At 65.1% G+C, this 55,115-nt stretch carries 59 protein-coding genes, 2 tRNA genes and 2 pseudogenes (1 of these 63 running past the window's edge); 32 read left to right on the top strand and 31 right to left on the bottom strand.

Annotation, left to right across the window (positions count from 1 at the left end; all coding sequences use genetic code 11):
- Positions 1-813 precede the first annotated feature (813 nt).
- The 12 genes from ADADO0_RS20280 (at position 814) to ADADO0_RS20225 (ending at position 10,268) form a co-directional block, all read left to right on the top strand.
- On the top strand, positions 814-1,323 hold the full coding sequence (locus tag ADADO0_RS20280; protein ID WP_511307004.1) for a hypothetical protein: 510 nt from the start codon (positions 814-816) through the stop codon (positions 1,321-1,323).
- A 381-nt stretch (positions 1,324-1,704) separates the two neighbouring features.
- On the top strand, positions 1,705-2,241 hold the full coding sequence (locus ADADO0_RS20275; RefSeq protein WP_511307003.1) for a hypothetical protein: 537 nt from the start codon (positions 1,705-1,707) through the stop codon (positions 2,239-2,241).
- Positions 2,238-3,425, top strand: a complete 1,188-nt coding sequence (locus ADADO0_RS20270) for a phage portal protein (protein WP_511307002.1) — start codon at positions 2,238-2,240, stop codon at positions 3,423-3,425. The genes ADADO0_RS20275 and ADADO0_RS20270 overlap by 4 nt, the downstream gene beginning before the upstream one ends.
- Entirely contained in the window at positions 3,425-3,931 is a 507-nt protein-coding gene (locus ADADO0_RS20265; protein ID WP_511307001.1) for an HK97 family phage prohead protease, read from the top strand. The genes ADADO0_RS20270 and ADADO0_RS20265 overlap by 1 nt, the downstream gene beginning before the upstream one ends.
- Positions 3,928-5,058 (top strand): phage major capsid protein, encoded by a 1,131-nt coding sequence (locus ADADO0_RS20260; protein WP_511307000.1) that lies wholly within the window; start codon positions 3,928-3,930, stop codon positions 5,056-5,058. The genes ADADO0_RS20265 and ADADO0_RS20260 overlap by 4 nt, the downstream gene beginning before the upstream one ends.
- 189 nt (positions 5,059-5,247) lie before the next feature.
- On the top strand, positions 5,248-5,595 hold the full coding sequence (locus tag ADADO0_RS20255) for an HNH endonuclease signature motif containing protein (RefSeq protein WP_511306999.1): 348 nt from the start codon (positions 5,248-5,250) through the stop codon (positions 5,593-5,595).
- A 118-nt stretch (positions 5,596-5,713) separates the two neighbouring features.
- Positions 5,714-6,016, top strand: a complete 303-nt coding sequence (locus ADADO0_RS20250) for a head-tail connector protein (protein ID WP_511306998.1) — start codon at positions 5,714-5,716, stop codon at positions 6,014-6,016.
- Positions 6,016-6,333 carry a phage head closure protein gene (locus ADADO0_RS20245; protein WP_511306997.1) on the top strand — a complete coding sequence of 106 codons (318 nt, stop codon included), beginning with the start codon at positions 6,016-6,018 and terminating at the stop codon, positions 6,331-6,333. Before ADADO0_RS20250 ends, ADADO0_RS20245 begins: the two co-directional genes overlap by 1 nt.
- The gene (locus ADADO0_RS20240; protein WP_511306996.1) at positions 6,333-6,737 is read left to right on the top strand and encodes a phage terminase small subunit P27 family; all 405 of its coding nucleotides are present in this window, start codon (positions 6,333-6,335) and stop codon (positions 6,735-6,737) included. The genes ADADO0_RS20245 and ADADO0_RS20240 overlap by 1 nt, the downstream gene beginning before the upstream one ends.
- On the top strand, positions 6,706-8,319 hold the full coding sequence (locus ADADO0_RS20235; RefSeq protein ID WP_511306995.1) for a terminase large subunit: 1,614 nt from the start codon (positions 6,706-6,708) through the stop codon (positions 8,317-8,319). The genes ADADO0_RS20240 and ADADO0_RS20235 overlap by 32 nt, the downstream gene beginning before the upstream one ends.
- 1,216 nt (positions 8,320-9,535) lie before the next feature.
- Positions 9,536-9,730 (top strand): hypothetical protein, encoded by a 195-nt coding sequence (locus ADADO0_RS20230; protein WP_511306994.1) that lies wholly within the window; start codon positions 9,536-9,538, stop codon positions 9,728-9,730.
- On the top strand, positions 9,717-10,268 hold the full coding sequence (locus tag ADADO0_RS20225; protein WP_511306993.1) for a GNAT family N-acetyltransferase: 552 nt from the start codon (positions 9,717-9,719) through the stop codon (positions 10,266-10,268). Before ADADO0_RS20230 ends, ADADO0_RS20225 begins: the two co-directional genes overlap by 14 nt.
- A 332-nt stretch (positions 10,269-10,600) precedes the next feature.
- Here the strand turns inward: ADADO0_RS20225 and ADADO0_RS20220 are convergent.
- Both ADADO0_RS20220 and ADADO0_RS20215 read right to left on the bottom strand, forming a co-directional pair.
- Positions 10,601-10,677 (bottom strand) — tRNA-His (locus ADADO0_RS20220).
- A 110-nt stretch (positions 10,678-10,787) separates the two neighbouring features.
- Complete coding sequence (locus tag ADADO0_RS20215; RefSeq protein WP_511306992.1) at positions 10,788-11,246, bottom strand: GNAT family N-acetyltransferase; 459 nt, start codon at positions 11,244-11,246, stop codon at positions 10,788-10,790.
- 120 nt (positions 11,247-11,366) lie between these two features.
- On the opposite strand from ADADO0_RS20215, the gene ADADO0_RS20210 reads away from it, so the two are divergent.
- Positions 11,367-12,326 carry an AEC family transporter gene (locus ADADO0_RS20210; protein ID WP_511306991.1) on the top strand — a complete coding sequence of 320 codons (960 nt, stop codon included), beginning with the start codon at positions 11,367-11,369 and terminating at the stop codon, positions 12,324-12,326.
- 3 nt (positions 12,327-12,329) lie between these two features.
- Here the strand turns inward: ADADO0_RS20210 and ADADO0_RS20205 are convergent, their stop codons facing one another.
- Positions 12,330-13,508, bottom strand: coding sequence for a UbiH/UbiF family hydroxylase (locus tag ADADO0_RS20205; protein ID WP_511306990.1), 1,179 nt, complete (start codon positions 13,506-13,508; stop codon positions 12,330-12,332).
- 152 nt (positions 13,509-13,660) lie between these two features.
- Here ADADO0_RS20205 and ADADO0_RS20200 point away from each other — a divergent pair, with 152 nt between their 5' ends.
- The 9 genes from ADADO0_RS20200 (at position 13,661) to recO (ending at position 22,618) form a co-directional block, all read left to right on the top strand.
- Positions 13,661-14,635, top strand: coding sequence for a quinone oxidoreductase family protein (locus ADADO0_RS20200; protein ID WP_511306989.1), 975 nt, complete (start codon positions 13,661-13,663; stop codon positions 14,633-14,635).
- 125 nt (positions 14,636-14,760) lie between these two features.
- Positions 14,761-16,977, top strand: coding sequence for a RelA/SpoT family protein (locus tag ADADO0_RS20195; protein ID WP_511307236.1), 2,217 nt, complete (start codon positions 14,761-14,763; stop codon positions 16,975-16,977).
- 18 nt (positions 16,978-16,995) lie between these two features.
- Positions 16,996-17,793, top strand: a complete 798-nt coding sequence (locus ADADO0_RS20190; protein ID WP_511306988.1) for a pyridoxine 5'-phosphate synthase — start codon at positions 16,996-16,998, stop codon at positions 17,791-17,793.
- Positions 17,790-18,197 (top strand): holo-ACP synthase, encoded by a 408-nt coding sequence (acpS, locus tag ADADO0_RS20185; protein ID WP_511306987.1) that lies wholly within the window; start codon positions 17,790-17,792, stop codon positions 18,195-18,197. Before ADADO0_RS20190 ends, acpS begins: the two co-directional genes overlap by 4 nt.
- Positions 18,198-18,221: 24 nt before the next feature.
- On the top strand, positions 18,222-19,097 hold the full coding sequence (locus ADADO0_RS20180) for a glycosyltransferase family protein (protein WP_511306986.1): 876 nt from the start codon (positions 18,222-18,224) through the stop codon (positions 19,095-19,097).
- Between the two features lie 216 nt (positions 19,098-19,313).
- A complete protein-coding gene (gene lepB / locus ADADO0_RS20175) occupies positions 19,314-20,066 on the top strand; it encodes a signal peptidase I (protein WP_511306985.1) in 753 nt (250 codons plus the stop codon).
- Positions 20,063-20,773 (top strand): ribonuclease III, encoded by a 711-nt coding sequence (gene rnc, locus ADADO0_RS20170; RefSeq protein ID WP_511306984.1) that lies wholly within the window; start codon positions 20,063-20,065, stop codon positions 20,771-20,773. The genes lepB and rnc overlap by 4 nt, the downstream gene beginning before the upstream one ends.
- A gap of 197 nt (positions 20,774-20,970) precedes the next feature.
- Positions 20,971-21,885, top strand: a complete 915-nt coding sequence (era, locus tag ADADO0_RS20165; RefSeq protein ID WP_511307235.1) for a GTPase Era — start codon at positions 20,971-20,973, stop codon at positions 21,883-21,885.
- A gap of 7 nt (positions 21,886-21,892) precedes the next feature.
- The gene (gene recO, locus ADADO0_RS20160) at positions 21,893-22,618 is read left to right on the top strand and encodes a DNA repair protein RecO (protein ID WP_511306983.1); all 726 of its coding nucleotides are present in this window, start codon (positions 21,893-21,895) and stop codon (positions 22,616-22,618) included.
- Here recO and ADADO0_RS20155 read toward each other — a convergent pair.
- Complete coding sequence (locus ADADO0_RS20155; RefSeq protein WP_511306982.1) at positions 22,612-22,947, bottom strand: hypothetical protein; 336 nt, start codon at positions 22,945-22,947, stop codon at positions 22,612-22,614. The two genes, recO and ADADO0_RS20155, sit on opposite strands and share 7 nt — an antisense overlap.
- Before the next feature lie 300 nt (positions 22,948-23,247).
- On the opposite strand from ADADO0_RS20155, the gene parC reads away from it, so the two are divergent.
- Both parC and ADADO0_RS20145 read left to right on the top strand, forming a co-directional pair.
- A complete protein-coding gene (gene parC / locus ADADO0_RS20150; protein ID WP_511306981.1) occupies positions 23,248-25,485 on the top strand; it encodes a DNA topoisomerase IV subunit A in 2,238 nt (745 codons plus the stop codon).
- A 39-nt stretch (positions 25,486-25,524) separates the two neighbouring features.
- The gene (locus ADADO0_RS20145) at positions 25,525-27,324 is read left to right on the top strand and encodes a chloride channel protein (RefSeq protein ID WP_511306980.1); all 1,800 of its coding nucleotides are present in this window, start codon (positions 25,525-25,527) and stop codon (positions 27,322-27,324) included.
- Positions 27,325-27,337: 13 nt separating this feature from the next.
- On the opposite strand, the gene ADADO0_RS20140 is transcribed toward ADADO0_RS20145, so the two are convergent.
- From ADADO0_RS20140 to hemB, 5 genes are all read right to left on the bottom strand, one after another.
- The gene (locus ADADO0_RS20140; RefSeq protein ID WP_511306979.1) at positions 27,338-28,012 is read right to left on the bottom strand and encodes a MarC family protein; all 675 of its coding nucleotides are present in this window, start codon (positions 28,010-28,012) and stop codon (positions 27,338-27,340) included.
- Entirely contained in the window at positions 28,012-28,812 is an 801-nt protein-coding gene (locus ADADO0_RS20135) for an arginyltransferase (protein WP_511306978.1), read from the bottom strand. Before ADADO0_RS20135 ends, ADADO0_RS20140 begins: the two co-directional genes overlap by 1 nt.
- Before the next feature lie 89 nt (positions 28,813-28,901).
- Complete coding sequence (locus tag ADADO0_RS20130; protein ID WP_511306977.1) at positions 28,902-29,441, bottom strand: RDD family protein; 540 nt, start codon at positions 29,439-29,441, stop codon at positions 28,902-28,904.
- 64 nt (positions 29,442-29,505) lie between these two features.
- Complete coding sequence (locus ADADO0_RS20125; RefSeq protein WP_511307234.1) at positions 29,506-30,753, bottom strand: threonine ammonia-lyase; 1,248 nt, start codon at positions 30,751-30,753, stop codon at positions 29,506-29,508.
- 7 nt (positions 30,754-30,760) lie between these two features.
- Positions 30,761-31,756 carry a porphobilinogen synthase gene (gene hemB / locus ADADO0_RS20120; RefSeq protein WP_511307233.1) on the bottom strand — a complete coding sequence of 332 codons (996 nt, stop codon included), beginning with the start codon at positions 31,754-31,756 and terminating at the stop codon, positions 30,761-30,763.
- Positions 31,757-32,049: 293 nt separating this feature from the next.
- Between hemB and ADADO0_RS20115 the strand changes: the two genes are divergently transcribed.
- The 3 genes from ADADO0_RS20115 to ADADO0_RS20105 are packed head-to-tail and all read left to right on the top strand — an operon-like array spanning position 32,050 to position 34,253.
- Positions 32,050-33,132: an enoyl-CoA hydratase/isomerase family protein gene (locus ADADO0_RS20115; RefSeq protein WP_511306976.1), complete on the top strand. Its 1,083-nt coding sequence runs from the start codon at positions 32,050-32,052 to the stop codon at positions 33,130-33,132.
- Positions 33,129-33,560 (top strand): DUF6163 family protein, encoded by a 432-nt coding sequence (locus ADADO0_RS20110; RefSeq protein ID WP_511306975.1) that lies wholly within the window; start codon positions 33,129-33,131, stop codon positions 33,558-33,560. Before ADADO0_RS20115 ends, ADADO0_RS20110 begins: the two co-directional genes overlap by 4 nt.
- Positions 33,561-33,584: 24 nt before the next feature.
- Complete coding sequence (locus ADADO0_RS20105; protein ID WP_511306974.1) at positions 33,585-34,253, top strand: O-methyltransferase; 669 nt, start codon at positions 33,585-33,587, stop codon at positions 34,251-34,253.
- Here ADADO0_RS20105 and ADADO0_RS20100 read toward each other — a convergent pair.
- A complete protein-coding gene (locus ADADO0_RS20100; protein WP_511306973.1) occupies positions 34,217-35,500 on the bottom strand; it encodes a hypothetical protein in 1,284 nt (427 codons plus the stop codon). The two genes, ADADO0_RS20105 and ADADO0_RS20100, sit on opposite strands and share 37 nt — an antisense overlap.
- A 187-nt stretch (positions 35,501-35,687) precedes the next feature.
- Here ADADO0_RS20100 and ADADO0_RS20095 point away from each other — a divergent pair, with 187 nt between their 5' ends.
- Positions 35,688-36,260 carry a DUF4142 domain-containing protein gene (locus ADADO0_RS20095; protein ID WP_511306972.1) on the top strand — a complete coding sequence of 191 codons (573 nt, stop codon included), beginning with the start codon at positions 35,688-35,690 and terminating at the stop codon, positions 36,258-36,260.
- Positions 36,261-36,344: 84 nt separating this feature from the next.
- Here ADADO0_RS20095 and ADADO0_RS20090 read toward each other — a convergent pair whose 3' ends face one another.
- Positions 36,345-36,560 carry a hypothetical protein gene (locus tag ADADO0_RS20090; RefSeq protein ID WP_511306971.1) on the bottom strand — a complete coding sequence of 72 codons (216 nt, stop codon included), beginning with the start codon at positions 36,558-36,560 and terminating at the stop codon, positions 36,345-36,347.
- 97 nt (positions 36,561-36,657) lie between these two features.
- Positions 36,658-36,930 carry a helix-turn-helix domain-containing protein gene (locus tag ADADO0_RS20085; protein ID WP_511306970.1) on the bottom strand — a complete coding sequence of 91 codons (273 nt, stop codon included), beginning with the start codon at positions 36,928-36,930 and terminating at the stop codon, positions 36,658-36,660.
- Between the two features lie 133 nt (positions 36,931-37,063).
- Here ADADO0_RS20085 and ADADO0_RS20080 point away from each other — a divergent pair, with 133 nt between their 5' ends.
- The 3 genes from ADADO0_RS20080 (at position 37,064) to ADADO0_RS20070 (ending at position 39,023) form a co-directional block, all read left to right on the top strand.
- Positions 37,064-37,642, top strand: a complete 579-nt coding sequence (locus tag ADADO0_RS20080; protein WP_511306969.1) for a D-glycero-alpha-D-manno-heptose-1,7-bisphosphate 7-phosphatase — start codon at positions 37,064-37,066, stop codon at positions 37,640-37,642.
- Positions 37,632-38,807, top strand: coding sequence for an AGE family epimerase/isomerase (locus ADADO0_RS20075; RefSeq protein WP_511306968.1), 1,176 nt, complete (start codon positions 37,632-37,634; stop codon positions 38,805-38,807). The genes ADADO0_RS20080 and ADADO0_RS20075 overlap by 11 nt, the downstream gene beginning before the upstream one ends.
- A gap of 126 nt (positions 38,808-38,933) precedes the next feature.
- Positions 38,934-39,023 (top strand) — tRNA-Ser (locus ADADO0_RS20070).
- Here ADADO0_RS20070 and ADADO0_RS20065 read toward each other — a convergent pair.
- The 11 genes and pseudogenes from ADADO0_RS20065 to ADADO0_RS20015 all read right to left on the bottom strand — a co-directional run.
- Positions 38,994-40,640, bottom strand: a pseudogene (locus ADADO0_RS20065) (recombinase family protein); the annotation flags it as partial. The gene ADADO0_RS20070 and the pseudogene ADADO0_RS20065 sit on opposite strands and share 30 nt — an antisense overlap.
- Positions 40,637-41,035, bottom strand: coding sequence for an HVO_A0114 family putative DNA-binding protein (locus tag ADADO0_RS20060; protein WP_511306967.1), 399 nt, complete (start codon positions 41,033-41,035; stop codon positions 40,637-40,639). The pseudogene ADADO0_RS20065 and the gene ADADO0_RS20060, both read right to left, overlap by 4 nt.
- Before the next feature lie 145 nt (positions 41,036-41,180).
- Complete coding sequence (locus ADADO0_RS20055) at positions 41,181-41,483, bottom strand: hypothetical protein (RefSeq protein WP_511306966.1); 303 nt, start codon at positions 41,481-41,483, stop codon at positions 41,181-41,183.
- A gap of 147 nt (positions 41,484-41,630) precedes the next feature.
- The gene (locus ADADO0_RS20050; protein ID WP_511306965.1) at positions 41,631-41,873 is read right to left on the bottom strand and encodes a DUF2274 domain-containing protein; all 243 of its coding nucleotides are present in this window, start codon (positions 41,871-41,873) and stop codon (positions 41,631-41,633) included.
- Positions 41,870-43,099, bottom strand: coding sequence for a TraB/TrbI/VirB10 family type IV secretion system protein (locus ADADO0_RS20045; RefSeq protein ID WP_511306964.1), 1,230 nt, complete (start codon positions 43,097-43,099; stop codon positions 41,870-41,872). The genes ADADO0_RS20050 and ADADO0_RS20045 overlap by 4 nt, the downstream gene beginning before the upstream one ends.
- Positions 43,096-44,172 (bottom strand): P-type conjugative transfer protein TrbG, encoded by a 1,077-nt coding sequence (gene trbG, locus ADADO0_RS20040; protein ID WP_511306963.1) that lies wholly within the window; start codon positions 44,170-44,172, stop codon positions 43,096-43,098. The genes ADADO0_RS20045 and trbG overlap by 4 nt, the downstream gene beginning before the upstream one ends.
- Complete coding sequence (trbF, locus tag ADADO0_RS20035; protein ID WP_511306962.1) at positions 44,169-44,852, bottom strand: conjugal transfer protein TrbF; 684 nt, start codon at positions 44,850-44,852, stop codon at positions 44,169-44,171. The genes trbG and trbF overlap by 4 nt, the downstream gene beginning before the upstream one ends.
- Entirely contained in the window at positions 44,852-46,156 is a 1,305-nt protein-coding gene (gene trbL / locus ADADO0_RS20030) for a P-type conjugative transfer protein TrbL (RefSeq protein ID WP_511306961.1), read from the bottom strand. Before trbL ends, trbF begins: the two co-directional genes overlap by 1 nt.
- Positions 46,157-46,158: 2 nt before the next feature.
- On the bottom strand, positions 46,159-46,458 hold the full coding sequence (trbK-alt, locus tag ADADO0_RS20025) for a putative entry exclusion protein TrbK-alt (protein WP_511306960.1): 300 nt from the start codon (positions 46,456-46,458) through the stop codon (positions 46,159-46,161).
- Between the two features lie 16 nt (positions 46,459-46,474).
- A complete protein-coding gene (trbJ, locus tag ADADO0_RS20020) occupies positions 46,475-47,239 on the bottom strand; it encodes a P-type conjugative transfer protein TrbJ (protein ID WP_511306959.1) in 765 nt (254 codons plus the stop codon).
- Positions 47,236-48,777 (bottom strand): annotated as a pseudogene (locus ADADO0_RS20015) (TraG/VirB4 family ATPase); the annotation flags it as partial. The gene trbJ and the pseudogene ADADO0_RS20015, both read right to left, overlap by 4 nt.
- Positions 48,778-48,791: 14 nt before the next feature.
- On the opposite strand from ADADO0_RS20015, the gene ADADO0_RS20010 reads away from it, so the two are divergent.
- Complete coding sequence (locus ADADO0_RS20010; RefSeq protein ID WP_511306958.1) at positions 48,792-49,118, top strand: helix-turn-helix domain-containing protein; 327 nt, start codon at positions 48,792-48,794, stop codon at positions 49,116-49,118.
- Here ADADO0_RS20010 and ADADO0_RS20005 read toward each other — a convergent pair.
- The 8 genes from ADADO0_RS20005 to ADADO0_RS19970 all read right to left on the bottom strand — a co-directional run.
- On the bottom strand, positions 49,115-50,623 hold the full coding sequence (locus ADADO0_RS20005; protein WP_511307232.1) for a DUF3363 domain-containing protein: 1,509 nt from the start codon (positions 50,621-50,623) through the stop codon (positions 49,115-49,117). The two genes, ADADO0_RS20010 and ADADO0_RS20005, sit on opposite strands and share 4 nt — an antisense overlap.
- A gap of 826 nt (positions 50,624-51,449) precedes the next feature.
- Complete coding sequence (locus tag ADADO0_RS20000; protein ID WP_511306957.1) at positions 51,450-52,364, bottom strand: lytic transglycosylase domain-containing protein; 915 nt, start codon at positions 52,362-52,364, stop codon at positions 51,450-51,452.
- A gap of 4 nt (positions 52,365-52,368) precedes the next feature.
- On the bottom strand, positions 52,369-52,704 hold the full coding sequence (locus ADADO0_RS19995) for a DUF736 domain-containing protein (protein ID WP_495310272.1): 336 nt from the start codon (positions 52,702-52,704) through the stop codon (positions 52,369-52,371).
- Between the two features lie 68 nt (positions 52,705-52,772).
- Positions 52,773-53,318: a S26 family signal peptidase gene (locus ADADO0_RS19990; RefSeq protein ID WP_511306956.1), complete on the bottom strand. Its 546-nt coding sequence runs from the start codon at positions 53,316-53,318 to the stop codon at positions 52,773-52,775.
- Entirely contained in the window at positions 53,315-53,836 is a 522-nt protein-coding gene (locus tag ADADO0_RS19985) for a DUF2840 domain-containing protein (protein ID WP_511306955.1), read from the bottom strand. Before ADADO0_RS19985 ends, ADADO0_RS19990 begins: the two co-directional genes overlap by 4 nt.
- Positions 53,833-54,087 (bottom strand): ribbon-helix-helix protein, encoded by a 255-nt coding sequence (locus tag ADADO0_RS19980; RefSeq protein ID WP_511306954.1) that lies wholly within the window; start codon positions 54,085-54,087, stop codon positions 53,833-53,835. Before ADADO0_RS19980 ends, ADADO0_RS19985 begins: the two co-directional genes overlap by 4 nt.
- Entirely contained in the window at positions 54,084-54,737 is a 654-nt protein-coding gene (parA, locus tag ADADO0_RS19975; protein ID WP_511306953.1) for a ParA family partition ATPase, read from the bottom strand. The genes ADADO0_RS19980 and parA overlap by 4 nt, the downstream gene beginning before the upstream one ends.
- On the bottom strand, positions 54,734-55,115 hold the 3' portion of the coding sequence (locus tag ADADO0_RS19970; RefSeq protein WP_511306952.1) for a replication initiator protein A. 713 nt of this gene lie beyond the right edge of the window; only the last 382 of its 1,095 coding nucleotides appear in the window; its start codon lies beyond the right edge, outside the window; it ends in the stop codon at positions 54,734-54,736. Before ADADO0_RS19970 ends, parA begins: the two co-directional genes overlap by 4 nt.

The following is a 55,115-nucleotide window of genomic DNA, read 5'->3' as shown; positions in this document are numbered from 1 at the left end:
TCAGCGTGAACGCAAGCCAGCTTGCCCCGAGTAGCGCGGCGGCTGTCACAAGCGCGATGGCGACGTCGGCTAGATAAATGTTTTTGTCAGTTCGTAGGGGCATTTCGCTACAGCTTGGGCGCTCCAGCAAAGGCTCGCTAGACCACTGTTGCATAACCCAGCGAGCAAACCATTAAAATCGCAACCCCAGCTAACAATTCGGCTGCGTTTCCGCTTTCGCATTACGAATTTGATAGCGGGTGGGTCGGTGAGAAGTGGCGCCCCACCGGGTTGGGTGTACCCAGTTCGTCACGCGGCACGGGTAGGGTGGGGACTAGAGCGGCTGTGCATGCACAGATCGGGTCCAGTGCACATGTAGTGAGAAGACTGGCGTACGCCAGATCAGCCCCCGACGTGGGTAGGGTGGGCTAGAGAAGCCTCGCAGCATTGTGCAGGCAGATCGGTCACAGCGCACATGTAGTGAGAAACACTGGTCATGACCAGATGTCCCACCGGCGTGGGAAGGGTGGGCCTAGACAGACCCCCCAGCACTGCGCATGCACATTTCGGCTCGCCGAATGGGTAGGGTGAGGCATAGAGGCCAGTCGGTGCACCGTGTGCACCATCAGCGGGTATAATAAAGGTAGGGTGAGAAATCCGGCTCACATAGGCACATAGCGCGGAGCTGCAGCTGGATCGGAGCAAGCTGGAGATGTCTCATTTGGTCTCTGAAGCCCAGCGTGTGGCGAAGAGGAAGCGGCATAAGACTGTCCGTGAGCGTTGTCGGTGCCGCTGCAGCATATATCGTGGGCGGATCAAACGGAGGTTAGTTCGGTGGTAAAATCGGCCCTGAAGAAGGCTCGAGTTAAACTGCATCGAGGTGATCTTTTTGAGTTTACAGCTGAAGATGGTCGGTTGGGATACGGGATCGTAACGATACCCGGAGGTGTCCTCCATGCTGTCTTTCTGAAGACGATGCACACTAGTCGACCCTCAATCGATTTGCTTCTAACAGATGACATTGCGCTGGTAGGCACGACGATGGATGGCCTGTTTCATTACGGGCTCTGGGTTGTAATCGGACACGGTTTCCCACTCCCACAGAATATCCCGTTTCCGAATTGGAAGGTGGAAATCGAGGGCGAGCTTCGCACTACCGACTTTGAGGGGCGGCGCCACTGGCCGATCCGACCCGATGAGGTGAACCTGCTCGATTACAAAACCAGTCGGGCCGCCATCGCGTTTCAAAAAGGCATAGAGGCTCTGAACGGCATCGGAGAATGGAACGAAAGCTACGAGAGACTTACCGTCGAGTATGCAAGGCGGCGAGTAACTCGGAGCTGAAACCCAATCCGACATTTTGGTTCATGACCTAGGTCACCTAGGCGTCACCGGCTATAATATGAATAACAGTCGAGAGTGCGCCAGCGACACCCTGACTTAAGTCCCTTAAGCCTGAAGTGCTATAATTAGAGTACAAGTAAGAAATGCGCCTCGCCAGCCTCAACACGCCCCTCGTGATCACGTAATCACGACAAGTGGTATAATTAGAGTAACAAGTCAGAGGCACGCCGACCAGACGTACGTCACGTACGCCTCACCTGCTACACTTAAAGCAGACATAGAAATTGCGCCCCGAGCGCAAGCCACCAGCCGCCCCATTCGGGCGGCTTTTTATTTTCACCAATCGAGCGTCGCGCACCGTCGCGATACGGAGACCACCGAATGCCCATGGCACTTTCGGCGGCGTGCGAAGTCGTGGCCGATGCCGCCGGCTTAACCCTTGACCACGTCAAGGGCGTCGCACGCCGCCTCCAAGAACAGCGTCATCTTCCCCGCTCCCGAGGCGGCCGACTGCCTGCCGTCGTCGACGAGCGCCACGTCGCAGTGCTGCTGCTGGCCCTGCTTGTCCCGGTCCCCAGCATCGAGGCGGCACGGCTCGCAGCCGAGTTTGGCCGTTTCGAAAACGAAGGCCTGATGGCGGAAGATTACGTCGCCAAGCTGCTCGTGGCGGCGGCCTCCGACGGCCAGACCAGCACCGCCGTGACCTTCACCAGCGTCACCGTACACACCGCTCACTCGCTGCCGCGGTGCGCCGTTGTGGTCCGCCACAGCTGCACCGACGAACCCATCGAGGAGGCATTCACCCCAGACGGCGGCCCCTGGGCACCGGACGAGGGCGGCACCATCACCGAGGCTCGAACCATGCCGGGATTGCTTCTGCGCCGCATCGGGTGCGACCTCGCGGCGGTGGCACTTTGAGGTTCAACCCCTTCCGCCGCGCGCCGGTCGAGAAGAAGTCCCTCGCCTCCCCGGACGCTGACATACTCGCGGCGTTCGGCGTGTCGTCCAGCCCCCTGGCAATAAGCGGCACGGCGGCGCTTCGTGTCCCGGCGGTCTCAGCGGCGGTGCGGACAATCAGCGAGGCGGCGGCCACTCTGCCCATCCGCGTCGTGCAGGTGGACGCCAGCGGCACCGAAACCGACGCCACGGACCACCCGGCGCACACGCTGCTCACGGGCGACGCCAACCCATGGACGGCGGGGTGGGAGCTAGTGCGGGACTTGGTCTCGGCGGCGCTCACCAACGACCGAGGTGGGTTGGCCTACGTTAACCGCGTCGGCGGCAGGGCGGTGGAAATCATCGCCTATCAGGCCGGCCAGATCGACGTCCAGTTCGACGCCAACACGGGCGAGCCGACCTATCGCGTTGTAGGCCGGCTCGTCCCGGCATCGGACATCGTCCACGTCAGAGGCCCGTTCGACAGGTGCCCCGTGTCGTTGGCGGCCGAGGCTATCGGTGCAGCCCGAGCGATGGAGGCTCATGCCAGCGGCTTGTTCTCTCGTGGTGCGCGTCCAGCCGGCGTGGTGGAGGTGCCCCAGGATGTTCCGGGGGATGCCGTGAAGGCGCTCATCGCCAACTGGAAAGCCACCCACGAAGGCTCGGGTAACAGCGGCAAATCGGCTTGGCTGTTCAACGGCGCCAAGTGGGTGCCGGGCACGCTCAACAGCACAGATGCCCAGTTCCTTGAGAACAGGAAGTTCCAAAACCTGGAAATTGCCCGGGCCTTCAGGGTGCCACCTTCCATGCTCTACGAGCTTGATCGTGCCACCTGGTCGAACTCGGAGCAGATGGGCAAGGAGTTTCTCACGTACTGCCTCGAGCCATGGCTGCGGGCAGTCGAGAGCGCCTTCACCCGTGCCCTCATCGCCACCGAGGACCGCGGCAAATACCGCATCGTCATCGACCGGGATGACCTCACCCGCGCAGACCTCGGTGCTCGGGCAACGGCATACAGCTCGCTGATCGCGGCCCGGGTGCTCAACCCGAATGAAGCGCGCGGCTGGGAAGGATTGCCTCCGTACGAGGGCGGCGACGAGTTCGCGAACCCGCACACTAGCGTCACCGCAGCAGCCGGTGCCGCCGCTCCCCAAGAGGCCGCGTAATGGATCGCCTGTACATCGAGACCAAAATCCTCGCCGACGACAGCGGCGCCATCGAAGGCCTGGCGTGGCCATTCGGTACGCCTGACCGCGTAGGCGACGTGATCGAGAAGGGCGCCTTCTCCAGCGCCTCGCTGCCCCTTCCGATGCTGTTCGGCCATGACGCCAACGACCCAGTGGGCGCCTGGTCAGAAGCCGTCGAGGCCGAGGACGGCCTGCGCCTAAAGGGCCGCCTCTTGGTCGATGACGTGGCCCGCGCCCGTGAGGTGCATGCGCTTGTTCGCTCCGGCGCGGTGCGGGGCCTCTCCATCGGCTTCATCACCAAGAAGTCCATGCCGCGCAAAGGCGGCCGGACCATCTCCGACCTTCAACTCTTGGAGTGCTCCCTGGTGAGCATCCCCATGCACCCAGGCGCGCGGGTTACGAGCGCCAAAACCGCGGCCGAGGCACTCCGTCTCGCCGCTCTCATCTCCCGCGCCGCTGTGGCGCTTCGAAAGGATACCCATTGACCTTCCACAATCGCATCGAAACCAAGTCGGCCACCGAGACCGACACCGCCGACGTCGTCACGAAGGCGCTCGGCGACCTCCAGGCCTCTTTGGACAGCCGCCTCGCTGAAACCAAAGGCGACACCACCAAGCTCACCGACCGTCTCGACAAACTTGAAGCGAAGATGAATCGCCCCACCGGCGGCAACGACGCGACCGAGCCCTCCGAGGAGCGTAAGGCCTTCGGGACCTACTTGCGCCGCGGCCGCGAGACGCCCGAGGCTGAAATCAAGGCGCTCATCGTCTCTTCGGATCCCCAGGGTGGATATCTCGCCCCGGCGGAAATGAGCACCGAGTTCATCCGCGATCTTGTGGAGTTCTCGCCTATCCGCTCGATCGCCAGTGTGCGCACCACCTCTTCGCCCTCGGTGAAGTACCCGAAGCGCATCGGCACCACCAACGCACGTTGGGTCGGAGAGACCGAGGCACGCACCGAATCCGAGCCGAGCTTCGGCCAGGTGGAAATTCCGGTGCACGAGGTGGCAACCTACGTGGACATCTCAAACCAGCTTCTCGCCGACAGCGGCGGCGTTGCAGAGGCTGAGGTGCGCATGGCGCTCGCGGAAGACTTCGGCCAGAAGGAGGGCGAGGCCTTCGTCACCGGCGGAGGTGTGAAGGAGCCGTTCGGCTTGCTCGCCGACACCGCGGTGGATTTCACCGCGAACGGCCACGTCACCAACCTTTCCGCGGATGCGCTCATCTCTCTGATGTACGCGCTGCCGGCGGCATATCGGAACCGCGGCTCTTGGCTCCTGAATGGCACGACGCTAGCGGTCCTGCGCAAACTGAAGGACGGCCAGAACAACTACCTGTGGCAGCCGTCATTCCAGGCAGGTGCTCCCGAGACCATCCTCGGTCGACCGGTGGTGGAAGCCGTCGACATGCCCGACGTCGTGTCCGGTGCGTTCCCGATCATGTTCGGTGATTTCGGAACGGGATACAGGATCGTTGACCGGCTCGCCCTGAGCGTTTTGGTGAACCCGTATTCCCTCGCCACCACGGGCCAGACCCGCATCCATGCGACTCGTCGTGTCGGCGCTGGCGTGGTGCAGCCGAAGGCGCTGCGCAAGCTCAAGATGTCCACCTAATTCCCATCCGGCGCCTGTCTTCAGAGGGCACTTAGCGGCCTGCCCAACAACGGAAATCCCGCCTCCCTGGCGCCACTTCTTTGAGAGGGGACAAGGCGGGAAAGGTCGCGAGCACCAGCCTTTCCTAGGGGCCAAGGGCTCACCGGGCCAGCGGCAGCAATGCTGCTGGCCCCTCTATTCGGAGCAACCATGAAACGTCTTTGCGCGTGCGGCCGTTTGGTCGAGAAAGGCACCCTCTGCGTGTGCCAGATCGCCGACAAGCGGGCCCGCATCATCGAGGCGGATAAGCGCCGCCCATCGCCTGCCGGTCGCGGTTACGCCTCAGAGTGGCGAGCATTACGTAAGGTCATGTTGGCAGAGCAACCCACCTGCGACCGCTGTCCAGCGCCTGCGACCGAGGTGCACCACATCCAGTCGGTGCGCGAGAGGCCGGACCTGAGGCTGGTGCCCTCGAACCTGATGTGCCTGTGCCGGTCATGCCATTCGGCCATCACGGCTCGCACCCAGGCCTTCGGCAGGGCCCTTAAGCGCGCCTGAGCCCGGGGGTGGTCGCCGACTTGCCCCCAAGGGGCCGGCACCACCCATGCCTCCTGCTTCGCAATACACCCTAATTCACATTCCAGCGCCGTCCAATTGGCGGCAGAAGGGCACCTCTATGTCTGTTGTACCCCTGGCTGCCGCTAAGCGGCATCTCGGCATTGTCGATGAGGCAGACGACTTGCTCGTCGACATCAAGCTCGACGCAGCGCAGCGCCATATAGAAAGCTGGCTCGGCTACGAGCTCGAGGACCGCTTCGATGTCATCCCCGCGGATATCCAAGAGGCGATCATGTCGCTCGCTGCCAGCCTCTACGAAAACCGTGAAGCCGTGGTTGTGGGCCTCACCGTCGCCACTCTGCCGCTTTCGGTGCGCGACGTCATCGCCGCTCGCCGGGCCTACTTTACGGGCGCCGAGTAATGCGCGCCGGCAAGCTCGACACCACAATCGACATTGGCGATTCCAAATGGTCCACGGCATCCGGCAAGGGTGTCGAGGAATGGACGAGCCACGTCCAGCCCCGTGCCCAGGTGCTGCAGCGTAGCGTCTCCGACGAACGCCAGCCGGAGATTGGCCGATACCCCGAGACTGAGACCACTTTCCGCATCCGGTACACCGACGCCGTGAGCATTGGCCATAAGGTCCGCATGAACGGCGCTACCTTCGAGGTGCGGGAAATCAAGCACATCGGTCGACGCCGCGCCATGGAGCTTCGATGCACGAGGCTAGGCGGCTGATGGCACGCGGACGTAAGGCGGAAATCACCGCCGTTGACGGCGCCATCAGCATCGCGCCGCCGGCACCCGCATGGCTCCCACCGCATGGCAAAGCTGAATGGCGCCGCATCGTCCCGCAACTGGTGGCCGACAGGAAGTTGGCCGCGCATGAGCTTCAGTCCGTGGAAAGCTACTGCGTATCAGTCGCCCGCATCCGCGAGGCCGAAGAGGTCATCCAGCGTGAGGGCATGACCTTCATGTCGGCTCAAGGCCCGAAGCGGCACCCTGCAACGGCGATTCTGAAGGAGCACCAGGAAGCCGCCCGCCGGCTGCTGGTGGAGCTTGGAGGCACGCCGGCCTCGCGCAGCAAGAACAAGGGCGGAGGCGCCGGCAATGACCCAGATGATGGCCTCGGGGACGTCTAGCCACCCCGAGTGGTTGTTCGACGATTCCCCCATTCCGGACCCGCACGGCAAGGGCGAGCGAGCCGTCACCTTCCTGCGGGCTCTGCGGCACCCGAAAAGCACCGCGCCGAACCGACAGTTTCAGTTGGACCGCTGGCAGGAACGCTTGGTTCGGAAGGTGTACGGCGACACGCTGCCAGACGGCACCAGGCGGATCAAGACGGTGTTCGCCCTCATCCCGCGCGGCAACCGCAAGACGACGTTGGGCGCGGCCCTGTGCATGCTCCACCTCGGACCCGAGCGGATTCCCGGTTCGCAGGTGGTGTCCGCCGCCGTCGATCGCGATCAGGCCCGCATTGCCCTGGACGAAATGAAGGGCGTTATCGGCGCCCACACCCGCCTGGTGGAAGCGTTTCAAGTGCAGGACACGAAGTCCCGCATCACACACCGTAAGAGCAGTGCGTTCTATCGTGCCATGTCGGCCGACGCCGCGACCGCCCATGGCCGCACACCCGTGTTCGCCCTGGTCGATGAGCTTCATGCTTGGAAAAAGCGTGACCTGTGGGACGCCATCAAAACCGGCCTCGTGAAGACCCCCGGCTCGCTGTTGGCGGTCATCACGACAGCCGGCGTCGGGCGCGAGAACGTGGCGTACGATATGTATTCGTACGCTCGCCAGGTGGCTCTGGGCGCCATCGAGGACGAGAGTTTCCTGCCTATCCTGTTCGAGGCAGGCCCTGACGACGACTGGCGCGACGAGGCGCTGTGGCATCGGGTGAACCCTGGCCTGTCATGCACGCCGCCGTATCCGGATCTCGCCGGCCTCCGGCAGATGGTTCGTGAGGCCGAGCACCGCCCCGCAGACCGGGAGATGTTTCGCCAGCTTCATCTTAACGTCTGGCTCGACGGCGCTGCGGAGCCCGCCTGGGATATGGCCATCTGGGACGAGGGCGCCGAGCCGGTGGATCTACACGCGCTGCGCCATTCCCGCGCTTGGATCGGCGTTGACCTGTCCCGGCAGACCGACCTGACCGCCGTTGCGGCCGCCATCGAGCTATCGGACGGGCGTTTCGCGCTCCATGTGCAGAGCTTCGCACCAGAGGCAGGCGTGCGGCGACGCGCCGACGTGGATGGCGCGCCTTATCCTTTGTGGGTGGAACAGGGACACCTGACACCGTGCCCCGGCGATATCGTCGACCGCGACGTGGTGGAGGATTACGTGCGCAGCCTGTGCGACCAATTCGCAGTGCAAGAAATCGCATTTGACCGATACGCGGCAGGCGAAATGATGCGCCGCTTGGATGAGGAAGGCCTGCCCGTCGTCGAGTTCCGGCAGAATTTCAGCATCTACACGCCGGCCATCAACGCGTTCGAGCGGGCCATGTTCGAGCGCCGCCTCGTGCACGGCGGCAATCCGCTGCTGCGGTGGGCCGTCGGCAACGTCGTGCTCGACACCGACGCCGCAGGCAATCGGAGGCCGAACAAGTCCAAGTCCACCGACAGGATCGATCCCGCTGTGGCGTCGATCATGGCTGTGGGACGGGCCATGGCGAACGATGGCACGCGGTTCATCACGCTGATGCCCGAGGAACTGTTTGGGTGAGGGGGGAGGCTGGTCTTCGCACTAGCGACCTTTTAAAAATCCGACAGCGATTTCTGGCCAACTTCAGCAGGCAAGCCAGATTTAAAAATAGCCGCGTCAAAACGACATCCAACTTTTTTAAGTTGGATTCTAGTGAGTCAAAAAGTTGCGTGGGACGCAAACGTGTGTGTAGAGTGCGCGAATAAATAACGAACGAGGCGTCACGTTCGACACGAAAACGTGGAACGAATGACGATCAGGGATGTCTAATCAAATGAATGGACGCCAGCGTTTCCGCTGACGTCCGAGAGGCCGGCCTAGGGATGGGGCGCAATCCATTTGCCCTAGCCAGCACACGCATGCGGGCTGTCTAGCCTCAATGGCTGGGCAGTCCGCGGCAGTGGGAACAGACCCACTCCCAGCGCCCAAAGCGGAAACGCCGATACCAGCGCACCCGTACGGGCATGTGAACTGGACAAGAGGGACGCAATGTCCTTCTCCCTTTCCACGAGCACCGGACAAAGCCGGTTCTCCTTCGAGCGATCATCGCCCGAAGACGATGAAGAACAAGGCGACGCTCGCTGTGGTCAGGTATGCCGAATCACAATTCTACCAGTATCAGTTCAACGACGACGGCGGGAGTCCGTCCCCACTATATCTGGGGAAAAGCGCCTAATTTTACCCGATGTTCACTATTTATGCCTGCCGGAAAGAATATCGGGGATTGACTCGATATGCACAGCAGAAACTTACGCCTTGGTGTTAAGGCAGGCCGGCACGATTCGTCCCTAGCTCGCATGCTTGTGCTCAAGACCCGAAGGCTCAACCTTCTTCGCCATGGCTCGGCGTCGCGCCGAACTGTCCTGGCATCGACGCCCGTCTTCGCCGCTTGGTCCTCGGAGAAAGAGTGGACAACTTGTCCACTCCTCTCGTGCGCTGGTCGGCGCCGTGCCGAGCCTCGGGATGCAGCGCCTCATAAGCCTCCTTCCGGCGCCGGGTGCGAAAGGGGCATAAGGAGTGGCGCCAAAAATAATGGCTGGACCATACCTTACCCCTAACCGTGCTACCTCAGGCCTCCGGCAGCTGACCGTCCCATATTATTTTCCCCATTTTCCTGGCCCATTTTTGATGGTCGATTTAATTTAATATTGAATTTATCCCATTTAATTGACGGTGCGGTCATTTCTCCTTATTTTATCACATTATGATAATCCACACGACCAAGGAGGGTCTGGATATGGCAATTCACTCTCAAACATTCGGTCGAGTGACGCTTACCGACGCTGACGCCGCTAAATTTAAAGCTCAAGTAACCTATGGCAAGCCGAAGGCTGCGGGCGTTGAAGCCGTTAAAACCGGTACAGAAATGTCGCGCCGATTCCGCCACGAGGGCGGCACTATCACTATGCCACTGAAACGTGCCGGAAAATAATTCGGAATTCTCGATTAGGCATATTAAGCCCGGTGATAAAGTCACCGGGCTTTCTCTTGGCGATTCCAGATACCAACCGCTTAAAATATTCCTTCAAAAGCGGGCAATTAAATTTCACCAAAACAATCTCGCAAAAACCTACATCGCGTTTCAGGCTGAAAAACCTGACAAAATAATCGGATATATTTCCATTGTTTGTGGGGAAATAGTTTCCGACGCTCCGATCCAACACCATCTCGCGGGTATGGATTTCCAATATGATCACTGTCCAGCGGTTAAGATAGCCCGCTTGGCCGTGGATCAAAAGCATAGTCGAAAAGGGATTGGAGAAGGCCTCGTAAAATTGTCGATCGGTTTTGTCGCCGATATAATCGCTCCTCATGTTGGATGTCGGTTTATTATCGTGGACGCAAAGAAAGAGGCCGTCGACTTTTATTCCAGAAAATGTGGGTTCACGTTTCTGGACACGCCCGCAAATCACGAGCGTGAAAATCCAATAATGTTTTTAGACATTCATAAAGCCAGTGCCTCCGAATGAGCACATGAAGCGGAACGGAGCAGGCTGAGAAATCCAGCCCCAGCTGCTCCATGGGTGGATCTTTCGATTATCCATCATTTTCTGCGCTTAGCTGCTCCGGCCTTAGCACATCCCCTGCGCCAGCCTTCAGCGCGACGCCTGCACCGCCTGCCGTGTCGCCGTCGGCGAGGAACTCCCCGATTCCGTGTTGCATCCGTGTTGCACGGAGATTTTGGAAGCAGTTGGAAACCGTTGAAAACCAACGAAAGCGGATTGCAGGGCAGGGGCCCTTAACAGCCCCGCGTTTTGCGCGGCTGTTTAAGCTAAGTTCTTGATTTTTCAACAAAAGTGGATGGTACAGCTGGGTGGTCTCGAACCACCGACCTCCGGATCCACAGACCGGCGCTCTAACCAACTGAGCTACAGCTGCATGCTCAACGGACGCCGGGGCGCCGAAGCGAGGGCGGAACTTACGCTGATGATGTTTTCGATTCAAGGGCGTGTTGAGGATTTCCTCGACGTGTCGCACCGGCCCCCGTTTCAGCCCAATAAATGGCGGTATTGAACGAAACCCGAGCGATCCCCGACCTGCTCGTAGAGCTTCATGGCAGACGTATTGGTCTCATGGGTGAGCCAATAAACGCGGGAGCAGCCGAGGCGTTCAGCCTCCGCATACACATGCTGGATCAGTCCACGGCCGATTCCCGCCCCTCGGATGGTGCCATCAACGAAGAGGTCCTGAAGGTAGCAATAGTCGCCGACCGTCCAGCAGGACCGGTGACGGATATAATGCACGAGGCCGACCGCGCGCGTGCCCTTCCAGGCGAGTGCGCCGGCCATCGGCTCGTTGGAATCAAGCAGGCGCGTCCATGTCACTTCGGAAACGTCGGCGGGGATATCGACCTTGTAGAAGGCCTGGTAGCCGCGCCAGAGTGGATACCAGTCGGCATGCTGGTCGTTTTCCAGCGGGCGGATCTCGATTTCGTCTGCGGTGCTCATCGGTTTGATCTTTCGCATCTCGTTACGGCGGCTGCGCTGCGCGGGTGGTCATTGTCGGAGAGGTAGAGAATCCTGCTCCGTTCACATATTCAGGGGGTGCTTTTTCCAGCGCGGTTTCAGATGTCGAACCTCTTTGGCCTGGTCTTTCCGTTTTTCGGCCTGATCTTCCTTGGCTATGCCTGCGGGCGCTTCGCCAAGCTGCCTGAGGCCGGGCTGGCGTGGCTCTCGTTTTTCATCATCTATCTCGCCCTGCCGGCTTTGTTCTATCGGATTGTCGCCCAGACCCCGTTCGCCGAACTGGTCAATCCGGGCTTCATCTTCGCCGTGGTGGTCTCCACCTCGCTCACCGCGATGCTGGCGCTGCTGCTCAGTCTTTGGCTGAGGCGCGGGAATATCGGCGAGGCGGCCATCGCCACCACCATCGGAGCCTATGCCAACGTCGGATATATGGGCCCAGGCCTGACTTTGGCGGCCCTGGGCCAAGACGCAGCGACGCCGGCGGCGTTGATTTTCGCTTGTGACAGCATGTTCTTCTTCACCTTGGTGCCGCTGCTCATGGCGGTGCAGTCGGGGCGCGGGTCGCTGGGGTCGACCTTGCTGTTGGTGGTGAAGCGGGTGGTGACGCACCCGTTCAACATCGCGACTTTCTTCGGCATCCTGGCAGCTTGGCTGGAGTTCCGCGCACCCGAGCCGGTGGAGCGGATGCTGGATTTCCTGAAGAATGCCGCCGCGCCCTGTGCCTTGTTCACCTTGGGCGTCACCGTTGCGTTGCGGCCTCTCGGAAAAGCGCCGCCGGAGCTTGTGCCGCTGCTGGGGATCAAGCTCATCGTCCATCCGGTGATCGCGCTGATCTCCCTCACCACGCTGGCCAGCGTGTCCCGGTCCTGGGTGGAGACCGGTGTGCTGATGGCCTGCCTGCCGCCGGCGCTCAATTCGTTCGTCTTGGCGCGGCAGTACAATGTCTATGTGGAGCAAGCCTCGGCGGCGGTGCTTCTGGGCACCGTAACCTCGGTGTTGACGGTGACGGGGGTGCTTTACCTGCTTCAGCAGCACCTGTTGCCGTTGCACGGTTTCTGGTGAGAGTCAGGCCGCCCGCAGGCCCGCGCCGAGCCGCATGAGGCCGCGCCGCAGCGGGCCGATATTGCCCATCAGATAAAGCCCGAGACCCCTAAGTCCTTGAACTGGAACGAGGTCTGAGAGGAGCGAGCGGTTGAGGATATCGACTGCGGTCATCCGTGTTCGGATGTCGCGCTGGCGGTCGGATGAATAGCGGGAGAGCAGGGTTTCGCTGCCCGGATCCTGTTCCGCCGCAAGGGTTTCGCTGGCCAGGGTGACGATGGTGGCGGCATCCCGCAGGCCGAGGTTGAGGCCCTGGGCGCCGATGGGCGGCATGACGTGGGCGGCTTCCGCGATCAGGGCCAAGCGGGGAGCGGTCAGGTGCTCGGCGGTCTCGGCGGCGAGGGGGAAGGCGCCTCGTCCTTCGTCCAGCTCAAAGGCGCCCAGAAGTGAGGACGCACGCCGTTCCAGCTCGCGGGCAAGGGCGGAATTATCCAGTCCGAGCAAGCGGATGGCCTCTTTTTCGCTGACCACGCAGACGATGCTGGAGCGCCCGCCGGGCAGCGGAACCAGGGTGAAAGGCCCGGTTTCCGTGTGGAATTCGGTGGAGATATCCTCATGCGGCCGGCCGTGGCGGACGGTGAAAGTCAGGGCGACCTGGGGGTAGGCGCGGGTGCGCATCCGGATGCCGGCGGCCTCCCGCATGCGGGAATTGCGACCGTCCGCAGCGATGACCAGATGCCCGACAAGGCGTCCGCCATCGTCCAGATCTACCCGCACGTCGCCATCGCCAACCCGCTGATCTACAGCCGACGAATGGACCAGATGTAGACCCGGGGTGGCGCGCGCCGCGTCCATCAGTTCCCGCCGCAAAATGTCGTTCTCGATATTATGGCCGAATGCCTCCAGACCGATCTCGCTGGCCCGGAACAGCGCCTCGGGCGCGCGCACCAGTCGGCGGGTGGCGTCGATGATGCGCAGGTCCCGCAGGGGGGCGGTGTGGGGGGCGAGGCGGTCCCAGAGGTCGAGCGAGGTCAGGAAGCGGACCGAGCCTTCCATGAGCGCGGTGGTGCGGTGGTCGTTGGTCCGCTCCGGTCCTGTGACCAGGATGGTGCGCACGCCGTTGCGGGCGAGCCCGAGGGCGGCGGAAAGCCCGGCGGGTCCCGCGCCGACGACGGCGACGTCACATTCCAGCGTGTTGCTCACCTTCGGCCTCCATCGGCAATTCCTCGCCATCATAGCCCATGGTCGGGCGAATGTGCGTCAGGCCGGGTGCCGCACCAGCGGCCCCACAGAGGATGCTTGCCGGCCCGCCGTCAGTCCCTATCATCCCGCCAAATGCTTTGGAGGCGACGCCAATGGTCGGCATGGTCAGGATTCACAAACACGGCGGTCCCGAGGTTCTCACCTACGAGGATGTGAACCTCCCTCCGCCCGGTCCGGGGCAGGTGCAGATTCGCCAGACCGCCATCGGCTTGAATTTCGTCGACACCTATCTGCGCTCGGGCCTCTACAAGGCGCCGGAAATGCCGTTCGTGCTGGGCAACGAAGGTGCGGGAGCGGTGGTCGCCGTGGGCGACCATGTGAATGATTTCCATGCCGGCGACCGGGTCGCCTACGCCTCGGCCATCGGCGGCTATGCCGAGGTGCGCAACATCGCGGCGGCGTCGCTGGTGCATCTGCCGGCCTCCATCGACGACCGCACGGCGGCGGCGATGATGCTGAAGGGCATGACGGCGCAATATCTGGTGCGCAAGACCTATGAGGTGAAGCCCGGCGACACCATCCTGATCCAGGCGGCCGCCGGAGGGGTGGGGCTGATTCTCTCGCAATGGGCCCATTCGCTGGGCGCCAAGGTGATCGGCACGGTGGGCTCCAAGGCAAAAGCGGAGCTTGCCTACGCCAATGGGTGCGACGAGGTGATCCTCTATCGCGAAGAGGATTTCGTGCACCGGGTGAAGGAAATCACCGGCGGCAAGTGCTGCGACGTGGTCTATGACGGGGTGGGCCAGGACACCTATCCGGCTTCGCTGGATTGCCTGAAGCCGCGCGGACTTTGGGTGACGTTCGGCAATGCCTCGGGCGCCATCAAGAATTTTGATCTGCTGCTGCTGTCGCAGAAAGGCTCGCTTTTCGCGACCCGTCCGACGCTGGGCACCCACATCTCGACCCGCGCCGATCTGCTCGCCACGGCCAATGATCTGTTCGAAATGGTCATCAAGGGGGCGGTGAAGATTCCGATCCACCAGACCTATGCGCTGAAGGATGCGCAGAAGGCGCATCGCGACTTGGAGGCGCGGGCCACCTCGGGGGCAACTCTGCTTCTGCCTTGAAGCAGCTATGCATTTTGGCGCAGGGCGCGGTTCCGCCTTGCCTTCATACCGCCCGGTGGTGATATCCTTGAGGGATGTTCCAGGGGGCCTCCGGCTCCCGCAATCCTGCGGCGGTCCGTTCGGCCATGATGCGCCAGTACGAGCTTGTCGACCGCGTTCGCCGGTATAATCCAGACACCGACGAAGCGTTGCTCGACCGCGCTTATGTCTACGCCATGAGGGCGCACGGCACCCAGGTGCGTGCGTCCGGCGACCCTTATTTCTCCCACCCGCTCGAAGTCGCGGCGATCCTCACCGACCTGCAACTGGACGACGCGACCATCGTCGCCGCGCTGCTGCACGACACCATCGAGGACACCGGCGCCACCAAGGCGGAGATCGAGCGCCTGTTCGGCAAGCAGATCGCCGAACTGGTGGAGGGCCTCACCAAGATCAAGAAGCTGGACCTCGTGTCCAAGCAGGCCAAGCAGGCGGAAAACCTCCGCAAGCTGCTCCTCGCCATCGCCGACGATGTGCGGGTGCTGCTGGTGAAGCTCGCCGACCGCCTGCACAACATGCGCACGCTGAAGTACGTGCCGCAGGAAAAACGCGACCGCGTCGCCCAGGAAACCATCGATATCTATTCCCCGCTTGCCGCCCGCATGGGCATGCAGGACATGCGCGAGGAATTGGAGGATTTGTGTTTCCGGCAATTGTCGCCGGAGGCCTATGCCTCCATCACTGTGCGCGTCGCCGAACTGCGCGAGCGCAACGGGTCGCTGGTGCAGGAAATCGAGCGCGAGCTTCAGTCCCAACTTTCGCTCAGGAATATCAAGGTGCTGGTGAAGGGGCGCGAGAAGCGGCCCTATTCCATCTGGGGCAAGATGGAGCGCAAGGCCATCGGCTTTGAGCAGTTGTCCGACCTCTATGGCTTCCGCGTCATCGTCGGCTCGGTGGACGATTGCTACCACGCGCTCGGCGTCGTCCACACCACATGGCCCATCGTGCCGGGGCGCTTCAAGGACTACATCTCCACGCCGAAGCCCAACGACTACCGCTCGCTGCACACCACGGTGATCGGCCCCAAGCGCCAGCGGGTGGAATTGCAGATCCGCACCCAGGACATGGACGACATCGCCGAATACGGCATCGCCGCCCACGCGCTCTACAAGGACGAGTCGGGCGCCGCGCCGATCATCCTGTCCAACGAAAGCCGAGCCTATGCCTGGCTGCGCAAGACCATCGAGAACCTGTCCCAGGGGCTGAGCCCCGAGGAGTTCCTGGAGCACACCAAGCTCGAGCTGTTCCACGACCAGGTGTTCTGCTTCACGCCGAAGGGCCGCCTGATCGCCCTGCCGCGCCGCGCGACGCCGATCGATTTCGCCTATGCGGTGCATACCGACGTCGGCAACACGGCGGTGGGCTGCAAGATCAACGGCACCGTCGCACCCCTGGTATCGGAATTGAAGAACGGCGACGAGGTGGAGATCATCACCTCGAAGGCGCAGACCCCTCCCGGCGCCTGGGAAACCATCGCCGTTACCGGCAAGGCCCGCGCGGCGGTGCGCCGTGCGACCCGCACCGCGGTGCGCGCGCAATATGCCGGGCTCGGCCGCAAGATCGCCGAGCGCTCATTCGCGCGCGCCGGCAAGGTGTTCTCGGAAGACGCGCTGGCCAAGGGCATGCCGCGCCTCGCCCGGACCTCGCTTGATGACGTGTTCGCGGCGGTGGGCCGGGGCGAGATCAAGACCGACGACCTGATCCGCGCCATCCATCCCGATTGGAGCGCGCCGCGCTCGGAAGATCGCGCCGGCACCAACAAGGCGCCGAACGGGGAGGGGTGGTTCGAGCTGAAGAAGGGGCAGAACCTCAAGTTCAAGATTCCCGAGACCAGCGATGACTCTACGGAGCCCTCCATCCCAATTCGCGGCATTACCGGCGAACTGCCGGTGCGCTTCGCCCCCAAGGGCGGTGCGGTGCCGGGAGACCGCATCGTCGGGATTTTGACACCGGGCGAGGGGATCACCATCTATCCGATACAGTCGCGCGATCTTCAGAATTTCGAGGACACGCCCGAACACTGGCTCGATGTGCGGTGGGACGTGGATGAATTGAGCGAGGGGCGTTTCCCCGCGCAACTCGTGTTGACGGCGGTGAACGAGCCGGGCTCCCTGGCCCAGGTCGCGACCGCCATCGCCGAGCGAAACGGCAATATTGAAGGCATCGTGATGCGTTCGCGCTCGCCGGACTTCACGGAAATGGTGATAGATGTCGGGGTCTTCGATCTCCGGCATCTCAACGGCATCATGTCGGACCTGCGCGGCCGGGCGGTGGTGTCCAGCGTCGAGCGGTCCAACGGCTGAATTTTCGGGAGTGTGGTCATGCGCGGCATCTCGCCGGTGCGGCTTGGAGTGAACATCGATCACGTCGCCACGGTGCGCAACGCGCGCGGCGGCGCCTTGCCCGACCCGGTGCGCGCCGCCCTGCTTGCCAAGGCCGCCGGCGCGGACGGCATCACCGCCCATCTGCGCGAGGACCGCCGCCATATCCGCGATGCCGACATGGCGCGCCTCAAGGCCGAAATTGCGCTGCCGCTGAATTTCGAGATGGCGGCAACCGACGAGATGGTGGCAATCGCGCTTCAGACCGCGCCCCACGCCTGCTGCCTCGTGCCAGAGCGCCGCGAGGAGCGCACCACCGAAGGCGGCCTCGACGCCGCCGGCCAGAGCGCGGACCTGAAGCCGAGGATCGCGAAACTCAGGGATGCCGGCATTCGCGTCTCGCTGTTCATCGCGGCGGACCCGCGCCAGATCGAGGCGGCGCACGCGCTTGGCGCCGACATCGTGGAACTGCACACCGGCGCGTGGTGCGACTACCGCGCGGCGGGCGAGAGCGTGGAAGCCGAGGCGGAATTGCGCCGGCTGCGGGCGGGCGCCGCCCAGGCCGCCGGCCTTGGTCTCGAAGTCCACGCCGGCCACGGGCTCGACTATGCCTCGGCGGAGCTAATCGCGGGGTTCGAGGAGATCGTCGAGCTGAATATCGGCCATTTCATCATCGGCGAGGCGATTTTCGCCGGGCTTGAGGCCGTGATCGGGCGCATGCGCGCGGCCATCGCCCAGGGCCGCGCCGGTTCGCCGGCCCATTCGCGCGTGCATCCCAACGTGGAGACTGTGGCGTGATTATCGGCCTCGGCACCGACTTCTGCGATGCCCGGCGCATCGCCAAATCCATCGAGCGGTTCGGCGACCGGTTCCTTGATCGCGTCTTCACTCCCGCCGAGCGGGCCAAGGCGGACAAGCGCGCGCGGCGGGTGGAAACCTATGCCAAGCGGTTCGCCGCCAAGGAGGCCTGCTCGAAGGCGCTGGGCACCGGGCTCAGCCACGGTGTGTTCTGGCGCGACATGGGGGTGGAAAACCTTCCCTCGGGAAAGCCCACGCTAAAGCTCACCGGTGGGGCGGCTGAGCGTCTAAAGGCCATGGTTCCGCCCGGATATGAGGCGTATATCGAACTCAGCCTTACCGACGAGGGGCCGCTGTGTGCCGCGTATGTCATCATCAGCGCGGAGCGACGGTCGCCGGAGTAGGGCAGCTCACGGGAGCCTGAACGGGTGAGTCGCCTTAAATTTCGAGACGTGTTTCTTGCCGGCACCGTCCAGCAAAGCCTGTTTCATCTGCGCTACAAGCTGCTCGACGCCATCCATCACCGGCAGCGCGCCCCCGATCAGGCCAAGGTGGTCCAGGCGATCCGCGATCTCGACGCGCCGCTTGTCGCCTTCACCGTCGCGTTCAACGTGCCCTCGGCGATCTCCCTTCTCTCCGACGCCATGGCGCGCTTCCTGCCCGACGTGCCGCTGGTGGTCTGCGACAATTCCGATGACCCGTCGGCGCCGCCAAAGATTCGCGAATTCTGCGCGCGGGCCGGGCGCATCTACATCCGCCTGCCGCGCGCGCCGCTGATCAAGCGGTTTTCCTCGCGCTCGCACGCGACCGCGCTCAACTGGATTCTGCGCAACCTGATCCTGCCCGCCGGGGTGCGCCGGTTCGCGACCCTGGATCATGATCTCGTGCCGCTGGCGCCGGATGACATGCTGGGGCATCTCGCCACGCAGGGGTGCTACGGCTACGTCCAGCGGCACGGGCGCTCGCGCGCCTGGTATCTCTGGCCGGGCTATTCGCTGTTCGATCTCGACCAGATTCCCGTGTCGAAGATCAACTTCGGCACCGACCGGATGCTGGGCCTGGACACCGGCGGGCGCATGTGGACCACGCTCTACCGGCACTTCGACGAAACCGAATTCGTGCCCGCTCCGGTGCGCACCGGTTTCGTGCCGGGATACGAGAACGTGCGCGCCCACCAGATCTTCGACACCTGGTTCCATGTGGGTCAGGTGAGCTATCGCGACGGCAATCTCGATGCCCTCGGCGTCATGCGCTCCTGCTTCAATGCCGATCCCGAGGGGCTCATGGAGGCCACGAAAGGGTGACGCGCGGCATGCCTTAGGGGTAGGCCGGTGCGCTTGGTTGAGGCAGCACCCGCCATGAGCCATGCGGTTCGGCGCGTTGCCGGGCCTGCATGAAGCGTCTATAGAAATGCCACCGCGTGGATCGATTTGGCGTGATGTCCGTTGGATCCGGGCACAGTGATAAGGCCGCGTGCGGCACGATCAGCGGCGACGGCCAAGGGACTTTCCGGGAATTCAATGACTGCGACAAGCGACTCCAAGAAGGACGGCGGTTTCCTCGAAACCGTTCGTGTGATCGTCCATGCGCTGCTTATCGCGCTGGTGATCCGGACCCTGCTGTTTCAGCCCTTCAACATCCCCTCCGGATCGATGAAGGACACGTTGCTGATCGGCGACTATCTGTTCGTCTCCAAGTTCAGCTACGGCTATTCCCGCTTCTCCATCCCGTTTTCGCCGAATCTGTTCTCCGGCCGCATCTTCGCGTCCGAGCCGAACCGGGGCGATGTGGTGGTGTTCAAGCTGCCCAAGGACAATGAGACCGACTACATCAAGCGCCTGATCGGCATGCCCGGCGACAAGATCCAGATGATCGAGGGCGTGCTGAACATCAACGGCGTGCCGGTGAAGCGCGAGCGGCTGTCGGACGTGATGGAGGACGACGGCTCGGGCCGTGTCGTCCCCGTCAAGCGCTGGAAGGAGACGCTGCCGAACGGGGTCTCCTACGAGACGCTCGATATCGTCGACAACGGCTTCTACGACAACACCCAGGTCTACAATGTCCCGCCCGGCCATTTCTTCATGATGGGCGACAACCGGGACAATTCGGCCGACAGCCGGGTGCTGAGCCAGGTGGGCTACGTGCCGTTCGAGAACCTGATCGGCAAGGCGCAGATCATCTTCTTCTCGGTGGAGGAGCATGCGGCGGCCTGGCAAATCTGGACTTGGCCGTGGACCGTGCGCTGGGCGCGCCTCTTCACGATGGTCCGATGAACCTGGTCGGGGAAGATCTCGCCGGGCTCGAAGCGAGGATCAGCTACGGTTTCACCGACAAGAGCCTGCTGGAACGCGCGCTGACCCACATCAGCGCGGTGAAGGGCGAGGCGCCGCGCCTGCGCTCCTACCAGCGGCTTGAGTTTCTCGGCGACCATGTGCTCGGCAGCATCGTCTCGCACATGCTGTTCGAGGCCTTCCCGGTGGCCGAGGAGGGCGAGCTTTCGCGCCGTCTCGCCGATCTGGTGCGGGAAGAAGCCTGCGCGGAGGTCGCCGAAGACATGGGGCTCGGCGCGTTCATGCGGCTCGGGCAGGGCGAGGCGCAGTCCGGCGCCCGCAATCGCCGCACCATCCTCGCCGACATGGCCGAGGCGGTGGTGGCGGCGGTGTTCATGGACGGCGGCTATCAGGCGGCCCACGTTCTGGTGGAAAAATTCTGGCGCACCCGTCTTGAAGCCCCCCGGCGGCCGCTGCGCGACCCCAAGACGGTGCTTCAGGAATGGGCGCAGGGCCGCGGCCTGCCGCCGCCCGCATACCGCGAAGTGTCGCGCAGTGGACCAGACCATGCGCCGCGCTTCATTATCAGCGTAGAATTGCCGGGGCTCGAAAGCGCGGAGGCCGCTGGGTCCTCCAAGCAGGAAGCCCAGAAGGCGGCAGCCGCCGCCTTTCTCGCTCGTGAGGGCGTTTCGGAAAGGAGCGAGGCATGAGCGAGGACCAGGATATGACCGCGTGGGACGAGCTTCCCGACGGCCAGAAGGATCACGACGTCGACGGCCGCGACCCCGCCGAAGAGGTCCCTGAGGACGACACTCTCGAAGAAGGCCTCGAAGACGAGGATTTCGACGACGAAGATGAGGACGACGACGAGGATGAGGATGGGGCGCCCGAAGTCGTCACCCCCCTCATGCCGGTCCCCAGGGGCGAGACGCGCTGCGGCTTCGTCGCGCTGCTGGGCGCGCCCAATGCGGGCAAGTCCACGCTGACCAATGCACTGGTCGGCACCAAGGTCTCGATCGTCTCCCATAAGGTGCAGACCACCCGCGCCATCGTGCGCGGCATTCTCATCGAGGGCGCCGCGCAGATTGTGCTGGTGGACACGCCGGGCATCTTCTCGCCGCGCCGGCGGCTGGAACGCGCCATGGTCTCCACCGCCTGGACCAGCGCGTCGGACGCCGACCTCGTCGCTTTGCTGGTGGACGCGAACCGGGGCATCGATGCCGACATCGAGGCCCTGCTGAAGCCGCTTTCGGAGGTGCGCCGCCCGCGCGCGCTGATCCTCAACAAGATCGACCTGATCCGCCGCGACACCCTGCTGGCGCTGACCAGCGAACTCACCACCCGCCTCTCGTTCGAGCAGGTGTTCATGATCTCCGCGACCAAGGGCGATGGCGTGGACGATGTGAAGGCCTGGTTCGCGAACAATGTGCCGGCCGGTCCCTGGCTCTATCCCGAAGACCAGATCACCGATGCCCCCATGCGCATGCTGGCGGCGGAAGTGACGCGGGAGAAGCTGTTCCACCGCCTGCACGACGAACTGCCGTACCGCTCCACCGTCGAAACCGAATCCTGGAAGGAATTGCGCGACGGGTCGGTGCGGATCGAGCAGACGATTTATGTCGAGCGCGAAAGCCAGCGCAAGATCGTGCTGGGCAAGGGCGGTTCCACCATCAAGGGAATCTCCTCGGATTCGCGCGCGGAAATCGCCGAGATCGTCGAACAGAAGGTGCATCTCTTCCTGTTCGTGAAGGTGCGCGAGAACTGGGCGGACGACCCGGAGCGGTATCGCGAGATGGGCCTGGAATTCCCCAAGGGAGGCTGACGCCGCCGTGGAATGGACCGACGAAGGCATCGTCACCGGCGTGCGACGGCACGGGGAGGGGAGTGCGATCGTCGAGTTGATGACCTATGCGCGCGGCCGTCACATGGGCCTCGTGCGCGGGGGCATGTCGCGGCGGCTGGCGCCGCTTCTCCAGCCGGGAAATACCCTGTCCATCACCTGGCGCGCCCGGCTCGACGAGCAGTTGGGAACGCTGGTGGTCGAGCCCCTGAAACTGCGGGCCGAAGCGCTGATGCGCGATCCCCACGGCGCTTATGGCGTGAGCCATATCACCAGCCTGATCCATCTCTTGGCGGAGCGTGATCCCCATCCCGGCCTGTTCGGCATCTTGGATGCGGTGCTCGACGCGTTCGAGGATGCCGCCTCGGCGGCCATCCTCATGGCGCGGTTCGAGGTCGCCATGCTTGCCGAACTGGGATTTGGGCTCGATCTCGATGCCTGCGTGGCGACCGGTACGCGGGACGATCTGATTTTCGTATCGCCGAGAAGCGGCCGGGCGGTTTCAGCCTCAGCCGGGGCGCCGTTCGCGGACAAGCTGCTGCCGCTGCCGACCTTCCTGATCGCAACCCAGGTGAAACCGACCTTGCCGGAACTGGAGGAGGCCTTCAGGATGACCGGCTATTTCCTGACCCGTCGAGTCATGGAACCGCGCGGGCTGGTCCTTTCGGACGCCCGCGCGGCTTTCATCGCCGCTATGCGGCGACGCGATCAATAATAACCGGGACGCGGCCCTGGAGCGTAGCCGACGCGCGGTCCGGGACCATAGCCGGGGCGCGGGCCGGGTCCATAGCCATACCGCGGGCCACCCGGGCGACCACCGCCGACCCACACGTTGCTACAGCGGTTGACCACCACGCGATGCCCGTTGATCCAGCGGCGCTGGGGATTACACACCCGGCGCCAGGCAACGTTTTCGGCCTGCGATGAAACATCCGAGCCCTGAAGCGGGTTTACCAGCGTCAGCGGCGCGGCGCTCGCCTGGGTCGCGAAAGAAGCGATACCCAGCGCAGCGGCGCCACACATAGCAACAACAAGTCGTTTCATTTGCCTACTCCTTCAGAGCCTGCATTGGCGCGTCGAAGCGCTTGGCTGAAGATGAAAAGCTCGAATGTCGGTGTTATGTTCCACCAAATATCAAAACATGAATTCTGCGTATGAATTGCGGTGCTACGCTACAGAGAGTTTGAACACGCGTTCAGATGTCTTTATGAATTGTTATATTCTGTTCATTCCTAAGGCGGAGTCCGGGCGGCTTGACGACAAAGCTGTGCAGACCGGCGCCACTTATGTGATGGGCACGCGGCGCGCCTTGTGCGGCGCGCTGCATCGCGCTACTCGACGCAAATGGCTACCCGCACCACTCCGCCCGGCGACGGCGCCATCGAGCCAGTCGAGCTGAAGACCGCGCTCGAAGAGCGTTATCTGGCCTATGCGCTATCGACCATCATGCACCGCGCCCTGCCGGACGCGCGCGATGGCTTGAAGCCGGTGCACCGCCGCATCCTCCACGCCATGCGCCAGTTGAAGCTCGATCCCGGTTCGGGCTTCAAGAAGTGCGCCCGCGTGGTGGGCGACGTGATCGGCAAGTTTCACCCGCACGGCGATCAGTCGGTCTACGACGCCTTGGTGCGCCTTGCCCAGACTTTCGCGCAGCGTTACCCGCTGGTGGATGGGCAGGGCAATTTCGGCAATGTGGACGGCGATAACGCCGCCGCCATGCGTTACACCGAAGCGCGCCTCACCGCCGTCGCCAGCCTTCTGCTGGATGGCATCGACGAGGACGCGGTGGACTTCCGGCCCACCTATGACGGTTCGGAAGACGAGCCCGCCGTGCTTCCCGCTGCCTTCCCCAACCTGCTGGCCAACGGCTCGCAGGGCATTGCGGTGGGCATGGCGACCTCGATCCCGCCGCACAATGCCGCCGAACTTCTGGATGCCTCGCTGCATTTGCTTGAGCACCCCGCCGCGCCGGCCTCGGAGCTACTGCAATTCGTGCCGGGGCCGGATTTTCCCACCGGCGGCATTCTGGTGGAAGATCCGGTGGGCGTGGCGGAAGCCTATGCCACCGGGCGCGGCTCGTTCCGGGTGCGGGCGCGCTGGCACAAGGAAGACAGCGGCCGCGGCACCTATCTGGTGGTGATCACGGAAATCCCCTACGGCGTGCCGAAATCCCGCCTGGTGGAAAAAATCGCCGAGCTGCTGACCGACAAGAAGCTGCCGCTGCTGGCGGACGTGCGCGACGAGAGCGCCGAGGACATCCGCTTGGTGCTGGAGCCGCGCGCCCGCACAGTGGACCCGGAAGTGCTCATGGAGAGCCTGTTCAAGCTCACCGAGCTTGAGGCGCGGGTCTCGCTCAACATGAACGTGCTGGTGCGCGGGCAGGTGCCCAAGGTGCTGTCCCTGGCCGACGCGCTGCGCGAATGGCTGGCGCACCGGCGCGATGTGCTGCAACGCCGCTCGCGCCACCGCCTCGCCGAGATCGAGCGCCGCCTGGAAATCCTGGCCGGCTATCTCATCGCCTATCTCAACCTCGACGAGGTGATCCGGATCATCCGCGAGGAGGACGAGCCGAAGGTGACATTGATCGCGACCTTCGCGCTCACCGATACCCAGGCCGAAGCCATCCTCAACATGCGCCTGCGCTCCCTGCGCCGGCTTGAGGAAATGGAAATCCGCAAGGAGCATGACGCGCTGAGCAAGGAGCACGATCAGCTTGCCAAGCTGCTTGCTTCCGAAGCCGCGCAATGGCGCTCGATTGCCAAGGAAATCCGCGAGACCCGCAAGGCCTATGGCCCCGAGACCGAACTCGGCCGCCGCCGCACCAGCTTCGCCGCCGCACCGGAAATCCACGAGGACGCCTTCACCGAGGCCCTGGTTGAGCGTGAGCCGATCACCGTGGTGGTGTCGGCCAAGGGCTGGATCCGTGCCCTCAAGGGGCATGTGCCGGAATTGTCCGGCGTGCAGTTCAAGGGCGACGACACGCTGGCCCACGCGTTTTACGCGGAGACCACATCGCGGATCATGGTGTTCGCCTCCAATGGCCGCTTCTACGCGCTGGAAGCCTCCAAGCTTCCCGGCGGGCGCGGCCATGGCGAGCCGATCCGCCTGATGGTGGAGATGGAGCAGGAGGCGGAAATCGTCCGCGTCTTCACCCACCAGCCCGGCGCGCGCATGCTGATCGCGACCCGCGAAGGGCGCGGCTTCGTGGTGGCCGAGGACGATTGCCTCGCGAACACCCGCAAGGGCAAGCAGGTGTTGACCGTGGAACTGCCGGACCGGGCCTATAATGCGGTGCCTGCGCTGGGCGATACGGTCGCCGTCATCGGGGACAATCGCAAGCTGCTGCTGTTCCCGCTCAATCAGGTGCCCGAGATGACACGCGGTCGCGGCGTGCGGTTCCAGCGCTACAAGGAAGGCGGACTTTCCGACATCAAGGTCTTCACCCGCGCGGACGGCCTGACCTGGGAAGATACGTCCGGCCGCACCTGGACCGTCAACGAGCTGCTCGACTGGCAGGGCGAGCGCGCGACATCCGGCCGTCTGCCGCCCAAGGGCTTCCCGAGGAACAATAAGTTCGCATAGGCAGGCTCTACTGGCAGGCTCCACAGGACGGTGCACGGCATGGGCGAGGGCGCGCGGGACGAAGTGTTCGAGATTTCCCCGCGAGAGGCCGGAAGCGCCGGGACACGCCGCCTGTTCGAGCGGCTGGTGCTTCAGCGGGAAGTGTCCCTGGTCCTGCTCGGCTGTGTGATCGGCGCGCTGGCGGGGGCCGGCGCCACGCTCATGAGCCTTGCCGCCCACGGCATGCACCGGCTGCTTTTCAACACCGGCCCGGACGGCTTCCTCAGCATCGTGCCGACGCTGACCGCACCCTATATGTATTTCATGCCCGCCCTCGGGGGACTGCTGCTCGGGCTCTATATTCTCGTGGTGCGCCGTTTCCGGCCGAATCCGGTGGTCGACCCGATCGAGGCCAATGCCCTGACCGGCGGCCGCATTTCCCTGCTCGACAGTGTGATCCTCTCCAGCCAGACGGTGCTGGGAAACGGCTTCGGCGCCTCGGTGGGCATGGAGGCGGGCTATACCCAGTGGGGCTCCGGCATTGCCTCGCTGATCGGGCAGAAGCTCAACCTGCGGCGCAGCGACATGCGCATTCTGGTCGGCTGCGGCGCGGCGGGCGGCATCGCGGCGGCGTTTCATGCGCCCTTGTCCGGCGCCTTCTATGCGTTTGAACTGATCATCGGCGTCTATGCCATCCCCAGCGTCGCGCCGGTGATGGCGGCGGCGCTGCTGGGCTATCTCTCGGCGCGCGAACTGGGCGCTGTTGGCACGCCGATCATCATTCCGAACCTGCCGGAGATCATGCCGGTCGACTATCTCGTGTTCATCGTGCTGGGGCTGGTGGGCGCGGCGGTGGCGATCGGCATCATGCGCCTGATGACGCAGGTGGAGCGCGGGTTCGCCTGGACCGGCATTCCCCAGCCGCTGCGCCCCGTGGTCGGCGGCCTCGGCGTGGGCGCGCTGGCGCTGCTGTCGCCGCAGGTGCTCTCCAGCGGCGAGGCGGCGCTTCACATCCAGGTCGGCGCCGGTGTGACGATGGCGGTGCTCGGTGTCCTGGTGCTGAAGATCATGGCGGCCGCCTGCTGTCTGGGCTCGGGCTTTCGCGGCGGGCTGTTCTCCGCCGCGCTGTTCATGGGGGCGATGCTCGGAAAGCTGTTTGCCGGGGTGGCCCTGATCCTCGTGCCCGCGCTCGGCATCGATCCCGTTATCGCCTCCGTGGTCGGCATGGCGGCGCTGGCGGTGGGCATCGTCGGCGGGCCGGTGACGATGACCTTCTTGGTGCTGGAAGCCACCAGCAATCTCGCCATTTCAGGCGTGGTGCTCACGGCGGCGATCGTGTGTTCGCTCACCGTGCGCCTGACCTTCGGCTATTCCTTCTCCACCTGGCGCATGCATCTGCGCGGCGAGAGCATTCGCGGGGCCCATGATGTCGGCCTCCTGCGCGACCTGACGGTGCAAGGGCTGATGCGGCGCGACCCGCCGGTGTTTTCCGCCGACGGCTCGGTCGGGGACCTGCACGCCCGCTTCAAGGACGTTGCCAACCGGGTGGTGGCTCTGGCGGACGGGGACGGGCGCTATGCCGGCCTGATCCGCCTCATCATGACCTACGGCGCGGACAGCGCGGCTGCCGCAGGCACGCTCGCCATCTGCCGCGACCGGGTTCTGGTGCCCGACATGAACGTGCAGGACGCCATTCGCCTGTTCGAGAACGCCGGCACGCCCGTGCTCGCGGTGGTGGACAGTGCGCAGACCGGCAGGATCGTGGGCCTGCTGGACGAGGCGGAGGCGCTTCACGCCTATGCCACCGCTCTGGAGCGGCAGCGGCACGGGCTGGCGGGGGAAGACACCCTGACCCGGTAATCGGCGGGGTGGATCACGCGGTTGGGTGGATCACGCTTGCCAGCAACTCGCTGAGGCCGGTCCAGAGGATCTGGATGCCGATGCACAGCAGGATGAAGGCGAACAGGCGCACCAGGATGTTGGTGCCCTTTCGGCCCAGCACGCGCTCGATCTCCGAGGCGTAGCGGTAGGCGATGAAGATGGTCGCGGCCACCGCCACCAGGCCGAGGATCGCCGCGATCGCATCGAACAGGCCCACCGGATTGGAGCCCGTGTTGCGCACGCTCGCCTGGGCGCCCAGCGCCACGGCGGTCGCCATCGAGCCGGGGCCGACGGTGAGCGGCATGGTGATTGGGTAGAACGCCTGGTCCTCGATGCCGGTGATATCGATGCTTTCGTGGTCGGCGCGGTCGGGGGTCGGGTTGCCCTGGTGCAGGATCTGCCAGCCCATGACCATCACCACCATGCCGCCCGCGACCCGCAGCACCGGGATGCTGATGCCGAAGAACGACAGGACGTGGGAGCCGAGGATGAGCGAGCCGAGCAGCAGCACGAAGCCGTAGATCGCGATCTTCTGCGCCATGACGGCGCGCGCCGCGGGCGGGATGTCGCGGGTGATCTGGTAGAAGATCGGCGCGCCGCCGAGCGGATTGACGACCGGAAACAACGCAGCGAACACGCCGAGGAAGATATTGAAATACTGACTCATCAGCCGCCGGTCTCGGGATGTGGCGCGCCAATTCCCGGAAATGGCTGTTCGGGGGCGTCGCTGCGCTCCCAGCCATGCGGGGAAAGGCGTTCCTGGGGAAGGAATCGCCTCTTGTAATCCATCTTGCGCGATCCCTGAACCCAATAGCCGAGATAGACATAGGGCAGGCCCATTTCGCGGGCGCGGGCGACGTGATCGAGGATCAGGAAGGTGCCCAGCGAACGAGCGGCGATGTTCGGATTGTAGAACGAATAGACCATGGACAGGCCGTCCGCGAGCACGTCGGTCAGCGCCACCGCGAACAGGTCGCCGACGCCCTTGCCGTTGATGCGTGTGTCCGGCCCGCGCTTGCGATATTCGATCAGCTTGGTGTCGACGTGGGTGTCTTCCACCATCATGGCGTAGTCGAGCACGCTCATATCAGCCATGCCGCCCGAGCCATGGCGGGCGGTGACGTAGGAGCGGAACAGGCCATATTGCTCGGAGGTCGGCGCCGGCTGGCGCAGCGTACCGATCAGGTCGGCATTCTCCGCTTGGATGCGGCGGAAGCTGCGGGTCTCATGAAAATCCGCCACGCAGATCCGCACCGAGACGCAGGCGCGGCATCCCTCGCAGGCCGGGCGGTAGGCGATGGACTGGCTGCGGCGGAACCCGCCCTGGGTCAGGACGTCGTTGAGCGAGGGCGCGCGCTCACCCACCAGATGGGTAAACACCTTCCGCTCCTCCCGGCCCGGCAGATAGGGGCAGGGGGATGGAGCCGTCAGGTAGAATTGCGGCGTGTCGCGCGAATGCTCGGTCACGGAACTGAAACCCAGGCGTCTCCCCGTAGGGCTATCACCTCAGCATCGCTCCCGTAGACGAGTCGGTCAAAGGTTTCCGTACCCGCCGCTCAAAAATGCTGGCGGCGCAGGTCAGAGGCGCGGGTTTCGTTGTTCACCAGCACGGTGCCCACCGCGAAATCGTGCAGCATCCGGCGGCGCCCGTTGAACAGCGCCACCAGTACGATGAAGGGCGTGAAGATGCTCATGGACAGCCAATAGGCCACCGCATGCACCGCGCCGAGCAGCGAATACATCGGCGCGCCGTACCAGGTGCGCATCTCAAGCCCCATGGCGCGCATGCCGAGCGTCGCGGAGGCCGGGGAGCCGAGCGTCACGGCATTGTACCAGATGGCCCAGATCACGAACGCGGGGCCGAGCACCGGAAACAGCATCCAGCCCAGGCTCAGCGTGATGATGCCGAACACGAAGATGAAGAAAGCCAGCATCACGATCGGAGCGATGATGATGGTGGCGTCGATGCAGAACGCCATCAAGCGGCGCGACAGCACGCCCTCGAAATATTCCGGCTGGGAAATCGGGTCGAAGGCATAGGGGCGATCCGATGCGGACTGCCCGAAACTTCCGCTTTCCGGCGACGTGTAACTCATGGATCGACACTCCTCAGCCGTTAAAATGGCGGGCGAGTGCGGCGCCCTCAAGGCGGGGATGCGGCTACCATTCGGCCCCGCCGGTGCCGAGGCGCTGCACCTGGAGCCCTTCGGCGCCAAGAGCCGCCTCGATCACCATGGCATGGGCCTCGTCGCGGGTTTCCACGGTGAGATCGACCCGCGTGCCCTTCGCCGGCACATCGAGGAAGGTGCGCCGGTGATGCACCTCCAGGATATTGCCGCCCAGCTTGCCCAGCAGGGTCGAAATCTGCCCCAGGATGCCGGGCCGGTCGAGAATGGTGAGGCGGAACGAGACGATCCGGTGGTCGCGCTCCAGTTCACGCACCATGATGCCGGCCAGCACGCGGGGATCGATGTTGCCCCCGGTCAGCACCAGGCCCACCTTCTTGCCCCGAAACCGCTCCGGCTCGGTCAGCAGCGCCGCGAGGCCGGCGGCGCCCGCGCCCTCCGTCACGGTCTTTTGCAGGGTGAGCAGGGCATTCACGGCGCGCTCAAGGGCGCTTTCCTCGACCAGAACGATATGCGGCACCAGCCGGGCGACGATGTGCGAGGTGATTTTCCCGATGTTGCGCACCGCGATGCCTTCCGCCAGCGTCGGCCCGCCGGAGGGCCGCTCCGCGCCGTCCAGAACCGTGCGCATGGCGGGGTAGAGCGTGGCTTCGACGCCGATCACCTGGGTCTGCGGTGCCCGCGCCTGAAGCGCCACGGCGATGCCGGAGATCAGCCCGCCGCCGCCCACCGGCACCAATATTTGGTCGAAAGCGCCGCCATCCTCGATCATCTCCAGGCCGACGCTGCCTTGGCCGGCGATGACATAGGGGTCGTCATAGGGGTGGACGAACACCCGCTTTTCCACCTCCGCGATGCGCCGGGCTTCCTGCTCGGCATCGCCCACGGTCTCTCCGTGAAGCACGATGCGCGCGCCGAACGCCTCGGTGGCCATCACCTTCACCTGGGGCGTGGTCTCCGGCATGACGATGGTGGTGGAGATGCCGAGCCGCGTGCCGTGATAGGCCACCGCCTGGGCGTGGTTGCCCGCCGACATGGCGATCACGCCCCGTGCCGCCTCCTCGGCGGAGAGGCGGGCGAGCTTAGAGACCGCCCCGCGCTCCTTGAACGAGCAGGTGAGCTGGAAATTCTCGAACTTCACCCAGACATCGGCACCCGTGAGCGCGGAGAGGCTCGGCGAGCGGAGCGTGGGCGTGCGCACCACCGCCGCCGCGACGATAGGGCGGGCGGCTTCCACATCGGCGAAGGTGACGGGCAGGCTCTGCTCGGGAGCGTTCACAATTGTCCGCCTATGCCTTCAGCAGCTTGGCGACGCGCGGGGCGAAATAGGTCAGGATGCCGTCGGCGCCGGCCCGTTTGAAGGCCATCAGGCTCTCCAGCATGATCCGCTCGCCATCCACCCAGCCGTTGCGGGCCGCGCCCTCGATCATCGCGTATTCGCCGGACACCTGGTAGGCGTAGGTGGGCAGACCGAACGCCTCCTTCAGGCGATACACGATGTCGAGATAGGGCAGGCCGGGCTTTACCATCAGCATGTCCGCGCCCTCTTCCACGTCGAGGGCCGCCTCGCGCAGGGCTTCCAAGCCGTTGGCCGGGTCCATCTGATAGGTGCGCTTGTCGCCGGACAGGGTTTTCGCGGTGCCGATGGCGTCGCGGAACGGCCCATAAAAGGCAGAGGCGTATTTCGCGGCATAGGACATGATCTGCACGTCCTGGAACCCGGCCGCGTCCAGGCCGGCGCGGATCGCGCCGATGCGCCCGTCCATCATGTCGGAGGGAGCGATCACGTCGGTGCCGGCTTCGGCCTGCACGATGGCCTGGCGAACCAGCACAGCCACGGTTTCGTCGTTCAGGATGCGGCCGTCTTCCAGCAGGCCGTCGTGGCCATGGCTGGTGTAGGGGTCGAGCGCAACGTCTGTGATGAGGCCGATCTCGGGCACTTCGCGCTTCACCGCCCGCAGGGTGCGGCAGACCAGATTGGCATCGTTCAGCGCCTCCCGGCCTTCGGGGTCGCGCAGGCCGGGCTCGGTGTAGGGAAACAGCGCGATCGCCGGAATGCCGAGGCGGGCCGCCTCTTCCGCAGCGCGCACGGCTTCGTCCACACTGAGACGCTCGACGCCGGGCATGGAGGCGATGGGCTCGCGCTTGGCCTCGCCCTCGGTGACGAACAGCGGCCAGATTAAATCATCGACCGTCAGCGTGTTCTCGCGCACCAGACGCCGCGACCAGTCGCTCTTGCGGTTGCGGCGCAGGCGCGTGGCGATGCCGAGCCCGGCCTCCTGCATCGCGGTTTCGGTCTCGGCTTTCGAGCGAAAACGGGCGTGGCTGACAGGCATGGGTTGGCTCGCGATTATCTGAGGTCGGGAAACTGCGGCGAGGCTATATAAACCCACACGCGGTCGGGCGCGAGCTTTGCTACGTGCCCCCGCCTTTCCAAGTCTATTTCGTTTTTTCCAAGCCACGTCCGGCGCACTCGCGCCGTTTGCATGCCTCCTGCCGGGTGCTCGCACGTTGACGCTCGGGGGTGCGCCGTCTAACCCTCGCCCGTCCGCAGCGTTGCAGTCTCAGGGGAGCGCCAGTGTCCAGTGAACCCGAGGTCCTGTTCGAGCGCCGGGGAGAAGCCGGCATCATCACCCTCAACCGGCCCAAGGCGCTCAATGCCCTGAGCCATGCCATGGTGCGGCTGATCCACCCGCAGATGCTGGAATGGGCGCAGGACGACACCATCAGCCGGGTGGTGCTCAAGGCGGCGGGCGAGCGCGCCTTCTGCGCCGGGGGCGACATCCGCGCGATCTACGATCTCGGCCGGGCCGGCCGCTATGAGGAGGCGCTGGAATTCTGGCGCGAGGAATATCTCCTCAATCATTATATCGGCACTTATCCCAAGCCCTATGTCTCGCTGATCGACGGCATCTGCATGGGCGGCGGCTTTGGCCTTTCCGCGCACGGCACATATCGCGTGGCGGGAGACCGTTACCTGTTCGCCATGCCGGAAGTGAATATCGGCCTGTTTCCCGATGTCGGGGGCACCCATGTGCTGCCGCGTCTGCCGGGCGCGCGGGGCGTGTATCTCGCTCTGACGGGTGTACGCATCAAGTCGGCGGATGCCCTCGCGACCGGACTTGCCACGCACACCGTGCCCTCCGCGCGCTTCGCGGAGCTGGAGGCCGCGCTGTGCGGCTCCGGCGCTGTGCCCGAGGTGCTGGCGGCGTTCGCCAGCGTCCCCGAGCCTGCGCCGCTCGACGTTCATGGCGCCCTGATCGCCGATATTTTCCAGCAGGGCGACCTCAAGATCATCCTGGCCCGGCTTGATGAACGTGCCGCGGCGGGCGATGAGGCCGGGGCGTTCGCAGCCAAGGCCAGCGCCGCCATGCGCGCGGCGTGCCCGACCAGCCTCTGCATCACCATGGAGCAGATGCGGCGCGGACCCGCGCTCGATCTCGCCGGGTGCCTTGTCACCGAATTTCGCATCGTCAACCGGGTCGCGCGCGGCCACGATTTCTACGAGGGGGTGCGCGCCATCCTCGTCGACAAGGACAACACGCCGCGTTGGCAACCCGCGCGCCTCGAACAGGTCGATCCGGCGGTGATCGCGGCGCAGTTCGCGCCGATCCCTGACGAACTGGCGCTGGCAGCACACCTGGAACCGGCGGCCAGATGAGCCATTACGATCCCATCGACGCCAGCGCCAAGGCGCACATGGAGCGGCTGACGCCCTGGCGTCGCCGGCTGGTGTTTTTCCTGCGCGCGGTGGCGATCTTCCTTCTGCTGGAGGGGATCTATCACTGGGGGATCATCTGCGGGGTGGGCGAGGGGCAGTTCGGCGGGTTCCAGGATCTGCCGACCATGGTGCAGGTCGGGATCATCTGGGCGGCCATCATCGATCCCATCGCCGGCGTCGGTCTCTGGCTGGGCGCGGGATGGGGCGTCGTGCTCTGGCTGCTTGCGACCCTGACGCAGGTGGTTCTGGGGATCTGGGCGCCGGAGGGCATGTCCCGCCTGCTGGTGCTGTCTTTGTTCGAGGTGGCGCTGGTGGTCGCCTTCGCGGTGCTCTCGATCCGCGCCGCGCGGGAGAGCGACGAGGAATAGTCTTCTACGAATGGAGCCCCGGGCATGAGCGCGGATCAGTGGACCAAGGTCGACGACTACATTGTCGAGACCCTGCTGGGACATGACGCGGTGCTGGACGCCGCGCTGGCCGCGAGCGACGCGGCCGGGCTTCCCGCGATCAATGTGTCACCGGCGCAGGGCGAGATGCTGGCGCTGTTCGCCCGCATGGTTGAGGCGCGGCGCATTCTGGAAATCGGCACCCTCGGCGGCTATAGCGCCATCTGCATGGCGCGCACGCTGGGGAGCGACGGCCGCATCGTGACGCTGGAGGCAGACCCTGCCCACGCCAAGGTGGCACGGGAGAATTTCGTCCGGGCGGGCCTGGATCATCTTATCGACCTCAGGGTGGGGCTCGCGATCGATACCCTGCCTGGGGTGGAAGCTGACGGCCTCGGCCCGTTCGACCTGATCTTCATCGACGCCGATAAGCCCAGCAATCCGGACTATCTGATTTGGTCGCTCCGCCTCTCGCGGCCGGGCACGCTGATCGTCTGCGACAACGTCATCCGCGAGGGCGAAGTGGCGAACCCGGCGAGCACCGATCCCAAGGTGCGGGGTGTGCGGCGCCTGTTCGAGATGGTCGCCGCCGATCCGCGCCTGCAAGCGACGGCGGTGCAGACGGTGGGCAGCAAGGGCTATGACGGCTTCGCTTTGCTGCGCGTGAAAGACTGAGGCGTCCCGCGCCACCACCGCGTGATGCGCGCGCCAAGCGCATCCAGCGCGATCAAGGCGAGCAGGCTGAAGGACAGGCCGATGGTCAGGGCGAAGATGTACCAGTCGTACATCGCGTGGACGATGATGTGCTGGTACGCGAAGATGTACCAGGAGACATAGCCGGCGAAACCGTAGAGCAGGATCGTGATCTCCACCGGCTTTCGCCTCCACGCGATCACCGGCACCAAAGCGAGCATGACCAGCAGCAGGTTCCGCTCGCTGATCTGCACCGTGTGCCCGGCAATGCGGAACGCCCACTGCTCCCAGCGCAGTTCCATCGCGGCGAAGAACGCCCGCGTGAAGGGGGCGGGCGCATGGGACAGGGACAAGGTGCGCTCGGTCGCGGTCTGAAACGCCAGCGCGAAGGATGCGCGCAGGGATAGGGTCATCTGGCTGTCGGCGAAGACGATGAGGACATGGAGGCACGCCGTCACCAGGAACGCCGCCAGTATGGCACTGAAGGCTATGAGCGCGTTTTTTGCCCGCGCCTTTGCCTTGGAGGCGGTAAACAGCGCCGCGCTGAATGCGGTCAGCAGCGCGAAAACGGTGGCGAGTTCGTACTGGCGCAGGAAATAGCAAAACCCCAGCGCGAACACCGCGGCCCAAGAAAATCGCCCGGTTCGCGACAATTGCCCCGAAATGAGCGCCGCCGGGGCCACCATGGTCGCGGAGAGGAAATACAAATTCTGCCCGTACAGAATGAACCCCGCTGAAAAGCTCAGCAGTATCGGGATCGCGTATATGGATTTCAGGTTGTTCTGAATGCAGAAATTGAGGGCGAAGTAGGATGTGAAGATCGAAAATAGGAAGAGATTGATCAATCTGAGGGTGGTGAATAAATATTCTATTTTATTCTGGTCGTTAAATTTAAGCAGAACCGCCAATTTTCCGAAAATGAGCGTCTGGAGTGACAGGTTGGTGTAATATTTCGTGTAATGATCGGGATAATAATGGTAATCGCCAGCCGCATATCCCTTCGCGATGATGGGTAGAATGCTGGGATCGCTCGGGATGGTGGCGTTCCGGATGGTCGTATTGCGCACGATGCTTTCGGAGAAGGAATCGCCGAGGTCGGCATATTGTCCGTTTCCGGTGCCGCTGGGGTTTTGCAGACCCTGCGGGTTCGCGAGGATCAGGGCAAATGTCGCAAGGCCCAGCAGCAGGCACACCAAGGCCGGTCTTATCGGCTGCCCGAACAGGGACATGCGAACTCGGCCTCTTGAGTGAAACGCGGACGCGTCAGTAACGCGACACCCGAACCTCAGTTGCATACCGCGTCTTCAGGACTTTGGAACCCCCGGCGACCGCGCGCTGTTCTCCTTCCCAGAAGAGGCATGGATATGCCGAAAGCCGGCGCTGGCGCCGGAATGAACGCGGGGAAGGAGAATAATCATGTCACACCCCACCCCAATGACGGTTCGCAAACGGATGGCTCCAAAGCTCGTGCTTCTGGCGAGCCTGGTCTTTCCGTTGCCCTTGTTCGTACCGTTGGCGACCTGGACGACGCCGGCCAACGCCCAATTGGCGGGAACCCTCTCCGGCCCGAAATTCGTCGAAACCGCCGGCACCGGCGGCCTGTTCGAGATGGAAACCAGCGCCCTCGCGCTCAAGAAGAGCAAGAACCCCGAGGTTCGCGCGTTCGCCGAGCGCATGACCCGCGACCACGAACTCATCATGACGGATCTGAAGGCCGCCGCTGAGACCGCCGACGGCCAGATCACCATTCCCACCCGGATGGATGCCAAGCACGAGACGGCGCTGGAGCGCCTCAACGCGGCGACCGGCACCGACTTCGACACGCTCTACATCCAGATCCAGACCCAGGAGCATGACGCGGCAACGGCGATCTTCGCCTCATATGCGATGGACGGCGACCAATCGGCGCTGAAAGCCTTCGCCGCCAAGACGCTCCCCATGCTCAAGGCGCATCTCGATGCGATCAAGCGCCTCCAGGTGAAAACCTGAGGCGTGAAGACCTGACAGAAGCCCTAACCAAAGACCTTTTGAAGCGATAACTCCCGCAGGGTGAATGCCCTGCGGGAGGCGCATTCAATTGGTCGGCGCGGCGATGCTCGCCAGCAGCACGCGCGCGACTTCCTTGGTCACGCGGCGCTTGTACTTGGAATGAACGAGCTGCCCGTTATGGTAGATGTCGTGCTCGACATACACCATCTTTCCATCCCAGCGCAGGATGTTGTCACTCTCCGAGGTCTCGATAACGCCGAGGCCCTCGATGAACTGTCCTTCCAGCGGATGCTTCAGCATTCTTATCCTCCGGGCGGTCCCGTTCTCCGCGACGCGCCGTTTGAGGTGTCAGGATATCGCAAGGGCCGCGCGGAACAAGCCGCTCTCGACCCTCTGCTTAATCATCGTTCGACGCATTGAGCTGGTCTGCGCGCAACCCTTCGGAATCGGCCGGCCGCAGGCGGACGCCGGGCCCCTCGATAAACTCGATGCCTTCGGATTCCAGGTGCGCGCGTATCGCCTCCAGGGCCACCGTTGCCTCACCACCGCTCTCCAGGCGCGCCAGTTCCGCTTCTGTTAGGCCCACGGCCCGGGCGACATCCCCGCGTGACAGCCCGGCCAGTTCGCGGGCGGCGGCGATCTGCCGGGGAGAAGGGAAGGGCGCGCTCATGAAATCCTCCGGTACATTTTTTGAATGTTTTCACTGATACACACGCGCCACACTTGCCGCCAATGCGGGTGCGCGGGCAAAAGCGGTGCGTAACCAAGTCCGGCCGGCGCTTCGGGTTCCAGGGGGCGCCCGTGTGACACGGCCAAGTTCAGACGCAGGTGCGGATGTGATGCAGGCGGACCCACCAAAGACGCGTGGCGCGGTCTTTCTCGACCGCGACGGCGTGCTGAATGTCGACCGCGGCTATATCGGCAGCGTGGATCGGTTCGAGTGGATCGCCGGTGCGCGCGACGCCGTGCGGCGAATCAATGGGTCGGGGCTTTATGCCTTCATTGTCACGAACCAGTCCGGCATCGCGCGGGGGTTCTACACCGAGGCGGACTATCGGCGGGTGCGCGGCAAGCTTGAGGCGGACCTCGCCGAAATCGGCGCTCATATCGACGATGAGCGCTTCTGCCCCTACCATCCGGAGGGCAGCATCGACGCCTACCGGACGCATTCCGACTGGCGCAAGCCGCAGCCCGGCATGCTGCTGGACCTCATGAAGCACTGGCCGGTCGACCCGGCGCGCAGCGTGATGATCGGCGACAAGGACACCGACATGGCGGCGGCCGCCGCCGCCGGCATTCCGGGACATCTGTTCTCGGGCGGCAATCTGGACCAGTTTCTCAGCCCCATCCTTCAGGATCTGACCCAGCCCCATGATGTCTGACAGCCTGCGCGCGGAACAGGCGCGCCTCATGTCCTGGCTTTTCGAGGATGCGCTGCCGTTCTGGTCGCAGGCGTGCATCGACCATGAGGCCGGCGGCTTCTTCGAGCGGATCACCCCCGAGGGCGTGCCGATCCGGGACCCCCGGCGCGCGCGCGTGGTCGGCCGCCAGATCTATTGCTTTGCGACGGCGCTGCGCCTGGGCTGGCAGGGGCCGGCGAAAGCGGGTCTCGACCATTCCATCGCCGCCCTGTCGCGCTTTCACCTGCATGACGACGGCCTTGTCGTGCCGACCGTGGATGGCGCGGGGCGGCCGGCGCGGGTCGACTTCGACCTCTACGACCACGCCTTCACCCTTTTCGGCCTGGCTGCTGCGGCGCGCGCGGGGCAAGAGGAAGGGGAGGACGCGGAAACCCTCACCGTTCGGGCGGTGCGCCTGCGCGCGGGCATGCAAGCGGGCTTCGCGCATCCCTCTGGCGGTTTCGACGAAGGACAGCCGCGCAAGCTTCCGCTCGCCAGCAACCCGCATATGCATCTCATGGAAGCGGGCCTCGCCTGGGCGGATGTCGCGCCCGGACACGGATGGGACGGGTTCACCGACGAGATCGGCGAACTGGCCCTCGCCCGCTTCGTCGATACCCGGACAGGCGCGGTGCGCGAATATTTCGGCGGCGATTGGGAGCAGTTGCCCGACGTCGCCGGCAGTGTGGTGGAGCCTGGACACCAGTTCGAGTGGGCCTGGCTGCTCGCGCGCTGGGGCCTGCTGCGCAAGCGCGCGGATGCCCTGGACGTCTCGCGCCGGCTGATCGCCCTTGGCGAAGCCAACGGCATCGCGGTCTCGCTCGATCTCGCGGTCAACGAACTGAACGCCGACCTCACGGTGCGCGACGCGCGGGCGCGCCTGTGGCCGCAGACCGAGCGCATCAAGGCGCATCTGGCAGCCGCCCGGACCGCAGCAGACGGCACCGCCCGCGCGGCCGCCGAAGACCGCGCTGCGGACGCCGCCCGTGGGCTGGCTCGCTTCCTGCGCCATCCGATCCCCGGCATGTGGTGGGAACATATCGCGCCGGACGGCGTCCCTGCGTCCGAACCTGCGCGCACCAGCAGTCTCTACCACATCATCTGCGCGCTGGACGCCATTGCAACCTATTCCGAAGGCGGCTTGTAAAGTCCTTTGCCGGCTTTGCATGCCGCATCCCGCAGGCGTGAAGGCCAGAAATTTTCACCCTGCACTGGCGCGCAGCGAGACGATGGGGTTTACCTTCACGAACCGGGCGCGGATTCGCATGTTCCTGGAAGGGTGGCCGAGTGGTTTAAGGCAGCGGTCTTGAAAACCGCCGTGGGTGGAAGCCCACCGTGGGTTCGAATCCCACCCCTTCCGCCATTTCAGTCCCAAGCTGGGCACGCCGATTGCCGTCGATTTCCCTCCGGAAATGGCGGTGAGCGTGCGCAGCAGCTCTCCCTTCGATCCCATGATGCGAACTTCGGCCTCTCCGACCTCGACCCGCTGGGCGAAGGCGCGCAGGTAATCCCGCCGATAACCGCCCCCGTCGAGCCTGATGCGCTGCCGGGCCACTTCGGCGAACCGGCGCACGGTGGCGGGCGTCACCGCCCGATTGCCGGAGCTTTCGAGCATGGCCTGCGCCCGCTCGGCATCGACCTGCGCCTGGTCGCGGAGCGCCTTCAGGCCAGCGATACGGTCCTTCAGCGCGGGGTCGCTAATATCAGCCACACCTGATTCGATAGCGTCATAGAGGCGCTTGAGCCGCAGTTCGGTCTCAGCCGCCCGGCGGTTCAGTTCGGCGATATGGTCCTGCCGGCGTTCAGCGCGTTCGTGCCGGCGGTCGAGGACCGAGGCCAGCACCTCCTCCAGCCGGTCGGGCTGGAGCAGCCGATCCTCGATATGGCTGGCGACGATGGTGTCGAGCTTCTCCATCGGGATCGAGCGGCCCGAACAGCCGGTCTCGCCCTGCCGCGCCTTGATCGAGCAGGTGTAGTAGCGATAGCGACCGCCTTTGCCGGTGCGGATGGTCATGGCACCGCCGCACTTCTCGCAGAAGCAGATCCCGGTCAGCAAGGTCGGGCCGCTGACGACGCGCGGCGGCGTGACCTTGGGATTGCGGGCCTTCAGATGTGCCTGCACCGCGTCGAAGGTTTCGAGGTCGATCAGCGGCGGCACGGGCACCGTGACGATCTCGCTGATCGGCTTCAGTTCCTTTGTCTTGGAGCGCTTGTTGAACTCGTGCTCGCCGATATAGGTGCGCCGCGTCAGGATGCGGTGAAGCTGGCCGATGCCCCAACGCCCGCCGTCGCGGGTGAAGATGCGCCGCGCGTTCAGATGGGACACGATCGCCTTGACGCCCATCGGGCCGGACGTGCCGTTTCCTTCCAGCGCCAGCCGGTAGATCAGCCGCACCGTGTCGGCGTGCAGCGGATCGATTTCCAGCTTCTTCTTGGTCTTGGCCCCGCGCTGCTCGGCCGCGACGATGCGATAGCCGATCGGCGGCAGCGCACCGTTCCAGAAGCCCTGCCGGGCGTTCTCCTTGAGGGCGCGCATGACGTGCTTGCCGTTCTCCTTCGACTGATACTCGTCGAACAGCGCCATGATCTGACGCATCATGACGTGCATCGGATCGTCGCCCATCTCCTGCGTGATCGAGACCAGCTTCACGCCGTTCTTGGCGAGCTTGCGGACGTAGAACTCCAGTTCGAAGTGATCGCGGAAGAAGCGGCTGAACGAGTGGACGACGACGATATCGAAGGGCGCGGGCTTGGACGTCCCCGCCTCGATCATGCGCTGGAACTCAGGGCGGCGATCGTTGGTGGCGGTCGCGCCCGGCTCCACGAAGGTGTCGATAAGCTGATAGCCCCGCGACAGGCAGTAAGCCTCGCCCTGGCGCTTCTGGTCGGGGATCGAGACATCATGCTCGGCCTGCCGTGCGGTCGAGACGCGGAGATAGAGGGCCGCACGGGTGGCGACGCTGGGTGTTTCAGCGTTCATGATCGGTCTCCCTCTGCCGTGGCGGTTCGCTTTCGAGATTCTTTCAGCGGCAAGTCCAGCACGACGCGATCGTGAATGAGCTTCGGCGCAAGCTTGCGGCCGCTTCGCTCCATACGGATCAGGCCGTAGCCGATCATCGTCTTCAGCGTGCGCGACAGGTTGGACTTGGCCCGGTCTGTCAGAGCCGCCAGTTCGTCAAGCGAGTCCGGGGCCTGCTCTGCGATGATGCGCAGCATCTCGCGATTGGGAGCCGAAAGGATGCGGGCGAAGGATTCGGTCGAGGCGAACCAGACGGTTGGATCGCCCGGCGACGGCTTCTCCTCACCCCGTGCAATGCGCAGTGTGCGGGCTTTCATCTCCTCGGGATCGGCGATGCCGACCTTCAGCGTCTTCATGGCGTATTGCCTCCGTCTGGCGCCCGCCGGGCCGGACGGAAGTCTCACGCGGCAGATCGAAAATCACCGCTTACAGTTATCACCATAAAGCAACTAATTCAAGTGAGAATGTGCCCGGATGCGCGTCGTATGGGCCAATTGCGCCTTACTTGGACGGCCCGAACAGCTCGTCGAAGATGTCGCCGAACCATGCCTCGAACAGGTCGATCTCGGCCTCCGTCACGGGCACGCGCTCGGGCCAGTCGTCGGTGACGGTCCAGGTCTCGACATCGTGCTTCGGCGGTCGACCGATGCGTGGGGCCGGCGTCTCGATGTCGTCCTGCGGGATATAGTCGTAGAGGTCGTCGGGCAGAGCGCCGGACACGATACGGAGCCGGCGTTGCGGGCGATCAGCGGCGCGCCGGGACATGGGAACCACGCTCTGTGAGATGACCAACCGTAACGACACCTGACCCTTCATCCTGATGCTGGCCTTCGCCCTGACGCCGCGCAATTCTTCCAGCATCGGCGGATTGCGCGAACTGTGAAGACGGCGCGTTGCGATATGTCGATCGTATTCCGCGATCGGTCGAGCGATGATGGGCGGGCGTCGGCATCATGATGACCTGCCCTCGTTCGCCGCCGTGCCGCGCCTCGCTTTGGCAAACGCCCGATCGGTGGCGATGAACCGCTCCAGCATCGGCACGATCAGACGGAGGGGATCGGTGGGCGGATGGCCGTTCTCGCGGCCGAGCACTTCGGCATAGGCGGCAAGGTCGCGATGCAAGTCGGCGGGCAATTCCACCGTCACCTTCACCGGCTTGGTCTCAGTGATGGGGCCGAGCTTCAGCTTGGTCATGGCGTGGCTCCATAGGGTTCGAGCACGAGATCGCGGGTGACGATGACCCGGACGGGGAAGCCCGGCCGGATGGTGAGCGTCGGGGCGATGTTGAGCTGGCGCTGGACGATCTGCCGGCCGGTCTGACCGATACTGTCAGACGCGCCGTCGCGGATGGCGCTGAGCAGATCGCTTTCGTCGCTGGACGAACCCGTGTTGGCGCCGATGCTGAGCAGCGTCGAGAGCGCCGCCGCCTTGAACAGTTCCCCCCAATGATAATCGACGCCATCCTCCAGCCCCGCATAGCCCTCGGCGTCGGCGCCCGGCTGGCGCTCCAGCACGATCGACCGTCCATTGGGCATGATGAGCCGGTTCCAGACCAGCAGCACCCGGCGCTGCCCGAAGCCGACGCCGTTGTCGTATTGGCCGATCAGCCGCGTGCCTTGCGGCAGGAGCAGGATGCGGCCGGTCGGGCTGTCAAAGACATTCTCCGTCACCTGGGCGGTGATCTGGCCGGGCAGATCGGAGCGGATGCCGGTGATGAGCGCCGCCGGAATGACCGCACCGGCCTGAAGGATGTTCGGCGATGCCGGCGCGGCGACGCGATCCGTCGCGACGGTGCGCCTGTCGGCCGCCTGATTGAGGAAGGCGAGCTGGCGGTCCTGCGCGGTGGGCGTTGCCGGCTGTGGCGCGAGGCCGAGGCTGCTTAGGTCCGGCGTGGTATTGGCGGTCGTGGTCGCCGGTGACGCGACGTTGCGCGACTCGGTCGAAGCGAACAGCTTGCCGGTTCGCGCCGCTTCGATTTCCTGAAGCCGGCGCTGCTCTTCGGCGCTGAGACCCGGCGGAGTCGCGGCGGATGTGCCAATGCCCGGCGTGGGCACGGGCTGGCCGCGGTTCTGCGCGTCGAGGATCGGGCGGCCGAGATCGCCCGGCAAAGCGGGTCCGAGGATCGGGCCGGTATAGTCGCGCGGCAGACCATTGAGCCCATCGGCGGTGGCGCGGTTTTCCGTCGAATAGAGTTCGGTGTTGCCGCCGCCGCTATCGCGGGTCTGGAGCGCATAAATCAGGGCGCCGCCGATCCCGGCGCTGGCGACCAAGCCGAGGCCGATCAGCACCTTACGCGACAGGCGGGTGACGCGTGGCGGCTCGGCCCGAAGGCGCATGGGCGCCACCGGCTCGCCGGTCAGCGGCCGGGCATCATCATCCGGCTCGGGCGTCGGCGTCTTCTCGGAATCGATGTCGCTCATGATGCGGGCCTACCATCGGTGCGGGTGATGCGGACGCGCTTCTGGTTGTCGCCGTTGCCGAAGCGCAGTTCGGCGGCGGCGAACAGTCGGTCGACGATCATGTGACGGCCGCGCACCCGGTAGTTCACCAGTTCGGAGGTGTTGCCCTCGGGACCGACGACGAATAGCGGCGGCATCTCGCCCTGGGCGATGCCGCGCGGGAATTCGATGAACACCTGCCGGCCGTCGTCGAAGGCGCGCAGAGGCCGCCACGGCGCGCGGTCGCCCTCGATCGCATAGCGGAAGTTGACGTTGGCGAGATCGACGCCGGAGGCGACCGGCTGCGCGGCCTCCGCCTGCTGGTTCTGCCGGCGTAGCGCGATGAGCTGGTCCTGCGGATACTGCCAGGAGACGGACGCCATGTAGGTGCGTTCGGTCGAGCGCAGTTCCATGTGATAGGTGCGCAGGTTGGTGTTGATGACGAGGTTGGTCATCAGCTCGGGCCGCGTCGGCTTCACCAGGATATGCACCTGCTGGGTCGCGCCGGAACCGCTCAGCGTGTCGCCGATGATCCAGCGCACGGTGTCGCCGGCGGCGACCGGGCCGGAGCCGACGAGGGTTTCGCCCGGCTGTAGCGCGATGTCGGTGATCTGGCCGACTGCGGTGTAAACCTGATAGAGCGCGCCGCCGGTATAGGGATAGACCTGCATGGCGTTGATGAAGCCGTCCCGCACCGGCTGGATGCGTGCGGCGGCGTTTGCCTGATTGACGCGGGCGGCGGGATCGGCCGGCTCCGGTATCTGACGCGAACGCTCCACCGGCTTCATCTGGCCGGGCAACGGCAGAGGACGCGGCAGTTCGACGACGGTGACGGGCGATGGCGGATCGACCGTCTGCACGGCGGGCGCTGCATCGTCATAGGCGATCTCGGGCGGCTTCTGCGCCGTGACGCAGCCGGCGAGCGCCGTTGCGGACAGCAGTAGAAGCGCAAATCCGGCTTTACGGAGAGACGTCGTCTCGCACCCGCCTTTCGGCTGTGGACGTGCGAGGCAGTTCGCCGGAGATCCGGCGGTCAGTTGAGACGGCCGGATCATTGTCCAAGCTCCTTCGACCAGTTGATGGCGTTGACGTAGATTCCGAGCGGGTTGGCCCGGAGCTTTTCGGCGTCGCGAGGTGGCGCGACGGCGATAGTGAGGATGGCGGTCCAGCGCGAGGTTTCGGCGAGGCTGCCATCCTGATAGCGGCGCTCGACCCAGGCGACGCGGAAGCTGTCGGGGGACGCCCGGATCACGCTCGAGACATCGACGGCGATCTGCTGCTTGCCGACCTTGGTGAAGGGGTCGTTGACGCGGGCATAGTCATTGAGCGCCATCGCGCCGCGATCGGTGGTGAACTCGTAAGCGCGCAGCCAGTTCTGCCGCACGATGATCGGATCGGCTGGAATGCTGCGAACCTGCTCGATGAACCGCGCGAGGTGCCAGGCGATTTGCGGATCGGTCGGGCGATAGTCGGCGACGGCCGGTGCGATGACCTGCGCCTGGCCGAGCCGGTCGACCTGCACCACCCACGGCACGATCGAGCCGTTGGCCGATTGCCAGACCAGCGCGCCCGACAGCCCCGCCGACAGGATCAGCGAGCCGAAGGCCATCAGCCGCCAATTCTTCGCCTGAACGCGGGCCGAGCCGATGCGGTCGTCCCAGACCTGGGCGGCGCGTTGGTATGGGGTCTGGGGTTGCGGCGTCTTGCCGTAGTGGGTGGAGGGTCGTTTGAACATCAGCGGTCGCTTTCGGAGAGGTTGACGGAAGAGCCGCCGCCATGGCTATCGCCGGATTTGACGGCATGGGCAGCGGCCTGGACACCGTGGGAGGCTTGCTGGCCGCGCTTCATGCGCTTGGCCCATGCGGGCGGGCCATCAGCGCTGACGGACGAAGACGATGCGGATGGAGCGTCGGCGCTCTCGTTCGGCGCGGCCTCGCCGGTGACGGACCGTTCCCCGGCCTGAAAGCTGTCCTTCATGGACGCTGCGGCGCGCTTGAACGGGCTGGCGAAGGCGGCCCCGGCCTTGGATGCGCCGGTGCTGGCGACGCCCGATGCGCCGCCCGCGCGATAGGCTGCGGTCGCGCCGCCTGCCAGCGTCGCCCCGCCTCGGGCGGCGGCGGCAGCGCCACCGGCGAGAGCCACACCGCCGGACGCGACGGCGCCGATCGCAGCACCGCCGGCGGCGACCATGCCGCCTGCCGCCAGACCTGTGCCGATCGCAGCCCCCGCGCCGAGCTGCGGGCCACCGGAGACGAGACCGTTGGCGATGCCGGGACCGAAGATGCCGAGGCCGAGCAATGACAGCGCCGCGAGCACGATCGCCATGGCGTCGTCGATCGTCGGCGCCGTGCCGCCGAAGCCGGCCGTGAACTGGCTGAACAGGGTCGAGCCGATGCCGATGATGACGGCGAGCACCAGCACCTTGATGCCCGACGAGATGACGTTGCCGAGCACCCGTTCGGCCATGAAGGCCGATTTGCCGAACAGGCCGAAGGGGATCAGCACGAAGCCCGCCAGCGTCGTCAGCTTGAACTCGATCAGGGTGACGAAGAGCTGGATGGCGAGGATGAAGAAGGCGAGCAGCACCAGCGTCCAGGCGAACAGCAGGCAGGCGATCTGGATGAAGTTCTCGAAGAACGAAATCCAGCCCATCAGGCCGGAGATGGATTCGAGCAGCGGTCGCCCTGAGTCGAGGCCGACCTGCGCCACCTTGCCGGGGCGCAGCAGATCGGCGGTCGTGAAGCCGGTGCCGGACGCCTTCAGGCCGAGACCGGCGAAGCTCTCGAAGAGGATGCGGGCGAGGTTGTTCCAGTTGCCGATGATGTAGGCGAAGACCCCGACGAACAGGGTTTTCTTAATGAGGCGGCCGATGATGTCGTCATCGCCGCCCATCGACCAGAACAAGGCCGCCAGCGTCACATCGATGACGATCAGCGTCGTGGCGATGAAGGCGACCTCGCCCGACAACAGGCCGAAGCCTGAGTCGATATAGCGGGTAAAGACGGCCAGGAACTGGTCGATGACGCCGGTGCCGCCCATGGTCAGCGCTCCCCGGCCGGGTTTGACTCGGCTGGCGCGATCGGTTGGGTCTTGATGCCAAGGAAGCGGTCGCGGCTCTCGGCCCAGACGCGCAGGCACTCGGCGTCACGCGCGCCGGCCTCTCCGAGGCGCTGGCACCGGCGCTGCCCTTCGCGCAGCGGATCGGGAGCTGACGGCGCGACCGCCGGCGTGGCTGCGTTCGCCGGCGTCTCGTCCTGGCGGGTCATCTCGATCGCCGTGGCGGTCACGGCGATGGCGACGAAGATGACGGCGCCGAGGCGCGCGAGGGTCTTGCCATCCATGGCGCTTCTCCCCCGTTCAGTTGTTGCCGTTGTTGAACATCTGCGCATTGCCGGGCTGGTAGCCCGTGCCCGGCGTCAGAAAGCGGCGACGCTGCTCGCGACCCTGTTCGGCGGCAGCGGTGCGCTCGGCTTCGGTCAGCGCCTGCGCCCGGCCGTTGGCGGCGACGACGGCGGTGAGATCGGCGAGCTGCTGGGCCTGGAGCGCGAGGAGCTGGTTGCCGGCCTGGGTGGCCTGGAGCGCGCCGGTGGCGGACTGGCTCGATCCGACCAGCGCCGACATCTGGGCGCGGTTGGTGTCGATATTGCCGACGACGCCGGCCTGCACCTTCATCGCGTCCTGCAACCCGCCGACGGTGTTCTGCCAGCGCGAGCGGGCGTCCGTGACCAGTTGCTGGTCGGAGGCCGACATCGAGACATTGCCGTATTGCTGCTGGAAGGCGCGGTCGATCTGCTGGACGTCGAAGGCGATGTTCTGCGCCTGGCTGAGAAGCTGCTGGGTGCGCTGGACCGACTGCTGCAATTGCTGGAGCGACGAATATGGCAGGCTGGCGAGATTGCGGGCCTGATTGATCAGCATCGTCGCTTCGTTTTGAAGCTGGGTGATCTGCTGGTTGACCGACTGGAGGGTGCGCGCCGCCGTCAGGATATTCTGGGCGTAGTTGGACGGATCGAACACGACCCACTGCGCGGCGGCGGGCGTGGTGACGATCGGCGACAGCGTTAGCGGCACGGACAGGATGGATGCGGCGACAAACGCCGCGCGTGAACGACGAAACATCATGATGGTGTCTCCATGTTGGTGAGGTCGGGGATGAGGTCGGCGGCCCAGGCGACGCTGCGATGGCGCAGCCAGGCTGTGAGGAAGCCGTCGCGGCCGTGCTCGGCGACGATGCGGGCGATGGTGGTCTGGTCGGTCTTCGACGAGGCGGCGCAGAGCGCCAGCGCCACGTCTGACAGGCCCAGCTCGAACAGCCGGTTGCCGCGCCGCGACTGGCAGTAATAGTCGCGCTTCGGTATGGCCCGCGCGAGGATCTCGATCTGGCGGTCGTTGAGGCCGAAGCGGCGATAGATGGCGGTGATCTGCGGCTCGATCGCCCGTTCGTTGGGGAGCAGAAGCCGGGTCTGGCAGCTCTCGATGATGGCAGGTGCGATCGCGCTGCCGTCGATGTCGGACAGCGACTGCGTGGCGAAGACGACGGATGCGTTCTTCTTGCGCAGCGTCTTCAGCCACTCGCGGAGCTGGCCGGCGAACCCTTCGTCGTCGAGCGCGAGCCAACCCTCATCGATGATGATGAGCGTCGGCGAGCCGTCGAGCCGGTCACCGATACGATGGAACAGATAGGCCAGGACGGCGGGCGCGGCCTCGGTGCCGATCAGCCCTTCGGTCTCGAACGCCTGGACGGTGGCGGAGCCGAGATATTCGGCCTCTGCGTCGAGCAGACGGCCATGCGCACCGCCTACGCAGTAAGGCCGGAGCGCCTGCTTCAGGTCGTTCGACTGGAGCAGGACGGCCAGGCCGGTGATGGTCCGTTCGCCGATGGGCGCACTGGCGAGCGATGTCAGAGCCGTCCAGATGTATTCCTTCACCTCGGGAGTGATCGTCACGCCTTCGCGGATGAGGATCGCGACGATCCAGTCGGCGGCCCAGGCCCGCTCGGGCACGTCGTCGATGCGGGCGAGCGGCTGGAGACTGACGGAGTCTTCCGCCCCATCCGACAATCCGCCGCCGAGATCGTGCCAGTCGCCGCCCATGGCGAGCGCGGCGGCGCGAATGCTGCCGCCGAAGTCGAAGGCGAAGACCTGCGCGCCAACGTAGCGCCGGAACTGCAAGGCCATGAGCGCCAGCAGCACGGACTTCCCGGCGCCGGTCGGGCCGACGACCAGCGTATGTCCGACGTCGCCGACGTGAAGGGATAACCGGAACGGGGTCGAGCCTTCGGTCTTGCCGAAGAGCAGTGGGGGCGCTGCAAAATGCTCGTCCCGTTCCGGACCCGCCCACACCGCCGAAAGCGGGATCATGTGGGCGAGGTTCAAAGTCGAAATCGGCGGCTGACGGACATTGGCGTAGACATGACCGGGCAAGCTGCCGAGCCAGGCGTCCGCCGCGTTGATGGTCTCGGTCATCGCGGTGAAGTCGCGGCCCTGGATGACCTTCTCGACGAGGCGCAGCTTCTCGTCGGCCAGGCGCGGATCGTCGTCCCAGACGGTGACGGTCGCGGTCACATAGGCGAGACCGGCATAGTCCGCGCCGAGTTCCTGCAAGGCCATGTCGGCATCGGCCGCCTTGTTGGCGGCGTCCGTATCCACGAGGGCCGAGGCCGCTTCACCTTCCCATGCCGACCGATCCGCGACTCCTGCGTATCGCCAAGGCAATCCTCGACCGACCGGATGATGACCGTACGGCAGAAGAATGGGCCGACTGGGGGGCTCTCTCTCCCCGGACGCTGAGACGACTCGTACTGGCCGAGACGGGATTGAGCTTCGCCCAGTGGCGACAACAGGCAAGGCTGACACACGCGCTCGAAATGCTCGCGCGCGGCGATCCGGTGGCCATAGTGTCGGACGCGCTCGGCTACGCAACGCCCAGCAACTTCATCGCGATGTTCCGCCGCGCCTTCGGCGATTCACCAGCGCACTATTTTGCCATCCGCGAGATCTAAATCCCCAACCCCCTCTGCCGCCCCATCTGCCATGACACCGATCCGCCCTGAACGATCCCCGTCACCTCCTTGCCGAGATGCCGGTCGATCACTGGTCGCCACGGGACCAGCGTGAACTCGTGGCTTTTCTCGACGATGGCGAACTTGCCGCTGGTGAGTTGGACGGTTCCGGTGAAGTTGCCACTGACCGTTTCGCCATCGCCCGCCGCGCGGAACGGCATCGGCTTCGTCGCCGCCAGTTCCGCCCCGGCACGGGCGACCTCGCGCGCCTCCAGCGTCGATAGAAGATCGCGGCGATAGAGGACGCGGCCGTTCTGCTGGCGCGTGGCGTCGCCCTGCTCGATCAGCCGCTCGCGGCGACGGTCCATGGCCTGACTCACGTCCTGTCCGAACCCCGCCGGTGCGATGTCGGACGGGCCGTGCCCGACCAGCTTCCGGTCGAGCCAGGTCGCGCCATCCGCCGTGATCTGCTTTTCCAGATCGAAGGTCGAGAGGACGCGGATGTTAAGCTGCCGTCCCTGGCCCGCATCGTGCGCGGCGGCGCGGGCCTCGAAGTCCTGCGGGATGCGCCACTGGTCGGCGTCGATCCGCTCAGCGATGCCGGCACGGCGCAACGCCTCCAGCCGGCGCACATGGGCATCGGCGAACCCCTCATAGTCGCCGCCGGGCACACGGCCATCGAACCGGGCCTGCTCCAGATGGCGGCTCGGCCGATAGATGCCGTCCTCGGCCATGCCGGCGATGGCCCGGTCGGCGGGGCGCGGTCCGGCGTCGGTCGCTTGGATCTGGATGACGCTGCCGATGCGGGCGTCCGCGACCTTCGCCTGATCGACGCCGGAGACGTGATGGGTGCGGCCGTCGATGCCGTCGATCACCAGCGTCAGGTTCTCGCCCAGTTCGTCGGTGAGATGCTTGTCGACCACACGGCCGACGATCGGCGTCGCGGGCGCGGCGTCGTGAATCTGGAAGCTCATCGGATCGCGGTCATGACCCTCTGCGCGCATCGCCTTCTGCATGGTGCGCACGATGTCACCGCGCTCGCCCATCTCGCGCAGCGTCGGCTCCAGCCGATCGCTCGGTTCCCAGACGCCCGGCGATTGCTCGGTGGCCAGCCCCATCTTCTCCAGCTTGCCGAGACGGCGGATGCGAAGGGTCCGGTCCTCCTGGCCGCGCAGATCGTCGGGCGCATGGCGCAGGTCGAGCCGTCCATCCTCGGCGACCTCGTTCAGCATCGCCCGGTCGATGCGGGTGAAGCGGTCCTGATCGATCTCGGCTATCAGCTTGCGGCGCTGCTCGATCTCGGTGACGGGACCGAGTTCCAAGGTCGCCAACTCGCTCGCCCGTTCGCGGATACCGTTCGCGAGGTAGTCGCCGTTGATGACCAGATCCTCGCCGAGATCGTCGCGGCCGTTGACGATGACATGGACATGCGGATGGCCGGTGTTGAAGTGGTTGACCGCGACCCAATCGAGCTTCGTGCCGAGGTCGGCTTCGAGCTGGCGCATCAGGTCGCGGGTATGGCCGGTCAGGTCTTCGATCTCGGCGGCGTCTTCCGGCGAGACGATAAAACGGAACTGGTGACGATCGTCCTTGCCGCGATCGAGGAAGGCGTCGCCATCGGCGCGGTCTTCGGTGGCTGAATAGAGCCGGCCGCGCTCGCCATCGCGCGAGGTGCCGTCGCGCTGGATGTAGCGCAGATGGGCGGCGGCTTTGCCGCTCTTGCCGGCGGCGCGGACCGAGCGTGATTTGACGATGACGCGGCGGCTGCCGAGCTGGCGATGGCTCCAGCCGTTCGACAGGTTGCGCGAGCGCACGAAGGCCGCGCCGCGCCCGCGCTTGACGCCCCGGCCTGAGGCGACTGCGCCGTTGCGGCTCGGCTTACCGAATGCTCCGGCGCTGCCGCGCGAGACCCGAACGGAGGCCGCGCCGTGCTGGCGAGCGATCTTCCGGACGTTGGTGAGGAAGCTCTTGGCCTGGCCGGCCTTCGACGCATCGGAGCGGATGCGGCCGGGCTTCGGCCGGAAGCGGTTGTCGTCGTCGGCGCTCATCGGCGGCAATCCGCCCGAAACCGCCGATTCCGAGGAAGAGTGCCGCGAAGAACGTGACAGATACTGGCTTTGCCGCGCCTCGCGGCACCATGCAGGCCCGGCGACGGTGCCGCCCCAAACAGTGTGCAGACAAGGGCTTGGCCCCCGGATCGGACCCATGGGGTGCCGTCCGCTTTAATCTTGCCCTCCCGCCTCTCTGCCCATCCTGACCCTGATTCAGCCTGATCCCGCCGATTCCCCCTGCACACTGGAAAGGACCGCCGGGCATGCCCAACCGCCGTGCTCATCGCGGCCCTCCCGTTTCCGCTCGGGCCACGAACAGGCCGGCCGATTGCGGCGCGATCGCCGAGACATCGCGCACGGGCGTTGCAGTCGGAATGTCATTCGACTGCACAGGATCGGCGGGCGATGTGCGCTCAGCCTGCGCGACGAACAGCGGCGCACGGGTCCATGACTGCGGATCGACCGCTGCGACTTCGACCGGCGCGGTGATTTCGCCGCCGCCGATCTGCGGGGCGAGCGTGGCGACATAGGCGCGCGTTTCCGCTGGCAACGGACGGCCTGCGAGATGCTCTTCGTATCGACCGGGACCGGCATTGTAGGCAGCCAGAAACCCCGGCGATCCGTAGCGGTCATGCAGCTCACGCAGATACGCCGCGCCCGCCAGGATATTGTCGCGCGGATCGTAGGGATCGCCGCCGAGCCGATGACGAGTGCGCAAATCCGCCCATGTCCCCGGCATGATCTGCATCAGACCCATCGCGCCCTTGGGCGAGATCGCCCCCACGTCGTTGGCGCTTTCGACGCGCATGACGGCCCTGATCCACGCCGCCGGAATACCGAACCGCTGCGCCGCCTCGGCGATATCAGCGGCATGAGGATCGGCCTGGGATAGGCGCTGGACCGGCTCGGGCTGCGCCTGACAGGGCAGCGGCATCGCGACGGCGAGCACGGCGGAAAACAGAAGGACCGCCGATCGGACGGGCATCCTGTCTCCGCAACGACGCCAGCCTGCCAGCGTGCTCGCTACGGTCAAGGGTTCGCGCACAGCGCCGATCTTCGATCGCCCTTGACCTTCGCTGCGCGCGCCGGCCGACGGATCGTCGAGCGGGACGAAGGGATGAGACGGCTTTCCTGCGAACAAAGGGATGGGACTTCGACGGGACAGCAGGCGCGCAATTCTGAAGGGATAGCGCATGGGATCACTCCCGCTCGCCGCGCTTGACCGGGCGCGTCCAGTGCAGCGACCAGGCGGCCCCGCCGTCGTCGTCGCGGAACAGATTGGCGCGGATCGGCTGCGGCAAGGCGGGATCGTCGATCAGCAGCGAGATGTACTCGCCCGCACGTTCGCCGGTGCGTTTCCAGCCCGCGCCGATCTCCGGCCCGTCGTCTGCGCCGTGATGGATGCGATAGTCCGGCGCGTTCTCGGCATCGGACGGCTCGGCAGGAACGATGGTGAGTTCGCGGTAGAGCGTGAGCGTATGGACGCGTCCGACGAAACCCGTCGTCTCGCGCGTGAACTGGCCGATCTGCGGCATGGGAAACTCCTCGATGCTGGGGGTTGGGTGAAAGCCGGCGGGCGCCATGCTCGCCGGTATCGGGGCGGTCAGCGCGTGGCGGCGCGCCAGACGAAGCGGCCATCGCCGGCTTCGTCGGTGTAGATCGGGGTGGCGCGGCCGATGACGGTGCTGACCGGGATCGGGCCGAAGTAGCGGCCGTCCAGACTGTCGCGGACGTCCGCGTTCATCAGGAAGATCTCGTCCCCGGCGATGCGGCGGCAGCCCGACCAGACCGGAAGATCGCGGCCTGCCCGGTCGCGGTCGAGCGCCGCGCCGAGTTCGATCCCATCGACGGTGATCGTGCGGCGGAGGCGGCAGACCTCTTGCCCCGGCAGTGCCATGACGCGCTTGAGCAGCGGCACGCCGCGGCCGATATAGCCACGCTCGACTATGAGGTCGGCGAGCGGTTTTGGAGGATCGACCGCGACCAGATCGGTCACGGTCAGGTCGCCGGGCGGATCGATATCGTAGAGACCGATCGGCGCGCTGGCGGAGACGTTCCACACCAGTCGCGTCGGCGTCGGAACGAAGGACGCGATGGCGACGCCCATGATCGAGAAGTACGTCACCATCACATAGCCGAAGCGGGTCATGGTGCGACGCTCCGACGCTTGAGGAACGCTAGGTGCTGGTCGGCGGTGTAGGCACGCGGCTCGTGACCGGCGGTCAGCCGGTTGTGGACGTGCCGCCAGTGATCAGGCGAAACGTCCTCCGGATCGATGCCGATCGCCTGGATGGCGTCGATGTGGCGGAGCACCTGTTCGACCTTCGGCCAGCCGTCGATCTTGAGCAGGATGTCGCCGCCGGGCCGCACGAAGGGCAGCGTCTGATAGGGTTCGTGCGGTTCCACGGCGCGCACGATGTCGATGCGGGAAATGATCGTGCCGAAGTCGTTCGACGCCCAGCGGACGAAGGCGAAGATGGCGCCCGGCCGGAACGCGAAGATGCGCCGCCGCCGGTCGATGATGGTTTCCGCCGCGAGTGGACCGAAGCGAACCCAATGCTCGATCTTTTTCTCGATATGGATCAGTTCGACATGGGTCAGGTGGTCGGAGGGATGCGCTGACGGCACGGGGCCGCCGCGCACGCGGGGAGCCGCGTTGCCGGTCATGGAGTATCTCCTTCGGTGGGTGGGAATTCGCGCGCGAGCAGCTCGCGCAGCATGTCGGCGACGGTGACGCCGCGCTGAAAGGCGACGATCTTGATCCGGCCGCGCAGCTCCGGCGTGATGTCGATCGTCAGCCGGGCGGTGAACGCAGCGGCATCGCCGGTGCGAGCCGGCGGCGGTTCGGTCGCCTTGATCCAGCTTTCGGGATCGGCGGGACGGGATACGAAGCCGCGCTTCGGGGATCGCTCGCTCATGGCGCGATCCTTCCGATGTTGAGGCGGCCGATCTCGGCGGCCAGCACGGCGATCTCGCGCGCGGCCGGACCGTCCGCGTCGATCTCCGATGCGAGTCGGCCGGACTGCGCGGCGTCGGCGAAGACGACGCGCTGGCCGATGGTGGTGGCGAGCAAGGGCGGATCGTGATCGGCCAGCGTCTCGGCCGTCTCACGGGCGATGACGGTGCGCGCGCCACAACGGTTCAGCACGAAGCGCGCGGCGAGATCGGGCCGGTAGATGCGCGCCTCGGTGAGCAGCGCCAGCATCTCGGCCGAGGCCCAGCCGTCGAACGGCGACGGCTGCACCGGGATCAGGACCAGGTCGGTCGCGAGCAGCGCCGAGCGCATCAGACCGGCGACGCGCGGCGGTCCGTCGATGACGATATGATCGACGTCGCGCGCCAGCTCGGGCGCTTCCCGATGCAAGGTGTCGCGGGCCACGCCGACGACGCCGAACAGCCGTGGGTGACCCTCCCGCGCCCGCTGCTGCGACCAGTCGAGCGCCGAGCCTTGCGGGTCCGCGTCGATCAGCGTGACGCGCCTGCCGGTCCTCGCCCATTCTCCGGCGAGATGCAGGGCCAGCGTCGTCTTGCCGACGCCGCCTTTTTGATTGAGCAGCGCGACGATCATGGCACGCGCCTCGATCGCCCGGCGGCACCGGCACCATGGCTCGCGCCCGCGCGCGTCAAAGACAAAGAGTTAGATTCTTGGTTAGACTCTAAGTTAGCAGTCGGATTCCGCGTTTCGGGCCAGAGGTTTAACTGCGGTCCGTGCGCCCGAAATCCCGATAGTCCTGCGCCCGAAGTCCCGACACCGCTTGCGCCCGAAGTCACGAGCGTTTCCACAGCCTCGTCCACAGGCACTGTGGATAGTCTGGAGGGGCGGATTTGCAGGAGTTCGCGCCGTCCCTCGCGCCAGATGTAGAGGCGGTAGCCGGGCAACGGCTGGCGGGCGACGATACGGCGGATGTCGAGCGCGAAGTCGGATGGCCGCGCCAGGCTGCCGGAC

It is taken from the genome of Aquabacter sp., from assembly GCF_965279295.1.
Classification (GTDB): Bacteria; Pseudomonadota; Alphaproteobacteria; order Rhizobiales; family Xanthobacteraceae; genus Aquabacter.
This window is presented reverse-complemented; position numbering and strand designations above follow the sequence as displayed.

Coding starts and splice junctions, on each gene's coding strand:
- ADADO0_RS20275 (WP_511307003.1), top strand. CDS start 1,705: ATGCCCATGGCACTTTCGGCGGCGTGCGAAGTCGTGGCCGATGCCGCC.
- ADADO0_RS20265 (WP_511307001.1), top strand. CDS start 3,425: ATGGATCGCCTGTACATCGAGACCAAAATCCTCGCCGACGACAGCGGC.
- ADADO0_RS20255 (WP_511306999.1), top strand. CDS start 5,248: ATGAAACGTCTTTGCGCGTGCGGCCGTTTGGTCGAGAAAGGCACCCTC.
- ADADO0_RS20250 (WP_511306998.1), top strand. CDS start 5,714: ATGTCTGTTGTACCCCTGGCTGCCGCTAAGCGGCATCTCGGCATTGTC.
- ADADO0_RS20245 (WP_511306997.1), top strand. CDS start 6,016: ATGCGCGCCGGCAAGCTCGACACCACAATCGACATTGGCGATTCCAAA.
- ADADO0_RS20240 (WP_511306996.1), top strand. CDS start 6,333: ATGGCACGCGGACGTAAGGCGGAAATCACCGCCGTTGACGGCGCCATC.
- ADADO0_RS20235 (WP_511306995.1), top strand. CDS start 6,706: ATGACCCAGATGATGGCCTCGGGGACGTCTAGCCACCCCGAGTGGTTG.
- ADADO0_RS20230 (WP_511306994.1), top strand. CDS start 9,536: ATGGCAATTCACTCTCAAACATTCGGTCGAGTGACGCTTACCGACGCT.
- ADADO0_RS20215 (WP_511306992.1), bottom strand. CDS start 11,246: ATGAGCACCGCAGACGAAATCGAGATCCGCCCGCTGGAAAACGACCAG.
- ADADO0_RS20210 (WP_511306991.1), top strand. CDS start 11,367: ATGTCGAACCTCTTTGGCCTGGTCTTTCCGTTTTTCGGCCTGATCTTC.
- ADADO0_RS20200 (WP_511306989.1), top strand. CDS start 13,661: ATGGTCGGCATGGTCAGGATTCACAAACACGGCGGTCCCGAGGTTCTC.
- ADADO0_RS20195 (WP_511307236.1), top strand. CDS start 14,761: ATGATGCGCCAGTACGAGCTTGTCGACCGCGTTCGCCGGTATAATCCA.
- ADADO0_RS20190 (WP_511306988.1), top strand. CDS start 16,996: ATGCGCGGCATCTCGCCGGTGCGGCTTGGAGTGAACATCGATCACGTC.
- lepB (WP_511306985.1), top strand. CDS start 19,314: ATGACTGCGACAAGCGACTCCAAGAAGGACGGCGGTTTCCTCGAAACC.
- rnc (WP_511306984.1), top strand. CDS start 20,063: ATGAACCTGGTCGGGGAAGATCTCGCCGGGCTCGAAGCGAGGATCAGC.
- era (WP_511307235.1), top strand. CDS start 20,971: ATGCCGGTCCCCAGGGGCGAGACGCGCTGCGGCTTCGTCGCGCTGCTG.
- ADADO0_RS20155 (WP_511306982.1), bottom strand. CDS start 22,947: ATGAAACGACTTGTTGTTGCTATGTGTGGCGCCGCTGCGCTGGGTATC.
- parC (WP_511306981.1), top strand. CDS start 23,248: ATGGCTACCCGCACCACTCCGCCCGGCGACGGCGCCATCGAGCCAGTC.
- ADADO0_RS20145 (WP_511306980.1), top strand. CDS start 25,525: ATGGGCGAGGGCGCGCGGGACGAAGTGTTCGAGATTTCCCCGCGAGAG.
- ADADO0_RS20140 (WP_511306979.1), bottom strand. CDS start 28,012: ATGAGTCAGTATTTCAATATCTTCCTCGGCGTGTTCGCTGCGTTGTTT.
- ADADO0_RS20130 (WP_511306977.1), bottom strand. CDS start 29,441: ATGAGTTACACGTCGCCGGAAAGCGGAAGTTTCGGGCAGTCCGCATCG.
- hemB (WP_511307233.1), bottom strand. CDS start 31,756: ATGCAGGAGGCCGGGCTCGGCATCGCCACGCGCCTGCGCCGCAACCGC.
- ADADO0_RS20110 (WP_511306975.1), top strand. CDS start 33,129: ATGAGCCATTACGATCCCATCGACGCCAGCGCCAAGGCGCACATGGAG.
- ADADO0_RS20105 (WP_511306974.1), top strand. CDS start 33,585: ATGAGCGCGGATCAGTGGACCAAGGTCGACGACTACATTGTCGAGACC.
- ADADO0_RS20100 (WP_511306973.1), bottom strand. CDS start 35,500: ATGTCCCTGTTCGGGCAGCCGATAAGACCGGCCTTGGTGTGCCTGCTG.
- ADADO0_RS20095 (WP_511306972.1), top strand. CDS start 35,688: ATGTCACACCCCACCCCAATGACGGTTCGCAAACGGATGGCTCCAAAG.
- ADADO0_RS20090 (WP_511306971.1), bottom strand. CDS start 36,560: ATGCTGAAGCATCCGCTGGAAGGACAGTTCATCGAGGGCCTCGGCGTT.
- ADADO0_RS20085 (WP_511306970.1), bottom strand. CDS start 36,930: ATGAGCGCGCCCTTCCCTTCTCCCCGGCAGATCGCCGCCGCCCGCGAA.
- ADADO0_RS20075 (WP_511306968.1), top strand. CDS start 37,632: ATGATGTCTGACAGCCTGCGCGCGGAACAGGCGCGCCTCATGTCCTGG.
- ADADO0_RS20060 (WP_511306967.1), bottom strand. CDS start 41,035: ATGAAGACGCTGAAGGTCGGCATCGCCGATCCCGAGGAGATGAAAGCC.
- ADADO0_RS20050 (WP_511306965.1), bottom strand. CDS start 41,873: ATGACCAAGCTGAAGCTCGGCCCCATCACTGAGACCAAGCCGGTGAAG.
- ADADO0_RS20045 (WP_511306964.1), bottom strand. CDS start 43,099: ATGAGCGACATCGATTCCGAGAAGACGCCGACGCCCGAGCCGGATGAT.
- trbG (WP_511306963.1), bottom strand. CDS start 44,172: ATGATCCGGCCGTCTCAACTGACCGCCGGATCTCCGGCGAACTGCCTC.
- trbF (WP_511306962.1), bottom strand. CDS start 44,852: ATGTTCAAACGACCCTCCACCCACTACGGCAAGACGCCGCAACCCCAG.
- trbL (WP_511306961.1), bottom strand. CDS start 46,156: ATGGGCGGCACCGGCGTCATCGACCAGTTCCTGGCCGTCTTTACCCGC.
- trbK-alt (WP_511306960.1), bottom strand. CDS start 46,458: ATGGATGGCAAGACCCTCGCGCGCCTCGGCGCCGTCATCTTCGTCGCC.
- trbJ (WP_511306959.1), bottom strand. CDS start 47,239: ATGATGTTTCGTCGTTCACGCGCGGCGTTTGTCGCCGCATCCATCCTG.
- ADADO0_RS20010 (WP_511306958.1), top strand. CDS start 48,792: ATGCCGACCGATCCGCGACTCCTGCGTATCGCCAAGGCAATCCTCGAC.
- ADADO0_RS20005 (WP_511307232.1), bottom strand. CDS start 50,623: ATGCGCCAGCTCGAAGCCGACCTCGGCACGAAGCTCGATTGGGTCGCG.
- ADADO0_RS20000 (WP_511306957.1), bottom strand. CDS start 52,364: ATGCGCTATCCCTTCAGAATTGCGCGCCTGCTGTCCCGTCGAAGTCCC.
- ADADO0_RS19995 (WP_495310272.1), bottom strand. CDS start 52,704: ATGCCGCAGATCGGCCAGTTCACGCGCGAGACGACGGGTTTCGTCGGA.
- ADADO0_RS19990 (WP_511306956.1), bottom strand. CDS start 53,318: ATGACCCGCTTCGGCTATGTGATGGTGACGTACTTCTCGATCATGGGC.
- ADADO0_RS19985 (WP_511306955.1), bottom strand. CDS start 53,836: ATGACCGGCAACGCGGCTCCCCGCGTGCGCGGCGGCCCCGTGCCGTCA.
- ADADO0_RS19980 (WP_511306954.1), bottom strand. CDS start 54,087: ATGAGCGAGCGATCCCCGAAGCGCGGCTTCGTATCCCGTCCCGCCGAT.
- parA (WP_511306953.1), bottom strand. CDS start 54,737: ATGATCGTCGCGCTGCTCAATCAAAAAGGCGGCGTCGGCAAGACGACG.